Source organism: Streptococcus oralis (assembly GCF_002386345.1).
Lineage (GTDB): Bacteria > Bacillota > Bacilli > Lactobacillales > Streptococcaceae > Streptococcus > Streptococcus oralis_S.
In genome coordinates this window covers 229,775-287,445 of record NZ_CP023507.1, presented here as the reverse complement: position 1 = coordinate 287,445, position 57,671 = coordinate 229,775, and the positions used below count along the sequence as shown (strand labels likewise).

Below are 57,671 nucleotides of genomic sequence, written 5' to 3'. Positions count from 1 at the left end.
CAAATATTCTACTACCTGAGGATTGGCAAGATTAAGTACTAATTGATTTCGAGAATAGGTATGCTCATAACCTGGAACCTGAATAGCCCAGTCAGGATGTTTGCGATACAAGTCGCTATCAACAGAAATCATCTCCGGTTCTAACCAAAGCCCAAACTGCAAACCTCTTTCATGGATCGCTGAAATCAGACTTTCTAGACTTCCACCCAGTTTTTTCTCATTCACAACCCAATCACCTAAAGCACGATTATCATCAAAGCGATTACCAAACCACCCATCATCTAATACAAAAAGTTCAATTCCAACTTTCTTAGCTTCATCAGCTAGTTCTAACAGTTTTTCTCTCTGAAAGTCAAAGTAGGTAGCTTCCCAGTTATTGATTAGAATTGGACGCTCTTTTTTAGAAAATTTACTTGGCATAATGTGCTTAAGTACAAAATTCTGACTTTCATGACTAATACCAGTTAATCCCTTATCTGAATAGGTCACTAAAGCTACCGGTGTTTCAAAATTTTCCTCAGGATCTAACTTCCAAGAAAAGTTTTCTGGATTAATGCCAATAGCCACCCGAACTTCATTCAGTTGATTCTTTTGGACAAAAGCTTCGAAGTTTCCACTATACATCAGTTGAATAGCAAACACATTCCCAGCATCCTCTGTAACTCCTTGATCACATAATATAAGAGCAGGTGTTTGAGCATGCCCAGAAGCTCCACGGTTCGAACTAATCGAAAAGATTCCTTGCTCTACCTGTTGACGTCGGACAGTCTTTTCACGAGCATAAGCTCCCTGCAGAGTTACTATTTCGTAAGCTGCAGCAGGAAAATCAGCCATAAAAGAAAATTCCTTATAAATGACAACTTCCTGATTGCTATTATTTTCCAATTTGCTGTAACTAGCAATTGTCGCATCATTATCAAAAGCTGTATAATACAAAGTCAGACTAAGTTGAGCCTTAGAATCTTTTAAAATCAAGGCAAGCGTCTCTGTAGCATCCATGCTGTGAGGAGAAGGTAAGCCCTGTGGACCATTCTGACCTTTTAAAATCTTTGCTTCTACAAATCGAAAGTCTGTTACTTCAGTTGCATCATGTTGAACCTGTAAAGTTGGTTTTCTAAAGTCACCCAAACCATGTTGTCCAAAAATCTGACGTTGCGTATCCAAACTAAAGGTTCGATTAGTAGCTATGGGATTACCAGAAAAAGCATGATCGCGTTCGTAAACACTATTAGCCCCTCTATAGTTCTTAATAGTCTTTCCTAAATGTTTTAATAATAAGAATCCATCCCTATTTTCAATAATCAAACTTAAACCTTTACTCTCAACGTAAAATAGATTATTCTCTATTCGAACTCCCATAAATTGTACCTCATCTATTTCTTGATAAAATTTTAGCACATAAAAGCGCTTTCTAAAATAGAGAAATGTCTACAAAGTATGGTAAAATGTTAGGTAGGAGGTGGCCCATGCTCGTTTTTTCAGAATACCAGACTGGAACAATTGATCTTTCTCTTAGCTTCTACGGTTATGAAGAATGCACGCCTAATTACTCTTTTGGTCCAGCTATTCGAGATACCTATGTACTCCATTACATTACTAAAGGAAAAGGTCAATTCCATTATAAGGGGAAAATTGTTGATTTAAAGGCAGGAGATTTCTTTTTACTAAAACCAGATGAATTAACATTCTATCAAGCAGATAGCCAGGATCCTTGGGCTTACTACTGGTTGGGGATCACTGGAGGGAGGGCACCTGACTACTTTGCTCTATCTCAAATTTCTGACCAATCCTACCTCATCCAGTCAAATAACTGTCATACACAAACAACTGCAAAACTCATCTCAGATATTGTCTGCTTTGCTCAGATTACAAAATCTAATGAATTGGCTCAACTCCACATCATGGGACAACTCCATGAACTAATGTTTCATCTAGGAACGATTGCTCCCAATCAGAAAAAAGAGAATATTTCATCAACTCACCAGCTCTATCTTGACTGCAAACAATTAATTGATAGTCACTATCCACGATCGCTCACCATTCAAGATTTAGCAAAAGAGCTATCGGTTCATAGAAGTTACTTAACTAGTGTGTTTAAAGAATTTCACCAACTCTCTCCAAAAGAGTATTTACTTTTCGTTCGAATGAAGCGTGCTCAACAGTTACTAGAACACACAAATGAAACGATCAAAGTCATTGCATATTCTGTAGGTTTTTCAGACCCACTACATTTCTCAAAAGCCTACAAACAGTTTTTTCATAAAACACCTAGTCAAACTCGAAAAGAATACTCTCACTCCCTCTTAGCTAGAAAGGAAAATCAATGAAATCACACCAACTAGTCTACCAAATATTAGCTAGAGAAAACGATTATGTTAGCGGAGAAAAAATCGGAGAAGAACTGAATTTAAGCCGTACATCCATATGGAAAGCGATCCAACGTCTTCAACAAGAAGGCCTAGAAATTGACAGTATCAAAAATAGAGGCTATAAGCTTATTCAAGGCGATCTGATATTGCCTGATTTGATTCAGGAGAACACCAACTTAACCATTCGCTACAAACCTGAGACCAAATCAACCCAAACAGATGCAAAAGAAGGGATTGAAGCTGGAAACAAAGGAAATACACTCTATCTTTCAACCTGTCAAACAGCAGGTCGTGGCCGCTTTCAGCGCCGCTACTATTCTCCATCTCAGGGGGGGATCTATATGTCCCTGCATGTTCAACCCAATCTTCCTTATGAAAAACTCCCTTCCTATACTCTCCTTGTAGCTGCTGCAGTCTACAAAGCCATTAAAAACCTAACTATGATAGAAGTAGATATCAAATGGGTAAATGACATCTACTTTAAAAATAAAAAGATAGCAGGTATCCTCACTGAAGCGATGACATCAGTTGAGACAGGCTTGGTTACAGACGTCATTATCGGACTTGGTATAAATTTTTCTATAGCAGACTTCCCAGAAGACCTAAAAGAAAAAGCAGGCAGCCTATTTATGCCACCTGCACCAATTAGTCGTAATGAGCTCATCAGCGAAATATGGAATTGTTTCTACAATACGGATTCAGATGAGCTACTTTATATCTATAAAGAAAGATCAATCGTTCTTGGAAAAGAAGTTACTTTCCAGCTAGACGGAAAATTTGAGAAAGGTCTTGCAAAAGAAATCTCAGAATCCGGCCAACTACAAGTCGAATTTGAAGATAAACATACTATCTGGCTAAATAGCGGAGAAATATCACTAACGGGTTGGTAATAAACAAATCCCCCTTTTAATGATTTAGAAGGGGGATTTACATACAAAAAAAGAGCCTAACAGCTCTCTTAACGTACGGAGAATGGGGGATTCGAACCCCCGCGCCGGTTACCCGACCTAACGATTTAGCAAACCGTCCTCTTCAGCCTCTTGAGTAATTCTCCTATTAATGGGCACGAGTGGACTCGAACCACCGACCTCACGCTTATCAGGCGTGCGCTCTAACCACCTGAGCTACGCGCCCAAGTTCAAAAACTTGGTATGAACTTTCGTTCAAAGCGGGTGACGAGAATCGAACTCGCGACAACAGCTTGGAAGGCTGTAGTTTTACCACTAAACTACACCCGCTTAATAAAATAAAATATGGCGCGAGACGGAATCGAACCGCCGACACATGGAGCTTCAATCCATTGCTCTACCAACTGAGCTACCGAGCCAAATTGCGGGAGCAGGATTTGAACCTACGACCTTCGGGTTATGAGCCCGACGAGCTACCGAGCTGCTCCATCCCGCGTTAATATAAAAAGGAGGATGTGGGATTCGAACCCACGCACGCTTTTACACGCCTGACGGTTTTCAAGACCGTTCCCTTCAGCCGGACTTGGGTAATCCTCCAGTATTTACAATGGACCTTGTAGGACTTGAACCTACGACCACTCGGTTATGAGCCGAGAGCTCTAACCAGCTGAGCTAAAGGTCCAACAAGATCAATATAGCGGCGAAGGGGATCGAACCCCCGACCTCCCGGGTATGAACCGGACGCTCTAGCCAGCTGAGCTACACCGCCATGAATCGGGAAGACAGGATTCGAACCTGCGACACCTTGGTCCCAAACCAAGTACTCTACCAAGCTGAGCTACTTCCCGCGTTAAATAAAAAAATGCACCCTAGAGGAGTCGAACCTCTAACCGCCTGATTCGTAGTCAGGTACTCTATCCAGTTGAGCTAAGGGTGCTCATCATTATATGCCGAGGACCGGAATCGAACCGGTACGATCGTTACCAATCGCAGGATTTTAAGTCCTGTGCGTCTGCCAGTTCCGCCACCCCGGCCTCTCTAAGCGAACGACGGGATTCGAACCCGCGACCCCCACCTTGGCAAGGTGGTGTTCTACCACTGAACTACGTTCGCATCGACCTCTTATTCTATATAAAAAAATGCCGGCTACATGACTTGAACACGCGACCCTCTGATTACAAATCAGATGCTCTACCAACTGAGCTAAGCCGGCTACTTTCTATTATGCGGGTTAAGGGACTTGAACCCCCACGCCGTTAAGCGCCAGATCCTAAATCTGGTGCGTCTGCCAATTCCGCCAAACCCGCAAATATGACCCGTACTGGGCTCGAACCAGTGACCCATTGATTAAAAGTCAATTGCTCTACCAACTGAGCTAACGAGTCTAAAATAACTTCCGTTATCTTAAACGGTCCCGACGGGAATCGAACCCGCGATCTTCGCCGTGACAGGGCGACGTGATAACCGCTACACTACGGGACCTATGGGAGTTAACGGGATCGAACCGCTGACCCTCTGCTTGTAAGGCAGATGCTCTCCCAGCTGAGCTAAACTCCCAAAGGGCGGAGTCTAGCTCAGCCAACGGTAAGAAACTTCGTTTCTCTCATCCGCCGATTGTAATTTCGATTTCCTCTCAATTACAACTGAGCTAAACTCCCTCGAGCTAAGCGACTTCCATATCTCACAGGGGGCAACCCCCAACTACTTCCGGCGTTCTAGGGCTTAACTGCTGTGTTCGGCATGGGTACAGGTGTATCTCCTAGGCTATCGTCACTTAACTCTGAGTAATACCTACTCAAAATTGAATATCTATCAAATACCAAGAAAACCTCACACTTCGTATTCTCAGTTACTTTGGATAAGTCCTCGAGCTATTAGTATTAGTCCGCTACATGTGTCGCCACACTTCCACTTCTAACCTATCTACCTGATCATCTCTCAGGGCTCTTACTGATATAAAATCATGGGAAATCTCATCTTGAGGTGGGTTTCACACTTAGATGCTTTCAGCGTTTATCCCTTCCCTACATAGCTACCCAGCGATGCCTTTGGCAAGACAACTGGTACACCAGCGGTAAGTCCACTCTGGTCCTCTCGTACTAGGAGCAGATCCTCTCAAATTTCCTACGCCCGCGACGGATAGGGACCGAACTGTCTCACGACGTTCTGAACCCAGCTCGCGTGCCGCTTTAATGGGCGAACAGCCCAACCCTTGGGACCGACTACAGCCCCAGGATGCGACGAGCCGACATCGAGGTGCCAAACCTCCCCGTCGATGTGAACTCTTGGGGGAGATAAGCCTGTTATCCCCAGGGTAGCTTTTATCCGTTGAGCGATGGCCCTTCCATACGGAACCACCGGATCACTAAGCCCGACTTTCGTCCCTGCTCGAGTTGTAGCTCTCGCAGTCAAGCTCCCTTATACCTTTACACTCTGCGAATGATTTCCAACCATTCTGAGGGAACCTTTGGGCGCCTCCGTTACCTTTTAGGAGGCGACCGCCCCAGTCAAACTGCCCGTCAGACACTGTCTCCGATAGGGATAACCTATCCGGGTTAGAGTGGCCATAACACAAGGGTAGTATCCCAACAACGTCTCCTTCGAAACTGGCGTCCCGATCTCATAGACTCCTACCTATCCTGTACATGTGGTACAGACACTCAATATCAAACTGCAGTAAAGCTCCATGGGGTCTTTCCGTCCTGTCGCGGGTAACCTGCATCTTCACAGGTACTAAAATTTCACCGAGTCTCTCGTTGAGACAGTGCCCAAATCATTACGCCTTTCGTGCGGGTCGGAACTTACCCGACAAGGAATTTCGCTACCTTAGGACCGTTATAGTTACGGCCGCCGTTTACTGGGGCTTCAATTCATACCTTCGCTTACGCTAAGCACTCCTCTTAACCTTCCAGCACCGGGCAGGCGTCACCCCCTATACATCATCTTACGATTTAGCAGAGAGCTGTGTTTTTGATAAACAGTTGCTTGGGCCTATTCACTGCGGCTGACGTAAAGTCAGCACCCCTTCTCCCGAAGTTACGGGGTCATTTTGCCGAGTTCCTTAACGAGAGTTCTCTCGCTCACCTGAGGCTACTCGCCTCGACTACCTGTGTCGGTTTGCGGTACGGGTAGAGTATGTTTAAACGCTAGAAGCTTTTCTTGGCAGTGTGACGTCACTAACTTCGCTACTAAACTTCGCTCCCCATCACAGCTCAATGTTATAGAACTAAGCATTTGACTCAATTCACACCTCACTGCTTAGACAGACTCTTCCATTCGTCTGCTTTAGTTAGCCTACTGCGTCCCTCCATCACTACATACTCTAGTACAGGAATATCAACCTGTTGTCCATCGGATACACCTTTCGGTCTCTCCTTAGGTCCCGACTAACCCAGGGCGGACGAGCCTTCCCCTGGAAACCTTAGTCTTACGGTGGACAGGATTCTCACCTGTCTTTCGCTACTCATACCGGCATTCTCACTTCTATGCGTTCCAGCACTCCTCACGGTATACCTTCTTCACACATAGAACGCTCTCCTACCATACCTATAAAGGTATCCACAGCTTCGGTAAATTGTTTTAGCCCCGGTACATTTTCGGCGCAGGGTCACTCGACTAGTGAGCTATTACGCACTCTTTGAATGAATAGCTGCTTCTAAGCTAACATCCTAGTTGTCTGTGCAACCCCACATCCTTTTCCACTTAACAATTATTTTGGGACCTTAGCTGGTGGTCTGGGCTGTTTCCCTTTCGACTACGGATCTTAGCACTCGCAGTCTGACTGCCGACCATAATTCATTGGCATTCGGAGTTTATCTGAGATTGGTAATCCGGGATGGACCCCTCACCCAAACAGTGCTCTACCTCCAAGAATCTTTATGTCGACGCTAGCCCTAAAGCTATTTCGGAGAGAACCAGCTATCTCCAAGTTCGTTTGGAATTTCTCCGCTACCCACAAGTCATCCAAGCACTTTTCAACGTGCCCTGGTTCGGTCCTCCAGTGCGTCTTACCGCACCTTCAACCTGCTCATGGGTAGGTCACATGGTTTCGGGTCTACGACATGATACTAATTCGCCCTATTCAGACTCGGTTTCCCTGCGGCTCCGTCTCTTCAACTTAACCTCGCATCATATCGTAACTCGCCGGTTCATTCTACAAAAGGCACGCTCTCACCCATTAACGGGCTCGAACTTGTTGTAGGCACACGGTTTCAGGTTCTATTTCACTCCCCTCCCGGGGTGCTTTTCACCTTTCCCTCACGGTACTGGTTCACTATCGGTCACTAGGGAGTATTTAGGGTTGGGAGATGGTCCTCCCAGATTCCGACGGGATTTCACGTGTCCCGCCGTACTCAGGATACTGCTAGGTACAAAGACTATTTTAAATACGAGGCTATTACTCTCTTTGGCTGATCTTCCCAAATCATTCTTCTATAATCTTTGAGTCCACATTGCAGTCCTACAACCCCGAAGAGTAAACTCTTCGGTTTGCCCTCCTGCCGTTTCGCTCGCCGCTACTAAGGCAATCGCTTTTGCTTTCTCTTCCTGCAGCTACTTAGATGTTTCAGTTCACTGCGTCTTCCTCCTCACATCCTTAACAGATGCGGGTAACAGGTAGTACCTGTTGGGTTCCCCCATTCGGAAATCCCTGGATCATCGCTTACTTACAGCTACCCAAGGCATATCGTCGTTTGTCACGTCCTTCTTCGGCTCCTAGTGCCAAGGCATCCACCGTGCGCCCTTATTAACTTAACCTTATTTTTTGACCTTTCAGTCATAAACTCTTTTAATACTACAGCGTTTCGGTTTATTTTCTTGTTACTATTTGATATAGATATTCAATTTTCAATGTGCATTACTTGGTGATCTCTCACCAATGGAGCCTAGCGGGATCGAACCGCTGACCTCCTGCGTGCAAAGCAGGCGCTCTCCCAGCTGAGCTAAGGCCCCACAAGACCTCTCAAGACTAAACAAGACCAATGTGCAGTTCCTTATCCTTAGAAAGGAGGTGATCCAGCCGCACCTTCCGATACGGCTACCTTGTTACGACTTCACCCCAATCATCTATCCCACCTTAGGCGGCTGGCTCCTAAAAGGTTACCTCACCGACTTCGGGTGTTACAAACTCTCGTGGTGTGACGGGCGGTGTGTACAAGGCCCGGGAACGTATTCACCGCGGCGTGCTGATCCGCGATTACTAGCGATTCCGACTTCATGTAGGCGAGTTGCAGCCTACAATCCGAACTGAGACTGGCTTTAAGAGATTAGCTTGCCGTCACCGGCTTGCGACTCGTTGTACCAGCCATTGTAGCACGTGTGTAGCCCAGGTCATAAGGGGCATGATGATTTGACGTCATCCCCACCTTCCTCCGGTTTATTACCGGCAGTCTCGCTAGAGTGCCCAACTGAATGATGGCAACTAACAATAGGGGTTGCGCTCGTTGCGGGACTTAACCCAACATCTCACGACACGAGCTGACGACAACCATGCACCACCTGTCACCTCTGTCCCGAAGGAAAGCTCTATCTCTAGAGCGGTCAGAGGGATGTCAAGACCTGGTAAGGTTCTTCGCGTTGCTTCGAATTAAACCACATGCTCCACCGCTTGTGCGGGCCCCCGTCAATTCCTTTGAGTTTCAACCTTGCGGTCGTACTCCCCAGGCGGAGTGCTTAATGCGTTAGCTGCGGCACTAAACCCCGGAAAGGGTCTAACACCTAGCACTCATCGTTTACGGCGTGGACTACCAGGGTATCTAATCCTGTTTGCTCCCCACGCTTTCGAGCCTCAGCGTCAGTTACAAGCCAGAGAGCCGCTTTCGCCACCGGTGTTCCTCCATATATCTACGCATTTCACCGCTACACATGGAATTCCACTCTCCCCTCTTGCACTCAAGTTAAACAGTTTCCAAAGCGTACTATGGTTAAGCCACAGCCTTTAACTTCAGACTTATCTAACCGCCTGCGCTCGCTTTACGCCCAATAAATCCGGACAACGCTCGGGACCTACGTATTACCGCGGCTGCTGGCACGTAGTTAGCCGTCCCTTTCTGGTAAGATACCGTCACAGTGTGAACTTTCCACTCTCACACTCGTTCTTCTCTTACAACAGAGCTTTACGATCCGAAAACCTTCTTCACTCACGCGGCGTTGCTCGGTCAGACTTCCGTCCATTGCCGAAGATTCCCTACTGCTGCCTCCCGTAGGAGTCTGGGCCGTGTCTCAGTCCCAGTGTGGCCGATCACCCTCTCAGGTCGGCTATGTATCGTTGCCTTGGTGAGCCGTTACCTCACCAACTAGCTAATACAACGCAGGTCCATCTGGTAGTGATGCAATTGCACCTTTTAAGCAAATGTCATGCAACATCTACTATTATGCGGTATTAGCTATCGTTTCCAATAGTTATCCCCCGCTACCAGGCAGGTTACCTACGCGTTACTCACCCGTTCGCAACTCATCCAAGAAGAGCAAGCTCCTCTCTTCAGCGTTCTACTTGCATGTATTAGGCACGCCGCCAGCGTTCGTCCTGAGCCAGGATCAAACTCTCATTAAAAGTTTGAGTTCTCACTCATTTCTGTCACTGACAGATTTATTGTTTTTTTCATTGTTCAGTACTATAACATCTGTTATAGTGCCCTGCACATTGGTTCGTCTTGTTCAGTTTTCAAAGGTCTTTGTCACTCATTCTCTCTCAAGCGACAACTATATTAGTATATCACAGCTACCTGCCTCTGTCAACAGATTTTTTAAACTTTTTTCAAGTTTTTTTACCACAATACACCATAGTCCGTACGGGATTCGAACCCGTGTTACCGCCGTGAAAAGGCGGTGTCTTAACCCCTTGACCAACGGACCTGAGTTGTTATTTTCAACTCTTTCTATTATACCTACTTTTCCGCCTTTGTCAAGGACTTTTTTCAGTGATGTTGATTTTTTCTTTTCTTCACTAACTTAACCACTGCTTCTGTTCGTGCAGTGTGGGGAAACATATCGACTGACTGGATATACTGGAGATCATAAACTTTTACCAGTTTAACCAAATCTCGTGCCAAGGTCGAAACATTGCAGGATACATAGACCATTTTTTCTGGGACATAGGTCAGAATGGTATCCAGTAACTTATCATCTAAGCCTGTACGAGGAGGATCGACTATCAAGGCATCTGCTCGGTAGCCTTCTTTATACCAGCGTGGAATAATCTCTTCAGCTGTTCCCGTTTCGTAATGGGTATTGTCAAACCCCATTTTTTGAGCATTTCTCTTGGCATCTTCTATGGCTTCCGGAATAATATCCATTCCTCTGAGACTCTTGACCTTCTTTGCGAAGGCAAATCCAATCGTACCAACACCACAATAAGCATCGATTAGATGGTCTTCTTTGCTGACATCCAGAGCCTTAATTGCTTCACTATAGAGAATTTCTGTCTGCTCCGGATTAAGTTGATAAAAAGCTCGGGGCGAGAGAGAAAACTCATAGTCGAGTACTCCTTCTTGAATGCTCTCTTGGCCCCAGATAATTTCCGTCTTTTCACCATAGATTTCACTTGTTTTCGCTGTATTTGTATTGACTGCAACTGTGACGACTTCTGGAAAATCTTTAACTAAGTCTTTTACTAGCTGGGTTAAATTAAGCTGACGATTCGTAACAATGATTATTTGAACTTGCCCCGTTTTTCTTGCTCTTCGTACCATAATCGTGCGAACACCGAGCGTTTTTCTCTCATCTGTAATTGGAATTTGGTGGTAAGTAAGAAGTTCAGCTAGGCGATTCGCAATCACTTGGGTTTCCTTATCTTGCACCAAACAGTCTTTCAACTCTACGAGATAATGAGAGTTTTGCGCATACAAACCTGCCTTGACCTGATTTTTAAATTTCCGAGTCTGGAATTGAAGCTTAGCACGGTAGTACTTTGGTTCCTGCATTCCGATAGTTGGACGGATTTCATAGTTTTCATATCCCGCAGGGGCAAATTTTTTCAGGGCTTGGTGGAGCAAATCTGTTTTGAACTCTAACTGTTTATCATAGTGGAGGTGCATGATTTGGCAACCACCACATTCATTATAAATCGTACAAGCTGGTACGACTCGAAATTTAGACTTCTTATTAACCTTTAGTAATTTGGCTTCAACAAAGTTACGTTTAATAGAAGTAATCTGACAATAGATATCTTCTCCTTTGAGGGCGCCTGGCACAAAAACGAGGGTTTTCTGATAGAAACCGATTCCCTCACCATTGATGCCCATCCGCTTGATTTTTAAAGGTATTTTTTGTTTGACTTTCAGATTCATACCCCTATCTTATCACATTTTAGGGTATAATAGAACTATGAAAATCACAAAACTTGAAAAGAAAAAACGTCTCTACTTGATGGAGTTAGATGGACAGCAAACCTCTTATATCACGGAGGATACCATTGTCCGTTTTATGTTGTCTAAAGATAAGGTGGTTAGCACTGAAGAATTGACCGAGATTCAGGACTTTGCCCAGTTCTCTTATGGTAAAAATCTCGCCCTCTACCATCTATCATTTAAAGCTCGAACCGAAAAGGAAGTTCGTGAGTATCTGAAAAAGTATGATCTTGATGAAAAAATCACTAGTCAAGTTATCGCTAATCTCAAAGAAGATAACTGGATTAATGATCGTCAGTATGCCTACTCTATCATCAATGCAAATCAACTTTCTGGAGATAAGGGACCCTATGTGCTAGCTCAAAAACTGTCTCAAAAAGGGATTGTCAAATCAACTATTGAAGATGTTTTAAAGGATTTTGATTTTTCAGAGGTTGCTCAACGTGTGGCGGAGAAACTGCTAAAAAAATACACGGGAAAGCTTCCCGCTCGTGCCTTGCAGGATAAGATCATTCAAAACTTGACGAACAAAGGCTTCTCCTATTCTGATGCTAAAAGTGCTTTTGATGACTTGGACAGCCAAGTCGACCAAGAAACGACTCAAGAACTCATTTTTAAAGAGCTAGACAAACAATATGCTAAGTATGCTCGCAAATATGAAGGTTACGAACTAAAGCAACGATTAACTCAAGTTTTAGCTCGAAAAGGCTATGATTTTTCGGATATAGCTAGCGCTCTCAGAGAATATCTTTAATATTTTCGTGTAAAATTCAAAAAAATTAGACCGATTTATGATATAATAGTAAACGATAAACTTATAAATTGTAGAAAGTTGGTTAGTTATGAAACTTCCAAAAGAAGGCGACTTTATTACAATTCAAAGTTATAAGCATGATGGGAGTCTTCACCGTACTTGGCGGGACACCATGGTACTAAAAACAACAGAGAACGCCATTATCGGCGTCAACGACCACACACTTGTTACCGAAAGTGACGGTCGTCGTTGGGTGACTCGAGAACCGGCTATTGTTTACTTTCACAAAAAATATTGGTTTAATATCATTGCCATGATTCGTGATAATGGGATTTCCTACTATTGCAATATGGCAAGTCCTTACTATCTAGATGAGGAAGCCCTGAAATACATTGATTATGATTTGGATGTCAAGGTTTTCACTGATGGTGAAAAGCGTCTCTTGGACGTTGAAGAGTATGAGCGCCATAAACGCAAAATGAAGTATTCTGATGATTTAGACTATATTTTGAAAGAGCATGTTAAAATCCTTGTTGATTGGATCAACAAGGGACGCGGTCCTTTCTCAGAGGCCTATGTCAACATTTGGTACAAACGCTACATAGAACTAAAGAATCGGTAAAGTTGTCAAACTGGGGTGAAAACCCTGGTTTTTTTATTTGAAAAACCCAGCTTTTCAGCTGGGTTGATTTCTATATATCTAATTTAGTAACAGTAAACTTGATGTGGGAATAGTCTTTTTCAACATCCTTATCCAACAAGAAAGCCGTGGCATCCTTCTTAACCTGAACAAGATCAATATTCTGGGCTTGAGCTGCATAGACGCATCCACAATAACATTGACGATAAATATCATACTCCTCGCACATCTCCACCGAGCGCTTGTAGCCTTGGTTTTTCTTGAAATCACTTGGGAGATAGTGGGTTGTATAAATCTTTTGCACATCAATTCCGATGCTGTTGATGGTTTGAGAATTCTTATGGGGACTGATGGTCAAAGCTGAACCAAAGTAGTCAAAGCCCAAGTCCATAGCTACTTGCGCCGTTTTATCCAGACGGTAGTCAAAACAAACCTTGCAACGATCGCCGCCTTCTGGTTCTTCTTCCAGCCCTCTGACTAACTTCCGGTATTCATTTGGTTCGTAGGGCGCTTCTAAATACTGGACCGTATTGCCTGTTCGCTCATTGAAGTCACTGACAAATTTCTTGGTGACGTAGGCCCGCTTGTGGTATTCTGCCTTTGGATGGATATTGGAATTGGCAAAATAGATGGTCACATCCGCGTATTTTGTCAGGTATTCTAGAGTGTAGGTACTACAAGGAGCACAGCAAACATGCATGAGAATAGTTGGACGTTGCTCATTTTTCTCCCAAACCTGAACCATTTTCTGCATAACACGGTCATAATTAATCTTCTGATTGGGATTCATCTTGCTCAGAATTTCTTCTACATCAATCATGTTCTTCTCCTTCTTCTAGTCTTATTTTATCATATAAGTTAGGAGAGCTCAAATCAATTTTAGAAGAGAAAACCTTAAAAGGAGGGATTATGTTCCCTCCTTTTGTGTTTTTTATAAGTTGCTTTTACATCATCCCGCCCATCATGCTTGGATCCATTGCTGGAGCTGGGGCTACTGGTTCTGGTTTATTGGCTACGACTGCTTCTGTTGTTAAAATCAAGCTAGCTACAGAGGCTGCATTTTGAAGGGCAGAACGGCTCACTTTAACTGGGTCGATGATTCCCTCTTCAATCATGTTGACCCACTCGCCAGTTGCTGCGTTGAAGCCTGTACCAACTTCAGCATTTTTCAAACGGTCAATGACGATAGACCCTTCGAATCCCGCATTGTGAGCGATTTGACGAACAGGTTCTTCCAAGGCGCGGAGAACAATATTGCGTCCTGTCGCTTCATCTCCTGTCAATTCCAAATCAGCCACTGCTGGAATGACATTGGCAAGAGCAGTTCCACCACCAGCAACGATTCCTTCTTCCACGGCTGCACGAGTAGCGTTGAGGGCATCTTCAATGCGGAGTTTCATTTCTTTCAACTCAGTTTCAGTTGCAGCACCGACCTTGATAACTGCGACACCACCTGACAATTTTGCCAAGCGTTCTTGCAATTTTTCACGGTCAAATTCAGAAGTTGTTGTTTCGATTTGAGACTTGATAACCGCAACACGGTGAGAAATGGCTTCAGGATTTCCAGCACCTTCTACGATAACCGTGCTATCTTTGTCCACAGTTACTCTCGCTGCTTGACCAAGCGCCTCAATAGTAGCGTCCTTCAACTCAAGGCCAAGATCTTCTGTGATAACAGTTCCACCTGTCAAGATGGCGATGTCTTCCAACATAGCCTTACGACGGTCCCCAAAGCCAGGGGCCTTAACTGCTACTACGTTGAAGGTTCCACGAATCTTGTTCAATACAAGAGTAGGAAGAGCTTCACCATCCACATCATCTGCAATAATCAAGAGTGGACGATTGCTTTGAAGAATACTTTCTAGAAGCGGCAAGATTTCTTGGATATTGGAAATCTTCTTGTCGGTAATCAAAATGTATGGATTTTCAAGGTCTGCCACCATTTTTTCGCTATCTGTCACCATGTACTGTGAAAGGTAACCGCGGTCAAACTGCATTCCTTCTACGACTTCAAGTTCTGTTTCCATACCACGTGACTCTTCAATGGTGATGACTCCATCCTTGCCAACTTTTTCCATGGCTTCAGAGATGTATTCGCCGACTTTTTCAGAACGAGAAGATACAGCAGCAACCTGAGCGATGGCTTCTTTATTGGCAACAGGGATGGCATTGTTTTTCAAGGCTTCTACTGCAGCAGCAACTGCTGCTTCAATCCCCCGACGAATGCCGATTGGGTTGGCACCTGCTGTGACGTTCTTGATTCCTTCACGTACGATAGCTTGAGTCAAAACAGTTGCAGTTGTCGTTCCGTCACCTGCGATATCATTGGTTTTTGAAGCTACTTCTGATACCAATTTGGCACCCATATTTTCAAAATGGTCTTCTAGTTCAATTTCTTTGGCAATAGTAACACCGTCATTGGTGATGAGTGGTGAGCCAAATGATTTTTCCAACACGACATTACGACCTTTTGGTCCCAAGGTTACTTTAACAGTGTCTGCAAGGATATCGACACCACGGACCATAGCTGAACGAGCATCAGATGAAAATTTAATTTCTTTTGACATACTTACTTTCTCCTTCTATTCTTCAATGATTGCCAAGATGTTAGCTTCACCAACGATGATATACTTTTCATCTCCATCTTTGACATCAATACCCGCATGTGCTTCAACTAAGACACGGTCTCCAGCCTTAACGCTTGGAGCAACCAAGTCACCATTCAAGGTACGAACACCTTGTCCTGTAGCTATAACTTGGGCTGTTTTTGTTTGTTCTTGGGCTGAGCCTGCAAGGACAAAGCCTCCAACAGTTTGTTCTTTTTCTTCGATTTTCAAGACCACACGGTCTCCTAATGGTTTCAACATTTGCTTTCCTCCATGATGACATACATATTATTAGCACTCTTTATATCTGAGTGCTAAATTATAGTTCTATTGTATCACTTGGTCAGAAATAGTCAAGAAAAAAGTCTGACTTTCTCAATATAAAAAAGCCTGAGACCAACTCAGACTTCTCAATGTTTATACCAAGATCAAACTAAGAAGCTAGCCGTAGGTTGCTCAAAACAGTGTTTTGAGGTTGTAGATAAGACTGACGAAGTCAGTTACCTATACCAGCTGACGTGGTTTGAAGAGATTTTCGAAGAGTATTAAAATGGCAATTCTTCCTCTTCCAAGACCAAGTCTGCCAAATCCTGTCCAGCGTTATTTTCACGCATAGCACGTTGGGCGCGGCTTTCCAAAAGTTGGAATCCTGTGGCAAGGACTTCAGTCACATAGTTCATCTGGCCATTTTTCTCAAAGCGACGGGTACGAAGTTCTCCATCCACAGAGATAAGACTACCTTTAGTTGCGTAGCTTGCCAAGGTTTCAGCCAATTTCCCCCAAAGAACCAAATTGACAAAGTCAGCTTCACGTTCCCCGTTTTGGTCTTTGTAACGACGGTTCACAGCAATAGTTGCACGCGCTACTGACTTGTCATTGTTGGTTTTGTGCAATTCTGGTGTAGACGTTAAACGTCCAATAAGAATAACTTTATTATACATATTTTCTTCCTCCTACTTATCTATTCGTAAGGAATCAAAAAAAGTTACAAAAATTTGTAACTTTTCGAGAAAATTTTTTATTTTTTATGAACCATGAAACCTGTCGCCTGTTGATTGGCCATAATGGTCATATCTGTAATCTGCACACGACGGGGTTGACTGGTCACATAGACAACAGTGTCTGCGATGTCTTGTGCCTGCAAGGCTTCGATCCCCTGATAGACGGTCGCAGCCCGCTCTTTATCACCGTGAAAACGAACTGTAGAGAAATCAGTTTCGACAATCCCTGGCTGAATGGTGGTCACCTTGATGTCCGTTGCGATCGTATCAATTCGTAGTCCATCTGAAAAGGTTTTAACTGCTGCCTTGGTGGCTGAATAAACTGCTGCACCCGCATAGGCATAAATTCCTGCGGTCGATCCCATATTGATAATATGACCCTGATTGGCTGCTACCATAGAAGGCAAGAAACAGCGAGTAACCGCCATCAAACCCTTGACATTGGTATCCAACATGGTCAGCATATCCAACTCTTCATAGTCCTGATAGGGAGCCAAGCCAAGAGCTAGTCCCGCATTATTGACCAAGATATCAATCTGCCTTATCGTTTCCAAAATATCGGAGCAGACAGTCTTGACCATAGTCATATCCGTCACATCCAGTGGAAAGGTCCAAACTGTTTGATTTGGAAAAGTTTCTGCAAACTCTGACTTGAGAGTCTCTAGTCTGTCTATCCTTCGCCCTGTTAGAACGACATTCTCCCCCTGCTCCAGATAAGCACGCGCAATCGCTTCACCGATTCCTGAGGTCGCTCCTGTAATCACTACATTTTTCGCCATCTTATTTCCTTCTATCTGGTCTATCAAATATTGACAATTTCCTAGGCAATCCAATGTTTGGCTGGGTCAAATGGAGTTCCGACAACTTGGTCTTCTGATAATTCAATAACCCCACGTTTTTGCGGAGCATTTGGTAGATGCAATTCACGAGGGCTACACATCATGCCAAAACTCTTTTCGCCACGAAGCTCGCCTGGGAAAATAATATTGCCTTTTGGCATCATCGCTCCAGGAAGGGCTACAATGGTTTTCAACCCAACACGTGCATTAGGAGCTCCTGCAACGATTTGCACTGTCTTATCACTTGCGAATGCAACTTGGCAGATATTGAGGTGGTCACTATCTGGGTGAGCTGCCATCTCGACAATTTCACCGACAACAAACTTAGGTTCTTTGTCATTGACAATTTCTTCCACAAAGCCTTCCGCCTGCAATTCTTGGTTCAAACGAGCGACTTGCTCATCTGTCAAAAAAACTTGGCCGCGCTCTGTAATTTCAAACAAACTTGAAACTTCGAAAATATTCCAAGCTACTGTTTCCCCATTATCTTTGAGGAAAACACGGGCAACCTTGCCTTTGCGTTCCACATCCAGTTTGGCATCGCCGCTATTTTTCACGATGACCATAAGGACATCACCGACATGTTCTTTGTTATATGTAAAAATCATTGCTTTCCTTTTCTCCTATTTCAGTCCTGCTAAAAAGTCGTTAATCTGTTCCTTACTTTTACGGTCGCGATTGACAAATCGATCGATTTCCTTGTCCTTTTCTAGTACAACAAGGCTAGGAATCCCGTAAACATCCCAGAGTTTGGCCAGATCCATGTACTGGTCTCGGTCCACTCGAATAAAGGTGAACTCTGGATTGGTCTCCTCAATCTCTGGCAAGGCTGGATAGATATAACGACAATCGCCACACCAGTCCGCCACAAAAAGGAAGACCTTCTTGCCATCTTGCTCGACAAAACCTGCTAGTTCTTCTATACTATCGGGAGTAATCATAAGACTTCCTCCTCATAGACCAGGTCTTCATTTTCATAGACAAAGGTATAGTGACGACCATCCTCGAAAACGACTCCTCCGACGAGTCGCTCTAGGCTACTTTCGTAGACTTGAACATAGATAGTCGCAATCTCACCCATATCTGAGAAAAGTTCGCGCACGATAGCGGTCAACTCTTCTTGCGTCTTCATGAGTTTGTGGTTATCTGCTGCTTTTTTGGCACCCAAAGCGAGGGCACTTAGACCAGCCACAGTCAAGCCAGTCATCCATAATTTCTTAGCTTTCATACCATTCATTGTAACACAAAAAGGGCTCTAGGACAAATAGGGAAGCCGTATACGAGCAAGGAAAATCTCTTCCCTCAGTGAGTCTAATTCTTATTGCCAAGCGCCTGAGTTCCTGAATGAATTAAAAAACCTCTGAGATTATTCTCAAAGGTTCGAATTTTGCTAATTGCTGTTCTCAACCGCTGCAGTGACAAAGGCAGTGTAGAGTTCTTCGGGACGGTTTGGACGGCTTGACAGTTCAGGGTGATACTGACAAGCTACAAAGAATTTATTTTCAGGAATTTCCACAATTTCTACCAAACGATTGTCTGGAGAGACTCCTGAGAAGACAAAACCTGCCGCCTCAAACTGTTCACGAAAGGTGTTGTTAAACTCATAACGGTGACGGTGACGGCGTTGCACCACTTCTTGATTATGGTAAGCAGCTGCTGCCTTAGAACCACGTTTCAACTTAGATGGATAAAGTCCCAAACGAAGGGTTCCACCCATATCTTCAACATCAACCTGGTCACGCATAATATCAATGATAGGGTATTTTGTATCTGGTGCAAGTTCTGCAGAATTTGCACCTTCAAGACCCAAAACGTGACGAGCAAACTCGATACAAGTCAACTGCATTCCCAAGCAGACACCCAACATTGGAACATCATTTTCACGCGCATAACGGATGGCTTGGATTTTCCCTTCCGTACCACGTTGGCCGAAACCACCTGGAACGATGATTCCGTCCGCATCAGACAAGAGTTCTGCCACATTCTCTGCTGTCACATCATTGGCATTAATCCAATTAATCTTCACTTCTGCGTCGTTGGCATAACCAGAGTGTTTTAAGGCTTCGACCACTGAGATGTAGGCATCTTGCAACTCCACATACTTACCAACGAGGGAAATCTTGACTTGTTTCTTGAGGTTCATGACCTTGTCCACCATGGCTGACCACTCTGTCATATCCGCTGCTGCTGCATCTAGTTTCAAATGGTCACAAACAATTTGGTCCATACCTTGTGCCTGCAAGTTCAATGGAATTTGGTAAAGGTGTTCAACATCCAAAGATTCAATAACAGCTTCTGGTGCCACATCACAGAACTGTGCTAGTTTATTTTTAATGCCCTGACCAGCTGGTTTTTCTGTACGAATGACCAACATATTTGGCTGGATTCCCAAACCGCGCAATTCTTTTACAGAATGTTGAGTTGGCTTGGTCTTCATCTCACCAGCAGCCTTAAGATAAGGAAGCAAGGTTGTATGGATATACATGACATTATCTGCACCCACATCTGCCTTCATCTGACGAAGGGCCTCTAGAAATGGCAAGGACTCGATATCTCCAACGGTTCCACCAACCTCTGTGATAATGACATCAGAGTCGGTCGTAACAGCGGCACGCTTGATTTTTTCTTTCAAAGCATCTGTGATATGAGGAATGACTTGAACAGTTGCCCCAAGGTACTCGCCACGGCGCTCCTTACGAAGAACTTCACTGTAGATTTTACCAGTTGTCACGTTGGAATATTTGTTAAGATTGATATCGATGAAACGTTCATAGTGACCCAAGTCCAAATCTGTCTCAGCCCCATCATCTGTCACAAAGACTTCCCCATGCTGGTAAGGACTCATGGTTCCCGGATCGATATTGATATAAGGGTCAAACTTCTGAATAGTCACTTTTAGACCACGATTTTTCAAGAGACGGCCCAGACTTGCTGCCACAATCCCTTTCCCAATAGACGATACCACACCACCAGTTACAAAAATATATTTCGTAGACATAGATTCCTCTTTCTAAAATGCTCAAGGCCTTGTTGACTACGAGGGGAGATCGAAAACAAGACCCTTATGAATAACGACATTTCAAGAAAACTTCCTGAAAAAACAAAAATAGCTCCCTAGTAACTAGGGAGCTCCGACCTCTAAAAGAGGTGCCCGAACAATATAATACCTCAAAGCAGATCATTTGTCAACCCGAATCGGTAAAACATGAAAAAAGAAGATTGTTTTCAGAAAACAAATTAAAGATCCGCATTCAAACGGATGACCTGCTCAAGGAATAAAAAAGGAGATCTTACGATCTCCTCTGTGAAGTCTTTTACTCTTCTTCACTCGTTTCAGCATCATCGTCAGAAAACTCGTCGTCTTCTTCGTTAAGATCCACGTCTTCACCTAAGTCATCAGGAGCGATTTCGTTGATTTCTGCATCGTAAGCTTCCACTTCATTTTTCTCATCATCTGGATTTTCATCATCATATGAAAGAGCTGGGTCTGCTTCGTATGCATCTTCATCTTCTGGATCATCTGCATTGTAGTCAATGGCATCTGAATCACCATCCATAAAGGCATTGACACGTTTTTTCTTAGCTTTTGGTGCTACTTCATCGTCGTCACTTTCTTCAAGAGCGATGATTTCTTCGTCGATTTCGTCCACACCATACCATGAACGAAGACCCCATTTATTGTCTCCAAGAGAGATGAAGCTACCGTCAAAGTTCAACTCTGTGTAGAACAAAGGCAAAGCTTCGCGGATATCGCTGTTTGATGTTCCAAGGTAGTTTTGAATTTCGTTTACAAGATCGCTAAAATGCATCTCATGATCGCGACCACGAAGTTCCAAGATAGCACGCGCTACCTCAATCATAGATAGTTCACTTTTTTCTTGCCCAGCAAATACTTCTAATTCCAAAGCGTTTCTCCTCATTTTTACTACTATCGCCAGAGCGAACAGACTCTGACCTCATTTTATCATGTACTCTTTATTGTACGATAATTTTGCGGAATAGTCAAAGGTTAAATGGGAGAAAGTTACAGGACTTTTTCTTTCTTTGCTACCCAGCCGATGGTGTCGCTTGGTGGATTTTCGATATCAATCCAGATGAATTCAATCCCGATTTCGCCATTTGTAAATTTGGTCAATCGAATACCATTGATTTCTAGTTCATTGAGTCGTTGGCATGTCAATACTTCTCGTTCCTTCAACTGGAAAACACCACGCAAGATCCAATTTCCAAGAATTTCTTGCTTATCAGTTGACTGAATCGCCTTACCAGCTTCTTGGTTGATATAGGCATTGATGACATCTCCAGAAGGTAAGAAGCGTAGCTTAAAGGTTCTTTCCTCTTTCGGTAGAGCTAGTTTTTTGGTACCGAGTTCAAAAGTCCCAAATCCAGGACCAAAGAAATCAGGTCTTTCATCATGGAAATTTTTGGAGTCAGGCAGAGGAATGTAAACCTCGCTAACTGGACGATAAACCAGCTGTTCAATTTCTTTAATGAGTTTTTTATTGCCAGTATTGTGAACAAAGTGAATCAAATCCTCACGAATAGCTTTCATCTGAGCTTTTTCTTCCTTGCTGGTCCATTTCTTCAAGAGTATTTCTTCCAGAGAGAAGGTCACAAAAGCTAGTTCCTCTGGAGCCAGACTATCCTTAAATTTATCTTGAATCTTTAAAATTCGAGGCAGGCGATCTTTTTTGGCTAATTTTGAACCGCCGTTAAAGGCATTGAAGCCAGAGTTTTCTTCCACATTTCCGTGTTTGTCTGTGATAACCCAAGACACTGTTTCTAAGATATCGGTTTTATCCTTTTCAGTGGTCAGTAAATGAAGATTTTCAAAGAGAGAAAAAGGATCCTCGATATAATGGACGTCCCAAGTATCTACAACAATGTCTTTATTGTTAAAAGTCATGTGGAGCTGGCTGTCAGCTGCTGTATACTTGTAGTGGTGCTGTCCATCCGTAAATCGAAAATTGGTTGGATTGTTTTTGGTGGTTGATCCTTCAATGACCAGATTATCAATATCGACTGGTAAATAAGTCGTTTCGCCGACAAAAATCTTAGGATTTTCTCCCTTTGGTGTTGGCATCAAAACATGGTAAACAGCTTCAACATTGACCGAATCCGAGATGAAACCCTTGATTTGGGCCTTAGAGGACTCAATTCTCTGGTTTCTCAAAGTCGCAATCTTTCGTGCCAACTCTTCATAGCGTTGATAGTTTTCCTTATCTGCTGATTCTTTATCCGCTGAAATATCTGCATGAAACTTGATATCACCCAACAGGTCCGTCCAAGATTGAGAATCTTTCTTAAACTGAGCGATTTTTTGGTCTCCAGAATTAATTCCAAAAGACTTGATACCCACTAGGTATTTATGATTTTCATCCACAACGACAGAAGCATCATAGGAAGTATTAGCAATATCTTCCCCGACGGCATTAAAGGCTTTTTGAAAAACAGTTTCCTGAAATTTGGAATTGACAATCGGAGCTACAAAATTCTCTGTTTGTCCCTCGTCTTCGGATTCTGCCTTTTGAGAGAAAGCTTGGCTCAAACTAGCGAAGTTGGTAATTAAGGTTTTGTATTTATCTTTTTGTTCAGACTTTAGATGTTCCCACATAAGCACCCTCTTTTCTATTTTCAGTATATCAAAAGAAGATTAGTTTTTCACTAATCCTCTTATATATTCGTTAATTAATACTGTAAAATTCAAGTTTACCTTGTTTTTTGACAAATCTCAAATACTCTTCGTCCGATAAAACAGCTAAACCATCATCATAAGACTTGATTCTTTCCATAGCCTGGTCATAGCTTTCCACAAAGTCCTTGACATAGGACTGCCCTTCAAACTGGCCGTTCATCTTGGTATAGATAATGGCGAATTTCCCTGAGCGGTCAAGTTGAGATTGACCTTGGCTTTCATTTAAGGCCTTGGCAACTTTCTCTGCGATTCGTTTAATCACGGGCACGACCACACTGTTTCCAGCTTGCTTGTAGAGCTGACCGTTAGAAACCCCTTCTGGGATTTTAAAGGATTTAGGGTAGCCTTGAACGTTAAAGGTTTCTTTCGGTGTTAGCTTACGAATCTCACCACTGTCCGTCAAAATCAATGGAACGTTGTGTCCACCTGTTCCCATATTGGCTGTCAAGGTAGGGACAACACCATTTTTATTTTCACGGACATATTGACGGCGCCATTGGTAAACTGTATCTTGACTGGTGACTTCAAATTTCAACTGGTCGTAGAAATTCTGCTTGCCTTCACGGTAGTAGTAAACCTCGTCTAGCTTATCGCCAAAGTTAATCACATCCTGAAGACTCGTAGTCAGCTTGATTTCCTCTGGGAATTCAAACAAGTCATAAGCTTCCTTAGTATCAAAGCCAACAATGTAGATACGCTCACGGTTTTGAGGGATATTTCCATAGTCTTTCCCGTTGAGAACCTTCCACTTGATGAAGTAGTTGTTCTCGGTCAAAGCTTCACGAATGACCTTGAAGGTATTGCCATGGTCATGACCGACCATGTTTTTGACATTTTCGATGAAAATAGCACGAGGTTTACATCCCTCAATCATCCGAAGTAATTCGAAGAAAAGATCACCACGATCATCATCAAACCCCTTGCGATAACCCGCAATACTAAAGGCCTGGCAAGGGAAACCTCCCATAATCACATCCACGCGCTCAGCTGGAATATCCTTTGGCTGAACATCGTGAATATCACGTCCATCCAAATAGGTATTTGGATGGTTTAACTGATAAGTCTGACGCGCATACTTATCAAATTCATTGGCATACACCACTCTGAACTCGTTGGTCTGTTCAAATCCCAACTCAATTCCCCCAACACCTGAGAAGAAAGCTGCAATGTTGTACTTCTCAGAGCGGTTCGAACTTACAGAATTTGTCATGTAGTTACCTGCTTTCTAAATTATTCGACTTTCTCTGCACCGTTTCCATGTATTACTATATTTTTAGCAACATTTGTAACTGCTACAACAGTTTGATTTATTTCTTTTGCTTTATAAAAATGTGGATAGTTTCTTTTTTTGATTTCTGCTTTGAGTATTGATTTTTTTCTCAACTCCCATTCAAGTACTCTTCTGGTTTTTTCAAATGTCCAACTATGGTCAATTGCTTTAGTAAGCACATTTTCAAAAACCTCCTTATATAGATCTTTTATATACTGTGAATAGTAAGGAGAGATATAATCTTTAGAGTTTTTTTTATTAAAGTGTATCTTAGTATTAAAACCCAAATATACTGTACAATTTCCATTCTGAACAAGTTCCTTACCTAAGTATCTCGCAGTTCCACAAGATATAGCAATTACTTTTCCTAACGATAATACAGTGTTAGCATCAAGCAAAGTTTGTTTTGGAGAACAATGAAACCGATGGTAGAGAGAATCTTTAGAACCATGACATACAAAGATATTGGTGTTATTGCTGTCAATATTCGATATATAATCTCTTTTTCTGTCACTGGATATCAAGCTAATATTTCTTTTAGTAGAATTATCTTGTATTTTTTTTAAAAAACTACCAAATCGTTTCATGTTATCATCTAATCTATTTTTAAATAACACAATAGGCATACTATCATCCTTAATATTTATAGTTTAACAATACGGTAGACATTGTTTCTAGCAATTCTACTCCAAATTTTTTTCCAACTTCTGAATTTAGTTGATATTCTTTTAAAATTTCTGAAATTGTGTACTCTGTTCCATCAGACTCAAAATACAAATAGTCACCACTCTTCTCATATTTTAATTTAGTTTCCTTTAAAAATCGAATAATTGGATCAATATCCTTCACACATTTTTCGATAATATCTGCAATTAAATGAGGATTATTTTTAGGAACTATCCCATCAATTTTATAGTCATTAATCAATCTGAAGAACTCTTCGTCAGTAATATTTAATTTTGCTTCAATATTTGTGACTCTATTTTGGTATTTGAAATCTGTCGAATAAAAAACAATTTTATCTACCATATTGACTTCTCTAAAATCACGAATAAAATCGGTCCCGACAGTCTTATCTGCAGACTGAAAAAAACCATTTCTTAAATTATAATCAACCATTAAAACATCAAAAGTTTCGTGTTTGATAGTTTCATACTCATTTTCATTAGAAACCAAGGAAAATTTTGAATTTATTCCTTTTCTTTTAATGAGCATTTCGTATAGTGGAAAGTTACTTTCTATCTGTCGCTCATCATCAATTACTAAAATTTTAAAAACATTTTCCATATTTATCTCCTAGGCAATTTTATTAAGAAAGATGTAGAAAAATCATCTTCCTCAATATCAACTAAATGGATTGTTCCATTAATATCTGTTAGATTCTCTTTAACGGATGCTAACCCAATGCCTGTACCACTCGTTTCTGAACTCCACAAGGAAAAAACAGTGGCATATTTGTCTTTTGGAATACCACAACCATTATCTGAAAAATAGATTGCAATTTCTTTATCATTCAATTGAATCATTATTCTAATTTTTGCATTATCAATCCCTTCTAGCGCTTTGACTGAATTGTTTAACAAGTTATCAAATACTGTTAGTAATGACTCTCTAGCACAAAAAACTTTTACATGGTCAGTTTCTTTTGGACAAACAATCTCAAGACTGATATTCTTTTGATGTAGATATGATTCATACTGATCAGAAATTCTATCAATTATATCATTTAGAATTTCATTTTTTTTATGAAGTTTTGTAGAATTAACTCTATCTAAGGAACCTTCAACTAATTTTGCAATATCTTCATATAAAGTATATAAAACACTTAAATCAATATCTAAATTCTTCTCTTCAATAATCATTTGATAATAAATTAATTGTCCCTGAAGAACAACTAGTTTATTTTTTATAGAATGAAGCATCTCAAATAAAATACCTTCACGATTACTTAACTGAGAATAAATTTTGATCTTAGATTCTATTTTATCAGAAGCCTTCTCAATCTTATCAATTCTATCATTCAGTAAGACTTCTGTGGAGGCAATATTATCTAAGAATATTTTCTTATCTTCAGGTGCAATTACTAAACCATCAATAGTATCTTTAAGTTCTTTAACCTTCGTATCAATATCTACTTTAAGTTCTGAAGTTTCTTTTTTAACAGTATCATAACCATCCTGAGCTTGTTTTTTTATTCTATTGAAGATAAAGTTTTCAAACATTGAAATTAAGTTCCACAGAAAATCTTTTAATGATTCAAATTCTGGTCGATCTTCAATAAAGCCAACCCTATCAGTTGCTTCTTTTAACGCATCTAATTGTGATAAATCTTTACCATCTAGAAAAACATTGCCCACTAAATCTCTCGTACCAAAAGTTCTAAACATTCCCTGAGCATGATGTCTATCAATTTCTAGCCAATCGTTATGAGGTTCTCCATAAGGTACAATACGAAACTTATCTCTAAAAATTTTTATATTGCCATAATCAGAGGGACGAATTCCCATCCGTCTCGTGAAAGAAATTTTCTCACCTTTATCTAAATAATAAATCTCAACAAATGTTCTACCAAAAGGAGATTGTTTTTCGAAGATTTGTACACGCTCAACATATTCTATTTCATCATCTATTTTGATTGATATTTCAGCTATACCATCTGATCCCAGGTCTGCTTCAATTTTACATTTCAAATGCTCAAAAGTATCATTTTTTAAGTGAGTAGACTCTTTTACCTCTCCTTCAACGTAAAATGATATTTTAATTTTAAAATCTGATTCATCATCAATGGGAGATAAAAATTTTGAAATATCTTTTTTTAGTTTCTCAATATTGTTATTCTCCCATTCATCTCGTAATTTTTTTATTGTTAGAGATAAACCAGAGGAAATATTTTGTTCAAGAAATTCAATATAATACTCATTTTTTATTTCTTGTAATAGTTTACTCCTATCATCATATTTATTCCAATCAAAATATACTATCACCTTCTCATTTAGTTTAGATTGTCCAATAGATTCTAAAATTAATTCCTCACCAATTTTATCAACACCAAATCTACCAATGCCTTTTTCACCGTTTGCAAATCGAGTGATTAATTCACCCATCTTTTTAGAATCCAAACGAAGTAGTTTATTTTTCTCTTTAGAGGAATTTCCAAGTTCCATCCAATACTTATCCACTTCTTCAACAGTCATACCAATTCCATTGTCGATGATTTTAATCTTTGAATTTTCAGAAGATTTCCACCCTTTGTCTACAAATAAAAAATCATGAAATTGAATATCTACTTCTGTTGCGCCAGCATCATATGAATTTTTTATCAATTCAAATATCGCTATATTGTTATTTGTTATTAATTCTTGTCCAACTAGTGTTTTTAACTTTGAATTTGTTCTAAAAGTAAATTCAGCCATAAATTACTCCCTAATAATCTTCAGCAAAGTAAGTCCAACTTGTTCCGCAAACAAAGGCGGTACTGCGTTAGCGACTTGAGTATATCGAGGAACATCCGTTTTTCGTCGTTCACCCCCCGTAGTATACGGTCCTTTGAATTCATAATTGTCCGGAAAACTTTGGATTCTAGCGTGTTCTCTAACTGTCATTATCCTAGGTTCATCATAATGTATATAATCATCTGGAATGGAAGTAATCGTATTACAAATGGAATTTTTCTTTAAAGGAGTGACTCCACGCTTCTTTAAACCTTCAACCAGATTCATAGATGGTGTAATTCGTATACTTTTTTCGGAAGCAGTCATTAAACGTTTAAATAAATCTATTGTTTCACTTTTATGTTTCGCGAATCGATGACTATCGGGGAAAGCGCCTCGTTCAATGTTATTTCTCATTAATTTTTGATATGCTGAAGTTGCTCGACCATACTTCCCATTTTTAAATGCCTTAGTGTCTTTACTATCAACTTCTCCATGACTTTTTTTCAAATCATTAATAGCTTGAGAAATTGTAATTGGTATTTTTAGTCCTCTATCCCTCAAGAAACAAGCTTTATTTTTCAATAATTCGTCAAAAAATATCTCATAGGCCCCATTTTTTGATGCAAATAGAATGAACCGTTTCCTATTTTGAGGAACACCGTATTCTGACATAGTAACAATTTTATAGTCTAAGTTATATCCTAATTCATGTAATTCCGAAACAAGAATATCAGAATATTTTTGTTTATCCTTATGATCCTTAAAACCTACAGTAAATCCTTGAACATTTTCAAAAAATAACATAGTAGGTTGAACTAATTTGATAAACTCAATATACGAATGCATTAATTGATTTCTGATATCATTATTTTTTCTCTTTCCAGCCATGGAAAATCCTTGACATGGTGGACCACCTACAACTAAATCAACAGAACCGTTTAATTCAGCAAGTTCCCCGCTATGAATTTCTATAAGTTCGTTTATATCCCAATTTTTCATTTCAAGCCAATTCGGCCATGAAAAATGATTTTTTCTTTCAATTAAATTGTATTTTAAAGTACTAAAAGCATCTTTATTTTTTTCAACTGCAAATATTCCATGCAACCCAGCATTATAAAGCCCTAAGGATAAACCACCGGAACCTGCAAATAAATCTATATATCTCATGAATTCTCTTTCAGTCATTAAAATTTATTATTACAATTTTATCACAAATTAAAGTAAAAAACACGGTTTATCACCGTGTTTCTGTGTTTATTTCACCAACTTCTTCATCTCATCAATACGTGCTACAGTCGCATCGTATTTCGCTTGGTAGTCGGCTTGCTTGTCGCGTTCTTTTTGGACGACTTCTGGTTTGGCATTGGCTACGAAGCGTTCGTTAGAGAGTTTCTTGCCTACCATGTCCAGTTCTTTTTGCCATTTAGCCAGTTCCTTGTCGAGACGAGCGAGTTCTTCTTCGACATTGAGGAGATCTGCCAGTGGCAAGTAGATTTCTGCTCCTGTGATGACGCTTGACATAGCGAGTTCAGGTGCAGGGATGGTTGATGCGATTTCCAAGTGTTCTGGATTTGTGAAGCGTTTGATGTAGTTGACATTGCTGTTAAAGAAGGCTTCTAAGTCGCTATCGCTTGTTTTCACAAGGATGGTGATTGGCTTGCTTGGTGCAACGTTTACTTCCGCACGCGCATTGCGAACAGCACGGATCAAATCTTTAAGGCTTTCCACACCAGTGTGGGCAGCAAGGTCTTCAAAGGCTGGGTTGACAGTTGGGTATTCTGCTGTCACGATAGAGCCTTCTGAGATTTGTCCAAAGATTTCCTCTGTCACGAATGGCATGATTGGGTGAAGGAGACGAAGGATCTTGTCCAATGTGTAAAGGAGAACAGAACGTGTGATAACTTTCTCTTCTTCGTTATCGCTATAAAGGACTTCCTTGGTCAACTCAACATACCAGTCCGCAAACTCATCCCAGATGAAGTTGTAGAGGATGTGTCCAGCAACACCAAACTCAAACTTGTCAAAGTTTTCAGTGACTTTTCCGATCGTTTCATTGAGGTTGTGGAGAATCCAGCGGTCTGTGACATTTCCAGCTTCCTTGTTAACCACTTTTTCGACATTAGCAGTTGCTTGCTCAAGGGTCAAACCTTCATTATTCATGAGGATGTAGCGAGAGATGTTCCAAATCTTGTTAATGAAGTTCCATGAAGCATCCATTTTCTCGTAAGAGAAGCGCACGTCTTGCCCTGGTGCAGAACCGTTTGAAAGGAACCAACGAAGGGCATCGGCACCGTATTTCTCGATAACATCCATCGGGTCAATCCCATTGCCGAGAGATTTAGACATCTTGCGTCCTTGCTCGTCACGAATGAGACCGTGAATCAGAACGTTTTGGAATGGCTGACGGCCAGTGAATTCCAAGGATTGGAAGATCATACGAGACACCCAGAAGAAGATGATGTCGTAACCTGTTACCAAGGTTGAAGTTGGGAAGTAACGTTTGAAGTCTTCTGAGTCGACATCAGGCCAGCCCATGGTTGAGAATGGCCAAAGGGCCGAACTGAACCAAGTATCCAAGACGTCTTCGTCCTGAGTCCATCCGTCACCTTCAGGTGCTTCTTCGCCGACGTACATTTCACCCTCAGCATTGTACCAAGCAGGGATTTGGTGACCCCACCAGAGCTGACGTGAGATTACCCAGTCGTGGACATTTTCCATCCATTGGAGGAAGGTATCGTTAAAACGGGGTGGGTAGAATTCTACCTTGTCCTCTGTGTCTTGGTTGGCAATGGCATTTTTAGCCAATTGGTCCATCTTGACGAACCATTGCGTAGACAAGCGTGGTTCAACCACCACACCTGTACGCTCTGAGTGACCAACACTGTGGACACGTTTTTCGATTTTAACAAGGGCACCGATTTCTTCCAACTTAGCAACGACTGCCTTACGAGCTTCGAAACGATCCATACCTGCAAATTCGAAGGCCAAGTCGTTCATGGTTCCGTCATCGTTCATGACATTGACTTGTGGCAAGTTGTGGCGTTGACCAACTAAGAAGTCGTTTGGATCATGGGCAGGCGTGATTTTCACGACACCCGTACCAAACTCAGGATCTGCATGCTCGTCTCCAACGATTGGAATCAATTTATTAGCGATTGGAAGGATGACGTGTTTACCAATCAAGTCCTTGTAGCGTGGGTCTACTGGATTAACCGCAACAGCAACGTCCCCAAACATGGTCTCCGGACGAGTTGTCGCAACTTCAAGGGCACGTGAACCGTCTTCTAGCATGTAGTTCATGTGGTAGAAGGCACCTTCGACATCCTTGTGAATCACCTCGATATCAGAAAGGGCTGTGCGAGCCGCTGGGTCCCAGTTGATGATAAACTCACCACGGTAGATCCAGCCTTTCTTGTAAAGGTCCACAAAGACCTTTCGAACCGCTTTTGACAAACCTTCGTCAAGCGTGAAACGCTCGCGAGAATAGTCTACAGAGAGCCCCATCTTGCCCCATTGTTCCTTGATAGTAGTAGCATATTCGTCTTTCCATTCCCAGACTTTCTCGAGGAATTTCTCACGACCAAGATCGTAACGGCTAATGCCCTCACCACGCAAGCGCTCCTCAACCTTAGCCTGAGTGGCAATCCCCGCGTGGTCCATACCTGGAAGCCAAAGTGTATCGAAGCCTTGCATGCGTTTTTGACGGATGATGATATCCTGAAGCGTCGTATCCCAAGCGTGACCAAGGTGGAGTTTCCCAGTTACGTTTGGTGGTGGAATGACGATTGAATAAGGCTTAGCCTTTTGATCTCCTGAAGGCTTGAAAACATCGGCATCAAGCCATTTTTGGTAACGACCAGCCTCAACCTCGGCTGGATTGTATTTAGGTGAAAGTTCTTTAGACATGTGTGTTCTCCTTAATAATTAGTTTCTTTTTAATTTCTTGTTTAGTTTCTTATTTATTTTCTTGCGTAATTTTATCTGTTCTTTTTTTAGTTTATTAACATCTTCTTTTGTTATATTATACTTTATATCCCATGATTTTTGTTTCAATCTAGAGTTTAAATTATAAATTTCGTAATATTTTAACTCTAAATCAGTCCTATTTTTTTCTATCTTTTTTATTTGAGAAATATATTTATAGTTTATATTAAAAATTTGATAAATAAGCAAAAGTTCGGAAGAAATTATAATTAACATCAAAATTAACGGGAAGATATTTACCAGAAAATTCAATTTAAATAGATTATAAAAATTTAATAAAATAAATGTTAAATAAAGTGAATAAAGATAAGGTGATACAAATCCTACTAAAAAGGTTAATATTAAAATAGTCTTTTCTTTAGGCGAATCAAAATTGAGTTTAGATAGAAATTCTATTAGGTGCGGTTGTAAAAATAAAAGAATAACTGAAAATAATGATAAATACATATTTACTTCATTATTCACATTTCCCGCCCAAAATAACATTATTAAGTTTAGAATTATCAATCCCCATCTTAAAAAATTCCATAAGAAATTATTATTAATTCTAACCTCATTTTTTGAACGTTCCCAATCATATTTAAAGAGTAACCTTAGATACTGACTGAGTATTTGCGATTTTTCTTCTGAGTAATCAAAATCATTTAAAAGGTCCCAAATATGTCCATCTTTCATGTAATACTCATTAGTATATTTAATATTTCTACAATAGCCGTATGGATTGATTTGTGTTCTAAGACTATTTACTGCAGATTCCCTATTTTCTCCATTTAGCAAATCAACAATTATCAACTTTATGTTTTTTCTCCATTCAGAGCGTTCTTTAGTAATATAATCAAGTTGATTTCTTTTACTATTATTAACAAACACTAAAATCGCACTCAAGATAGCCCCTATTCCTACTCCACTAATTAGAGTAATAATCTGGCTTGTTTCCAATCCTCTCACCTCGCTTTCGAAATTCTTCAATACATCCCAACTGTTCGATTTTCTCGAACAGTTCAACTAACAGTTTTCACTCTCCCACTCACTCCTCAGCAAGCCATATCTCAAATCATCACAGCGGTTGCCTTGGGCATCTTTGCGGTCTCTTATGCGAGATTCTAAGGTAAAGCCAAGTTTCTCTGCAGCTCGTTGACTTTGGACATTGTAGCCAAAACAAGTCAGTTCAATCTTATGCAGATTCAATTCTTTAAAAGCTAAGTCAATCAAGGCACGCGCTGCTTCTGGAACATAACCTAGACCCCAATAGTCTGGATGTAAGATATAGCCAATCTCCAAGACATCATCCTCGTGACGACGAGGGAAATCAACAGAGCCGATGATAGTATCGGTCCCTTTAACGACAATTCCATAGCCCGCTGGGAGATTGTTTTTTTCATTACGCTCGGGCAGAATATGCTCCAGATAATAAATCTCATCTTCCAAGGTCTTGACGGGCGGAAAGCCTGCTGGGTAGGAAACTTCTGGCAGACTAGCATAGGCATGAATATCCTCGGCATCAGCTATTGTACGGACTCGTAAGACGAGCCGATCGGTTTTTAATCGTTCTGGTAATTGTGCTTGCTCCATCTTCCTACCTCGCTTCCCATAAAAAAATGCCCCTGCCATCTACATGACAGGGACGAATATGTTATCCGCGGTACCACCCAATTTCGGGCAGAGATGCCCGCAACTCTTGTCTTTGAAGGATATACAAAGACACTTTTATTTCATTTTTCATCATCAGCAACCAGTTTTGACACATTTGTGGACTTCTCAGCACCGCCACTTTCTGTAAAATGTGGGATTCAAAACACCTCTAATGGCTCTATTGTAGCAAGTTTTTCTCGGAAATGCAAGGGTCAAGAAAAATTACTTGAAGCTGATTCCATGTTCTTTTAATTTCTTAATGGTAGCTGGGCCGATTCCTTTCAAGGCAAGGAGTTCTTTTTCAGTCCAATTTTTAAAGTCAGCAGCCGACTTGATACCTTCATCATAGAAAGTTTTAGCACGATTAAGTGGAAGTCCACCTAGGTCAGCTGCGAAATCTTCAACAGAAGTTGTAAGCTTGTGGGCTTGCTCTTTAGTTGCTTCTACAGCTTTTTCTACTTGCTTAGAGACTGCTTTTCCTGCCTCATTTGCAGCTTTTTCAGCATGCTTCACAACTTTTTTTGTTTCTTCGACAACCTTGTTTACAGCATTTGAAAATGCACCTGAACGACGAAGGCTATTTCGCAATTGTTTTTTACGTTGGAGTTTCTTTGACATGATAAAATCCTTTCAATAAAAAATCCCTGCTCTGACAAGGATTTAATAAAGATATTCTATCAAGATTTTGGCAAAAAATCAAGAAAGTATCTGAATTTTAATAGTTTCGCTCACCAAATAAGCCTTCTGGCAGATCATGAAATCCCTTGCCTGCTTTGAAGTTTTCAAACTTACCAAGCAAGAACTGATAAGCATCCAAGCGGCTCTCGTAGCGAATCATAGCATCTTTGGCACGTTCGTCTTGGTCTTCTTCGTAGACTTTTTGACTTTCCTTGTGCGCCATGTCGTTGATCATGATCTGGGTATTAACCCAGGCCTCAAATTCCTTCATAAATTCTTGTTCGTAACTCATTGATTCTCCTTATTCTAATCCACGGAAGTAGTCCGTATCAATCTCACGATAGGGCTGGATGTCCTGAACATACTCTAGCACGCCTTGAAATTCTCCGTTCTCATCGTGTACCGCAGCATAGGTGATGTGGACAAACTTGCCTCGCGACTCTGACTTGAACCACATTTCATACTTGTCCTTGACCCCTTCACGAAGACCTTGCATAACGGCCTTCACCTTTTCTAGGTACTTAGGCGGATGGCAGAGTTCTACATTGCGCCCGACTTGGGACGGCGTCCGTTTGAAAATCATCTCATCAGCTGGCGCATTGTCATTGTAATACTGGAAAATATCGTCTTTATTGACAAAGGTGATCTCCATAGGAAGGTGATTGAGGATGAGGTTGGCCTGCTCTACTGAGAGATAGCCATTGCCAAAAGCCTGTTGACTATGGCGGTCCAGCACCGCTTCCTTTTCCTTAGGGGTAAAGGTAATGGTAAACTGGCCTTCAGGCGTATTGATGACTTGCTGAACTTGACCTTCAGCCGTGTCTAGCTGCACGGGCTCCTCTGCGCTCTTTTCCTCAACGAAACTCTGACGTTCTGGCACCCATTTCTCTGACGGACGGATGATGGCATAGCCGTAGGCATCGCTCTCCTCCGCAATCTGAATCCAGTCATCCTGGGTGAAAGACTCAAGGAGAATCATGAGTAGGATGGACTCTTCCTTGAAAATCATACTTTCAAACTCTGTCGCAAAAGCTTCAAAGGCCTCCTTTACAGTGTTAATCGCCACTTCTGGTAGTGCCTTAGCCGTCGCTAGAGCTGTCTGAAAGAGTTCTCTGATCTGATCATCCACTCCCCACATAACTTTTGGAGGTGAATCGTGTCCATAACGCTCCATGATGGGGAAAAAGAGCTCTTCCTTGCGCTGGTAGTGGAGATCAAATTGGCCCAACAGCCCCATTTGACGAACCAAACCCTTACGCATCTCTGCCAGCATTTCCTCATCTTCCATAGACTCATAGGTATCTAACAATCTCCGAATGCGAATCAAGGCTGCACGGAGAGCCAGATTTTCATCCTTGAAGACGCGAACTGGGTGTCCAGGGTGTTCGGTATCCTCTACTTCGACGCCCTTTACTGCATTTTTAAAAAGATTGGCATGGACATCACAGAGCTCCATGACATCTTCAAAGGTGACACCTGAGTCTGAGTTCATCAGCTCGTGCTCCATGAGGGAAATCTCGATGGCTGACACACCTGTAAAAGTCGCATCAAAACGCTCCTGAACTGACTCAGGAGAGGCACCATTGTGCAATTCTAACAAAATATCCCGTAGGATATGAATCCGTTCATCTGCCATTAGTCTAATCCAATCACTTCATAGCCGTTCGCTTCTAGCGTGCGGACAATCTTGTCCATAGGAGTTCCTTCAAGTTTAGAACCCTGTTTGAGCGATACTTTGCGACCGACTGTGTTGCGCATCAAGGGGTTAGCAAGTGGTTTAAAACCCAGCTCTACTAGGATTTCCAAGACTTCTGGATGCTTATCCACCACTTCTGCAACGGGAATTGACACATCGATGATATTATCCATGACGACCTCCATGTATGTTCTAATACTCAATGAAAATCAAAGAGCAAACTAGGAAGCTAGCCACAGGTTGCTCAAAACAGTGTTTTGAGGTTGTGGATAGAACTGACGAAGTCAGTAACCATACCTACAGCAAGGTGAAGCTGACGTGGTTTGAAGAGATTTTCGAAGAGTATAAAATGATTTTACTGCTTATATTATACCATATGGGAAGAGATTAAAAAACTAGCAGAAGAGTTCCTGCTAGTTTCTTTCATTTCAAGTTATTCCTTATCATCTGGTTTTGCGAGCCACTGGGCTACATCCATCAACTTGTCAGCAAGCAGTACTTTCCCGAAACCTACTAGAGCATTGTCGTCTTTTTTCATTGTTTTCATCACTTTTAAACCTTGCATTGTAAAAAAGTAATTCCCGTAAGTCTTGGCTAGAATTTTAATGAATCCCATATTACTCTCCTTCGATGATTTCGACCTCTTTTCGAATAGTATCAACGTCTCTTTGATATTGCACTTCATTGTAGTTGACTAGCTTGGACAATTCCTGTTGCAATCTTTCTCCCATCGGTTTCATGGTCGCAAAGGTTAAGCCACCAGAAATGACTCCACCTAGGATAGGGATCACTTTCCCCATCCCTTTGGCTAGGCCTCCTTTTGTCAGATTAACACCAAAAATTTTCAAAATTTTCTCTAAAATAGGATACCAGAGCGTCTTTGTCAAAGCTTTCTTGTTCACTACTTTTATGACTTGCTTGGCTACTGTCACACCACCTGATCGAAGCAGAGCACCTGCACCATTTACTCCCAGCATCACACCGAGATACAGTAGGAGTGTGTTTTTAGCTTCCTCGCTTAACTCATTGCGCGATGCCCAAAGATCATCAAATCCGTAAATATACCCTAGTTCCTGAGCTAGTTTTAATGAGAAAGCGTAAAACTGGGCTACATCTGTTGGAATGGTGATCGCCATGGCAAGACCTCCAGGTAGACCTGCCAATACCGAAGTGCCGCTGGCCAGCAATACATTGTCCTTAATACAGGCCTTTGCCACTCGGTCCAAGCTTTCCTGAGGTAACAAAGAAGTCGGCCCTTGTTCTAATAAGGTTGCAATATCCTTACGGTCTAATTCCTTTGAAAACTTTTCTACTAAAAATTTCTCTCGATCAACTTTGACCACGGGTAATTTCACCACTTGTTGCAGTACTTGCATAGCTATATCTTGTTTAGCCATATGTTTCTCCGTTTTTCATTCATATCAAGCTTTATCATATCATACTATTTGAAATTTACAAATTTTTTAAACTGCCTTTTACAAAGGCAACATATTGATGATTAGCTGATGGACTACTCTGACAAGAAAAAAGAGGGTTTCCCCTCTTTTTTAGTTCTTATCCAGATTGCGTAGCATCTCGTCAATCTTGTTTCCGTATTCAATGGATTCGTCTTTGACGAAGGTCAAATCTGGGATTTTGTACAATTTCAAATTGCGACCAAGTTCACGTTTGATGGTACCAGTTGCTTTTTCAAGCCCGATTTGAGCTTTTTGATTATCCGAAGCAAGGTTACTCAAAATGGTGTAGTAAACCTTGGCAACAGACAAGTCACCTAGCATCTGAACATCTGTGATGGTCACACCTTGGACACGCGGATCACGGACTTTCTTTTGCAAAATCTCATTGACTTCACGCTTGATTTCCATGCCCACACGATCCGTACGGAAATGATTTGCCATGATATTCCTTTCTCTACTTTGAACCAAAAGCTAGGCCAGCAGACCTAGCTATTTTTAAATTTATTGATTTTCAGCTCAAATTGAAACGAAGTTCAATTTGAACTCATCCGCTTCTTTCGCTGTGGTGAAAGTGATGGGACTAATTTATCAGTCCCATCACAGGGGATTTTTGAGACTCTAGGCTCAAAAATAAGCAATGAAACCATCGGTTTGCTTGCATCCCTCACCACCTAGAAAGGAGCAAAAATCTTATCTCTTAATCTCTTCCATGATATAAGCCTCAATCACATCATCCATCTTGATATCATTGTAGCCCTCAATCATCAATCCACCTTCACGACCGTTCGTAACTTCTTTCACGTCGTCTTTGTAGTGTTTCAAGCTTGCGAGTTCACCGTCATAGATAACAACACCGTCACGGATTACACGGACTTTAGAATCACGGGTAACCTTACCGTTGATAACCATAAATCCACCGATAGTTCCCACTTTAGACACCTTGAAGGTTTCACGGATAAGAGCTTCACCGATGATTTTTTCTTCAAATTCAGGATCCAACATCCCTTTCATAGCTTCTTCCATCTCTTCGATAACCTTGTAGATAATGCTGTGGAGACGGATTTCGACATCGTCAGCATCTGCTTGTTGACGAGCTTGTGGTGTAGGACGTACGTTGAAACCAACGATAAAGGCATTTGAAGCTTCCGCAAGAGTCACGTCAGATTCGTTGATAGCACCGACTGCCGAGTGAACGATAGTAACTTTCACACCTTCTACATCGATCTTTTGAAGTGAGGCAGAAAGGGCTTCAACAGAACCTTGTACGTCGGCCTTGATGATAACATTAACTGACTTAAGCTCACCAGCTTTAAGCGTATCAAAGAGGTTTTCAAGGCTGACACGTTGAGTAGCTTGACGTTGCTTCATAAGGGCACGTTTTGCACGTTCTTCACCGGCCGCACGCGCAGATTTTTCATCTTCGTAAACGGCAAAGTGGTCACCCGCCATTGGTGCTTCGTTCAAACCTGTGATAGAAACGGGCGTTGATGGTCCAGCAACCTTAACACGACGACCAAGGTCATTGGTCATAGCACGGACACGACCAAAGGTATTTCCGACAACGATAGGGTCTTGCACATTCAGAGTACCTTGTTGCACAAGAAGGGTTGCGACCGCACCTTTCCCTTTATCCAAACGAGCTTCGATAACCGTACCGATAGCACGCACTGTTGGATCTGCCTTGAGTTCTTGGATTTCAGCCACAAGAAGGACCGTTTCCAAGAGTTCATCGATATTTTGGTTGAACTTAGCTGAAATTTCGACAAACTCAGAATCTCCACCCCAAGCTGTTGACATGACACCATGCTCTGCCAATTCACCGATAACGCGTTCTGGGTTGGCACCTGGTTTATCAATTTTGTTGATGGCTACGATGATTGGAACGTTGGCTGCTTTTGAGTGGTTGATGGCTTCGATAGTCTGAGGCATAACCCCGTCATCTGCCGCTACGACCAAGATAGTAATATCGGTAACAGAAGCACCACGCGCACGCATCGATGTAAAGGCCGCGTGTCCAGGTGTATCAAGGAAGGTAATCTTCTTGCCATTTTCAACGATTTGGTAGGCACCGATATGCTGAGTGATACCACCTGCTTCTCCTGTTGCAACACGAGAGTTACGAAGGGTATCTAGAAGGGTTGTTTTACCATGGTCAACGTGTCCCATGATGGTTACAACTGGTGGACGCTCAACCAATTCATCTTCGTTAAGATAGCCATCTTCGACAAAGAAACGTTCGATGTCGGCATTATCCACTTCAACCTTTTGTTTGGCTTCGATACCGTAATCCACCATGAGGAGTTCAATTGTTTCTCCATCCAAGGATTGGTTTTGTGTGGCCATGACACCCATCATAAAGAGTTTCTTAACGATTTCTGCTGGTTCACGTTTGATACGTTTTGCGATTTCCGCAACAGTCATACCATCTGTATACTCAAATTCTGTTGGCAATTCATGGAACTTACGCTCTGTAACAGGTTTTGGAGTCTGGTTACGGCTGTTTTGCTTGTTCCCTTTTTTATTTTTCTTATTGTTATTCCAGTTACTATTTCTTTGATTTCTCACTTGATTCTGACTACTTCGATTCTTTTGTTGTTTTCTAGGACCATCTTCTTCGTGATCATAATCGTCACGTTCTTTGTCTGGTCGAGCTTGTTTTTTACGACGTGTATCCACTGGCGCTTCTTTCGCTACAGGAGCTACTGTTACAGCTGGCTGCGTTTGTTCAGCTAGCTTAGCAGCTTCTTCAAAGATTTCCTCTGGCTCCTTGCGTTTGTTAGCTTGAGCCAAGGCTTCTTTGGCAGCTTGCGATTGTTTGAAGCGCTCCTCGCTTGAGCGTGCGTACTCTGCATTTTGCTCTGCTTTTAGGGCTGCTGCACGGGCTTTAAAGTCAACACGTGGTCCAGCTTGTTTTGGCTGGAAGTCTTGTTGCTGACGGCGATCATTGCCACGATTCCCTTGACCTTGTGGTTTTTTCCCTTGGTCGTTAAATCGGCGATTGTCGCGGTTTCCTTGACCAGGTTTTCCACCATTACGGCCGTCATTTTTCTGACGGTTGCCGTTTTGTTGTTGGTCACGGTTGTTGCCCTTGTTTTGTTTGCGTCGCTCTGCCTGCTCTTTGGCACGCGCCTCACGCTCCGCCTTGAAGTTTCGACTCTGTGGTCTTGCGGCCACTACTTTTTCTTCTTTAGGAGCTGCAGGTGTAGCTGATTTGCTTTCTTCCTTAGCGGCTACTGGTTTAGCTGATACAGACTTTTCTGCTTTCTTTTCTACACTTGCTTTTGGTGCTGCAGGTTTTGCTTCTGCCTTAGGAGCAGGTGCAGGTTTAAAGCTAGCCGCGATTTGTTCAGCAGCAGCAGCTTCCACGCTCGATGAGTGGCTTTTCACATCCAAGCCCAACTCTTTTGCACGCGCTACAACTTCTTTACTTTCTTTTCCAAGTTCTTTTGCGATTTCGTACAATCTTTTCTTAGACAAATCATGTCCTCCTCTTCTATTCCATAAGAGACCTCATTTTCTTTGTAAATCCAGCATCTGTCACAGCCAAAACCTTTCTCGGTTTCCCGACTGCTATGCTTAATTCCAGTGTTGAAAACACGGTTATAACTTCTACTTGATAATAGTCACTTTTATCTTGAATCTTCTTGGTTAGATTAGGGCCAGCATCATGGGCTAGAAAGACTAGCTTAGCTTTCTGGTCTTGAATGGCCTTGACCACCAATTCCTCACCCGATATGATCCGGCCTGCTCGTTGAGCAAGTCCCAAGAGATTGCTTATCTTTTGCTTATTCAAGTCCTAACTCTCTTCTTTTCACTTTGTGATCCACATAAGCGATCAACTCGTCATAAAAGCTTTCTTCCACTTCCATGTTAAAGCTGCGGTTAAAGACTTTCTTCTTTTTTGCCTCTAGGGCTTCTGTATTGTCTAGCTTGATATAAGCGCCACGGCCATTGGCCTTGCCTGTCGGATCGATAAAGACCTGTCCTTCTTTGTTCTTGACAATGCGGAGTAAATCACGTTTATCAATCACTTCGTTGGACACAACAGACTTGCGCAAAGGGATTTTTCTTGTTTTCATCTTTCCCTCCTCTAGCAACTTTTATTCTTCTGTCAATTCATCCGCATCTGCGTAATCCACTTGACCTGCTTCTTCCATAGCTTCAAACTCACTGGCTGACTTGATATCGATACGGTAACCTGTCAAGTGAGCTGCTAAGCGAACATTTTGTCCACGACGACCGATGGCAAGAGAAAGCTTGTTATCAGGTACAACGACCAAGGCACGTTTGCTGTCATTTTCATCAAAGATAACTTGGTCAACCTCTGCAGGTGCGATGGCATTGTAGATAAACTCAGCTGGATCCGCTACCCACTCGATAACGTCGATGTTTTCTTCGACAGGAATCATGCGGTCGCTCTTAGCATCGTAACGAGCTGGGTGGAATTTGCTGGTGATTTTCTTGATATTGGCACCACCACGTCCAACGATTGTCCCGATAGCGTCCACGTTTGGATTGTGGCTACGAACGGCAACTTTCGTACGGTCACCAGCTTCGCGGGCTACGCTCATGATTTCGACAGTTCCATCATACACTTCTGGAATTTCTTGCTCCATCAAACGTTTGATCATTTCTGGATGGCTACGGCTAACAAATACGTTGACACCACGAGGATTGTCTTCAACCTTGTAAACGTAGACTTCGATACGGTCATGGGAAGCAAAAACTTCTCCAGGGATTTGGTCCTGTTTTGACAATTGGGCTTCGATGCTACCAAGGTTGACATAGATGAAGCGGTTGTCAAAGCGTTCTACTGTACCAGACATGATTTCTTGTTCATGTTCTTTGTATGTATTATAAGTGATGGCACGTGTTTGCTTGCGCATTTTTTCCATGATGGTTTGTTTAGCAGATTGGGCTGCTACACGACCAAACTCAGCTGGTGCTTCTTCAAACTTGATTTTGTCACCAAGCTCATAGGCTGAATTAATGGCAAGGGCATCTTTCAAGCTAATTTCCAAACGGCTATCAAATACTTCATCAACAACTTCACGGACAGTATAAACTGTAAAGTCACCCGTTTTTTCATTGAAGTCAATGGCTACGCTGTCAGATTGACCATAGCGTCTGCGATAAGCGGAACGAAGCGACTCTACTACTGCGTCGATGATGTCTTCTTTTTTGATTCCCTTGTCTTCTTCCAAAATGCGGAAGGCCTCTAGCATTTCTTTACTCATGTTCTTTTTACTTTTGAATCCTCAAAAGCTATCCTTTCTTTTCTATAGTTTTACTGCTAAACGTGCTTTTGATACTAAACTGTATGGAATTTGGACGGTTTTCTTACGTGTCTTGTCCATATACTCCATAGTCAACTCATCCCCTTCAAAGGATACCAAGGTTCCTTCAAAGACCTTTTGCTTATCAATGGCTTGGTAGAGCCCGACATGGATGTATTTCCCAACTGCTCCAGCGACGGCATCCTTGGTTTTCAAAGGACGTTCCAAACCTGGACTGGTGATTTCTAGGAAATATTGTTCTGGGAAGGGATCGGGCTTGATAGTGTCTAGGACAGGACTGATGATTTCTGTCAGGTCTGCCGTGTCGTTCAAGGTAATTCCTTCGGGTTTATCTACAAAAATACTGAGAATCATGTCACTGCCAATCTTTCCATACTCGATATCCACGAGCTCGAAAGGTGCTTGGATGACAGGTTCTACAACTTCTCTGACTAATTCTACGATTGTTGCGATTGCGTCCACCTCCTCATAAGCAAGAGGCGAAGATATTTCCCCGCCTCTCTTTCTCATATTCTTACTATCAGTATAGCACGTTTGTCAATTTATGTAAAGCATTAGCACTCAACTAGCTGGTTTTCAAGCTAGTTCTTAAAATTCTGCTTCAACTCGGTAGATCACTTGACCTTTGCTGGAGAATTTTTGCTCATACTCTGTCATGACATTGCCTTCAAAATCACTGGCATGCAAGTCTAGCCAAACACCATTTAGTTTCATCCCATACTGAGAAAAGCTCACTAGACTGTACTCAAACAAGCCACGGTTATCTGTCTTGAAATGGATTTCCCCATTCTCCGGCAAGATGCGCTTGAAGGTATCCAAGAAACTCTTGTAAGTCAAACGACGTTTTTCATGGCGTTTTTTAGGCCAGGGATCTGAAAAGTTTAGGTAGAGACGATCAATCTCACCGTCTTCAAAGTAGTCGGTCAGATCTGAACCATCTACCCACAGCAACTTGATGTTGGGCACTCCAACTTCTAATACCTTATCCAAGGCATAACTCAATACCGACTTTTGGATATCAATCCCAATGTAGTTGATGTCAGGATTTTGCTTGGCCATTCCTGATACGAAGGCCCCTTTCCCACTTCCAACCTCTACATGAATAGGATGATCATTTCCAAACAAGTCTCGCCATTTCCCTTTAGCTTCCAAGGGATTGAGGACCACATACTGAGGATTGGCCTCTAGTAATTCTGTCGCCCCTTTACGATTTCTAACTCTCATCTCTTCTTTCCATACTTGTCACGGAAGACGCGCAAGGCATAAATCTCCCGGTTTACATTGTCTAAATCTTGATTTTCACAGTATTTGGCAATCTGGTTCAAATAAGAATACTGACCATACCAATACAATTTATCTAACACTGTCTTATTGTACTTATAGCCGTAGTCTCTCAACCATTGGCGCCACTGATGATCCGGAATGTAGTGGCATAGCAAATGCGCCACATCAAACATACGATCCGTCAGACGAACCGAATCCCAATCCACTAGATAAACGAGTCCACTCTCTGTTTCAATCCAATTACTATGACGAAGATCCCCGTGCACAATCGTTGCATGGTCTTCCCTAAAACCTGGAACCGTCTTACCTAGCTCAGCAATCACACTGTTCAAATAGTGGTTCTGCTTCAAGATTTCTGGAACTCCTTGCTGCCAAGAACGTAGCAAATCAACTGGTGTTTCCATGGTGTATCCCAAACGGCTCAACTGCTTCATCAAAGGACGCGAGCGGTGAAGGCGGTTCAAGATATTGATAATCTGCTTGCGATTCATATCGTAAGGGGTCAAGATTTTGCCCGTCAGCCATTCCTGAGCGCACATATCACGGCCATCTGGCAAACGACGAGTCCATAGTAATTGAGGAGCGATTTGTTCTCTGGCTAGGCCAGGTAGGATTGGAGAGGTGTTCATTTTTACAAAGACGCGCTTCCCATCAGGGTAGCTTCCCATATAAGCTTTGCCGCTCTTCCCAGGGATAGGGGTCAGCGTTAGCTCATTATCACCCAAGTCCATTTCTTTCCTCCGTATAAAGTTTCCTTACTATTCTACTAGTTTTTGGTCTATTCGTCAACCAATCTTTTTAGTTGGTAAGGCAAATAAAACAATTGTAGGAAGAGACTAGCCCCTACAAGAGCCAACAAGGCTATTTTTTCTTGAAAAACCACTGCTCCGACTAGCAATTCCAGCAAAAGAACTGCACTTCCCACACCAAGCACAATCTGTTTCAATCCCTTCTCTTTCTCCCCTTTTTCTAGTGGAAAGAGCTGAGTCAAGTACTGGTAGTCAAAGGCATGATAGAGGGCCAGTAACTGAAAGAGCAGGAGATAGTTAAATAAAACTACTACTGCTGTCGCGATCCAAGACTGCTCGATGAAGATCACAGCTAACAAGGATAGGAGTAAGAGGCGGAGACTGAGGGCAAAGAGGTCTCCATTTCGCAGATAAGAACGAAGATAGAGGTTTTGCCAAATCTTGCTCGGCACTTTCTGAACTGCTTTAAGGATAAAATCCAGATAAGCGCGACGTTTGACACTATTTGAAACCCCCTTGACCTGAGTAAAGAGAGCAAAGAAACGAAGCAAGACTTGCTTGCGCTTGCTTTCTTGGGCAATGACATAGTCCCAGTCGAGGCCAGTCTCAGTATAAAATTTGCTGGCTTTGTGTCGAAAGAGGAGGTACTTCGCTGCTCCCAGTAAAAGCACATAGACGAGAAAGGCTAGCAAGCCATAGCCCATGGCTAAAAACAAGGGTGCAAATAAGAGTAAAAAGAAGGTTTGAACAATTGTCCAGAAAACCAATGAACGCACCGTCTGCCCTTTGAGGTATGACTTCACCTCCTCTTCAGATACTAAGAGAAAGAGCTTGTCAGGTACTTCCATGTAGGTCGCGATTCCTCCCCAAGCCAAAAGCAAGGCAGATACAATTCCCAAAAACAAGAGGATGGACCCATGATTTTCAGGAAAATCTTGCAAGAGTTGACTGTACTGGTAGGCTAGAAAACCGATGAGAACAAGCAGGAATAAGACAAAGTGGTCATTGAGAACATAGCGCAGATAACCGACGCACTCCTTACGAAAAGCCTGCTTTCTCCTTAAAAACAAGTCTTTCATAGGTCCCCCTCTTTGGTTAGAGCCAAATAAATGTCGTTCAAGCTAGCCTCGGGCATGTCAAAGGCCTCGCGGAGTTGCTGGAGGTTGCCCTGAGCCCGCACCTCCCCCTTGTGGAGAATAACAAAGGCATCACACATCTTCTCCGCCGAATCCAAAACATGGGTACTCATGAGAATGGACTTGCCTTTTTGCTTTTCCACTTCCAAAAGCTGAATCAAGTCAGAAATGGCCAGCGGATCGAGCCCAAGGAAAGGCTCATCAACGATGAAAAGGCTCGGATCTACGACAAAAGCACAGATAATCATGACCTTCTGCTTCATCCCTTTGGAGAAATGCACTGGGAACCAGTCTAATTTTTGATCCAAACGAAACATTTTTAACAAAGGTTCCACACGATCAAAGGCCACTTTCTGATCGACACCATAAGCCATAGCCACTGTTTCGATATGCTCTCTGAGAGTCAATTCCTCATACAAGCTAGGCGTTTCCGGGATGTAGCCAATCTGCTTGCGGTAGTTGGTCGCATCTTTTCGCAGGGTTAGACCGTTAATCTTAATCTCTCCACTATAAGGCGTCAAAAGACCGATAATTTCATTAATCGTCGTTGATTTACCCGCTCCGTTAAGACCAATCAAACCAACCAACTGCCCACTTTCAACTGTAAAGGACACATCTTTCAAGACAGGAACGTGAACATAGCCTCCTGTCAGGTTTTTAATTTCTAACATATTTTCTCCGAATCTGGTATAATGTAGCTATATTATATCAAAATTCAATACAGTAGAGGTGGATTTTATGTCAGATTGCATTTTTTGTAAGATCATCGCAGGGGAGATCCCTGCTTCAAAAGTATACGAAGATGAGCAGGTTCTTGCCTTCCTTGATATTTCTCAAGTAACGCCTGGACACACCCTCGTTGTACCAAAAGAGCACTATCGCAATCTTTTAGAAATGGATGCTGAAAGTGCCAGCCGACTCTTTGCCAAAGTGCCAACAGTGGCTCAAAAAGTCATGAAGGCTACCAAGGCTGCTGGTATGAATATCATCGCCAACTGTGAGGAAGTTGCTGGTCAAACGGTCTTTCATACTCACGTGCACCTCGTACCTCGCTACGGTGCAGAAGATGACCTCAAGATTGACTTTATCGCCCACGAACCTGACTTTGACAAACTTGCCCAAGTCGCTGAAACCATTAAAAACGCTTAAGGAGATGCCATGAAACTATCAAATCTACTGCTATTCGCAGGAGCTGCAGCTGGAAGTTATTTTGTCGTGAAAAATCGCCAAGCCATTCAGGATGAAGTGCTAGATACAACTGACCGCGTCGAAGCTATCAAGGATAATTTGGATATCATCCAAAACAGCCTGCAAGTTATCAACCAACAAAAAGAACTCATCAAAGAATACCAAAAAGATTTAACCTATAAATTCAAAGTCTTGGAAAAAGATTTCCAAACCAGAATGGCGGTCCTCCAAGAAGAAAAACAAGAATAAGAAAGCCTCCAACTTTCCTTAATTCCATTTTGGGTTACTAGATTCGAACAGAAAAGGGAGGGAATGAACATGAAACAGTTTTTTAAAGTTCTAGCGAAGGTCATTGCGATCCCTTGTGGCTGTCTCTGCCTTCTTGCGGTCCTAGCATTTCTACTACTGATGAATCTTTTCAAGGCTTCACCGAGTGACATCCGTGAGGGGAATGAAGCCTTAAAACAAATCTTTATCTCCCTTGACCTCCCTCCTGAGAAAGTAGAATCAAATGGGAGGTATCAATTCGAAGGTGGAGGCTTAAATTTTTATGTTACTTTCTCAGGTGAGGTTATCAATAGCCACCCCGTCCTAAAAGAAAGTCCAAAACTCACCAAAAACCGACTCAAAGTCTATGTCCTAAACACAGGAGATATTTCCTACCATTCAGTAGAAGACAATTTATTCAATCATGGTTTATTGCAGTTTTTAGAGAAAGAAAGCGAGAAGTATCTCCAAGAAATCGGAAAGAAATTTGACCCTAATTACTCAATTCTCTTTTGGAATGATCAGGAAAGTCTAAAAAAGGGAATCGCATTCTATGAAAAAGCTTTGACCTTGGTCGATATTCAGGATAATTCGGCGATCAAACACATTGATACCGTCACCGTTAAACCAGGCAAAGAAGCGGAAATCAAGCAACTCATCCAAGAGATGGATGCAGCTGGCTTGCTCAAGCAAAAGTATAAATGATAGGCTAACTAGAAAATGATTTTTCGACGCTAAATTTTCAAAGATAACACAAAAAGAGCCAATCGGCTCTTTTTACGTTATTCTCCTTCAAAGGCATCTTTAATATGGTCAAAGAAGCCTTTTTTCTTTGGATTGACTTTCAAATCACCTGCAGCTGCGAATTCTTTAAGCGCTGCTTTTTGGCGTTCGTTCAAACCTGTCGGAGTCACGACATTAACTGTAACGTATTGGTCCCCAACAGCGCCACCACGAAGGCTCGGTGCTCCCTTGCCACGTAGACGGAATTTCTTGCCAGTCTGAGTGCCTTCTGGAATAACCAATTCGACAGCACCATGCACGGTTGGAATTTCCACAGTATCTCCTAGAGCTGCTTGGACAATATTAAGATTTAACTTGTAGAAAATGGTTGTTCCTTCACGTTCAAATTTATCACTAGCTTCAACAGAAACCACCACGTACAAGTCCCCGTAAGGTCCACCATTAAAGCCTGCTTCACCTTGACCCGCTAGACGGATTTGTTGGCCAGTTTCCACACCAGCAGGGATTTTTACATGTACGCTATGAGCTTGCTTTTCATGACCTGTTCCGTGACATGTAGTACATGGATCTTTGATTTCTTTTCCACGACCATGACAGACATCACAGGTTACTTGGCGACGCATCATACCAAGAGGAGTCTGCGTATCGACGTTAATAACACCAGCACCATGACAGCGTCCACAGGTGACTGGACTTGTTCCTGGCTTAGCACCAGATCCGTTACAGGTACGACAGCTGGCTTCACGATTGTATTTAACTTCTTTTTCCGTTCCGAAGATGGCTTCTTCAAAAGTCAAATTCACACGGTACTGGAGGTCGTCACCTTGACGAGGAGCGTTTGGATTGCGCGAAGCTCCGCCTCCTCCGAAAAAACTTGAGAAGATATCTTCAAAACCACCGAAGCCACCTGCTCCGTCGAAACCACCAAAACCGCCTGCACCACCAAAGCCACCATTAGCACCAGCAGCACCATATTGATCGTAGGCTGCACGTTTTTGGTCATCACTCAAAGTCTCATAGGCTTCTTGAACTTCCTTGTATTTTTCCTCAGCACCAGGCTCCTTGTTGATATCCGGGTGATATTTTTTTGAAAGCTTACGATAAGCCTTTTTGATCTCGTCTGCCGAAGCGTTTTTTGACACCCCCAGACGATCATAAAATTCAGTATTGTTCATACAAGATACTAAGAGCGAACAGAAAGCGACTGAAATTTAGGAAACCGACAAGAAATCCTGATTTCTTAGGAGGTTTATCTAATTTCCAAGCTTTCCGCTCGAGTTCAATTTCTCGAATGCTCTTTGTCCTTTCTTTCAAATTAAGTAAGAAATTCTGGAACCCGTGTTCAGTTGCGAACACCCTTGTTCCTTTCTATAGTTTATAAGTAAATCATTAGAGGGTATTTTCTATACTCTGCTTCACTTCATCAAACTCTTTGTCCGATAGAGTAAAAATCAAATCCTCTTCTGAAAATTCGTTCTGTTCTTTAAAATAGTTGTCAGTATTTTCTGCCAAATCTAGACTAAGAATCACTTTTCTTGCAAACTCTTGATGTGCAAAACCGATAGCCGTAATGATATTTTTATCTTGCACAAGAACTTTGGGTTGGAAATTTTCACGTGGAAGAAATTCAAAATAGTCAAAGAAGTTTTGCCAAATTCCACCTGTAAATTTCGTATCATTCAACAAACCTGCTTTTGCCAATAAAAGGGGCGCTGAAGAAATGGCTGCAATTAGAATTTCCTTTTTATCAAGTCCCTTCAAAAACGAATTTAATTTTTCATCCTGTAGAGCAGGCCCTATATTTGCCATTCCTGGTAAAATGACACAAGAATACTCTTCTATATGTACTTGATCCAATGTTTTTGTAGGTTGGCAAGGCAAACCATCTTCAGAAATAACAATTGAATTATCTGAAGCCACATAATCAATCGTGATGTCAAAAGACAGAGCTAAAGTACTCGTTAAAGTGGTTATCTCATAAAGAGAAAAATTAGGATAAATGATACAAAGTACTTTTTTCATAAACGACACCCTCTATTTTATCGAAAAACAGAGGCTGGGTTGCAACCTCTGGATTTCTTCCTATCATTACGACGTTCTAAAACAAAGTCGTTTATACTTTGTTTTAGAACTAGTAAGGCGTTTAGGCAAATCGCCATAGCGATTGCCGTAGAATGACATTCACTTTAGTGATTAGTCATTCTTAACTACCTCGCTCTCCTGATTTTCAAGCTCGGGATAAAATAGTCCACTGGACTATTTTATTTTTCCGTAAACTCTCCGTCTACGACGTCATCGCCTGCGTTTCCTGTTGTTTGTGCGCCTTCTGCTCCTGCTTGAGCTTGTTGGGCTGCAGCGGCTTGTTCGTAAAGTTTAACAGCAAGTCCTTGAGCTTTTTCGTTCAAAGCTTCAAGTTTTGCTTTCATTTCGTCCAAGTTGTTGTCTTCTTGGGCTTTCTTAAGCTCATCAAGGGCAGCTTGTGCAGCATCACGTTCTGCATCGAAGCCTTTGCCTTCAGTTTCTTTGATTGTCTTTTCAGTCGCAAAGATAGCTTGGTCTACTTCGTTACGAAGGTCTACTTCTTCTTTACGTTTTTTATCTGCTTCAGCATTCGCTTCAGCATCCTTCATCATGCGGTCGATTTCTTCGTCTGTCAAACCTGAGTTAGATTGGATAACAATGGTTTGTTCTTTTTGAGTTCCAAGATCTTTGGCCTTAACAGATACGATACCGTTCTTATCGATGTCAAATGTTACTTCGATTTGAGGAATTCCACGAGGTGCAGCTGGGATGTCTGTCAATTGGAAACGTCCAAGAGTCTTGTTATCTGCTGCCATTGGGCGTTCACCTTGAAGAACGTGGATATCAACGGCTGGTTGGTTGTCTGCTGCAGTTGAGAAGACTTGTGATTTAGATGTTGGAATCGTAGTGTTGCGATCGATAAGTTTTGTGAAGACGCCACCCATTGTTTCGATACCAAGTGACAATGGTGTTACATCAAGAAGGACAACGTCTTTAACATCACCAGTGATTACACCACCTTGGATAGCAGCACCCATGGCAACAACTTCGTCAGGGTTTACTGATTTGTTTGGTTCTTTACCAGTTTCAGCTTTCACAGCTTCTACAACGGCTGGGATACGAGTTGAACCACCAACAAGGATAACTTCGTCGATTTCTGACAAGCTCAAACCTGCATCTGAAAGGGCTTGACGAACTGGAACTTTTGTACGTTCAACAAGATCACGAGTCAAATCGTCAAATTTCGCACGAGTCAAGGTCATTTCCAAGTGAAGAGGTCCAGCCTCACCTGCAGTGATGAATGGCAAGCTGATTTGAGTTGAAGTTACACCAGAAAGGTCTTTCTTAGCTTTTTCAGCTGCATCTTTCAAACGTTGCATTGCCATCTTGTCAGTAGACAAGTCAATACCATTTTCTTTCTTGAATTCTGCTACCAAGTGATCGATAATTTTTTGGTCAAAATCGTCACCACCGAGTTTGTTGTCCCCTGCAGTTGACAATACATCGAAGACACCGTCACCCAATTCAAGGATAGATACGTCAAATGTACCACCACCAAGGTCGAATACCAAGATTTTTTCTTCTTTGTCAGTTTTGTCCAAACCGTAAGCAAGAGCTGCTGCAGTTGGTTCATTGACGATACGTTCTACTTCAAGACCAGCGATTTTACCAGCGTCTTTAGTTGCTTGACGTTGAGCGTCGTTGAAGTAAGCTGGGACTGTGATAACTGCTTTGGTTACTTTTTCACCAAGGTATTCTTCAGCGTAACCTTTCAAGTATTGAAGAATCATAGCTGAGATTTCTTGTGGAGTATATTCTTTTCCATTTGCAGAAACTTTTTCAGAAGTTCCCATCTTAGATTTGATAGAGATAACTGTATCTGGGTTTGTGACTGCTTGACGTTTCGCAGCGTCACCAACAATGATTTCTCCGTTTTTGAATGATACTACAGATGGAGTTGTGCGGTTTCCTTCTGGGTTTGCGATGATTTTGCTTTCAGTTCCTTCAAGAACTGCAACTGCTGAGTTTGTTGTACCTAAGTCAATACCGATAATTTTAGACATGTGTTTTTCTCCTTAAATTTTAATTCGAATTTTGATTTTTTGATATTTCCCTTAAGTGGTGGGGACGTGAGCAACTCCCTTCGGGATTTCATCACTTATTTTTGAGCCTATTGTCTCAAAAATCCCCTGTTTCAGTAGCAAAAGCTACTGAAACTTTCACCACGGCGGGCAATATCTTCCTTGCAAGCCTCCGGCTTGCTTTTTATCTTTCTTTCATAGTTTATTGTCGTTTCGGACAAGTTTTCAATGTATATATGTTACGACACGAGGAGTCGAAATCGATATTATTTCGACGACGAGTTAGTAAGGAGGCTAGGCAAACGCCATAGCGATTGCCGTTTTCTGACGAGTTGCTTCAGCAACCATCAGAATTGCCTAGTTATATACTACTACCATGGCTGGGCGTAGGATGCGGTCATGGAGTTTGTAGCCTTTTTGAAAGACTTGGGCGATGGTATCTGCTGGATGTTCATCATCTGCTGGGAGAGTTTGGATGGCCATATGATAGTTATGGTCAAATTCGCCGTCAGCTGCGATTTCTTCGATTCCTTCTTCTTTCAAAGCGTAAACCAAGCTTTCTTGCACCATCTCCAATCCTTTTTTAACATCGTCTGTCAAACCTTCAACGGCTAGTGCACGTTCTAAGTTGTCGAGCGATGGTAAGATTGCTTTTGCCAGGTCTTGGCTACGATAACGTTGCAAGTTTTGACGTTCTTCATTGGCACGGCGTTGAATATTTTGCATTTCTGCATGAGCGCGAAGGTATTTATTTTCAAACTCATCTGCACGTTCATTTGCCAAGTCCAACTCTGACTTTTCAGGAGTTGTTTCTTCAGTTGTTTCCACAACTTCCTCTTCTTTCATTTCTTCATTTTTTATATCTTGGGCCATTTTCGCCTCCTTTAATGATTTCAATCTTAATGTACTTCGTAATGATTACTGCTGAGGTAGCGGTAAAAATCTGTCAACTTCATGGTCAAAACACGATTGACAACATTGACTTGATTGACCAATTGCTGGTAGTCCAGATTGACCGGACCGATAATCGCTAGAATTCCAAAACCTCGATAAGGAATTAGGAATTTACTGCTAATCACTGCTAGGTTAGCTAGACAGGATTCCTGACTGTCCGCAACACGAACATTTTGCATCTGATCTTCATGCAGACCCTCACGAATCTCCAGAGCCACCTTTTGTGGATGATCAAAGAACTGATAGGCTGCTAGATTAGCAAAATTCAAGAGATTGACTTTTCCCGACACCACAATATTTTCGTTGAACATTTCTTTAAAGATGTGTTCAAAGAGATCCATGACATTGTCCGTTGTTGTAAAGTAACGTTGGATAATCTGTGGAATCTCCGTCCGAATCTTATAATGAATGTCCAGAACAGTGTGACCAAGGAAACGTTCCTGAATGATGCTCTTCAGTTTCAGCAAATCTTCCTGCAAGAAGTTCCTTGGAATCAAAAACTGACTGGTAACCGTTCGAGACTCGTCTAAGGTAAATACTGCCAAGGCTGTATGTTGTCCCAAAACAACGATATCAAAGGCTGTCAACCGCTGTCTGCTCGGCTCAACATCCAGTGCTACTACCGTACAGCCGCTCAGGTCTGTCAATAGATTAGCAGCCTCTTGCAGAATATCCTCCAGTTTGAAGAACTCCTGATCAAAGGCTTTGACAATCTCGTATACCTCATTTTCAGCCAGTCTGTCAAAAGCAAGCGAGTGTTTCACATAGTACTGAAATCCCGCGACACTTGGCATCCGACCGCTTGAGGTATGAGCCTTCTCAAGCAAACCCTGCTTCTCTAGAGCTGCCATGTCATTACGAATGGTAGCACTACTAGAATTGATAGACTCTTGTAGCGCCTTGGATCCGACAGGTTCGTGCGTTTTGGTAAAGATGTCAATAATCAGATTTAAAATATCCTGCTGACGCTCTGTAACCATCTCATCACTCCTCTCTGTCCGATTGATTAGCACTCTATGTACCCAAGTGCTAACTCATGATTCTATTATACACCCTTAGAAGAGAATGTCAAGATAAAAACTCAAAAATTAGCACTCTTTTACCAAGAGTGCTAAAAATCAGTCTGAAGACCTAGAACCTTGCTACTCATCTACCTGGTATTTCCTTTTAAGTCTGAAAAAACCATAGATTAGATAAGAAATTAAGCAAGTGTATAAAACGAAAATAATAAAGAAAGACTGAGACAAGTTCTCTCGATACAAACTCATGCAAACAACAAGACCACCTGAGAAAGCGGCTATACAGGAACGAAGTCTAGACCGCATAGCTTCCCATCTAAGAGCATTACGCATATAGACTTTCTCCTCTGAAAGTATATCAGAAGTTGGTTTACGAAGAATTGAATAAAAACCTGTTTCTATCAATTCCCAACCGCTATTTCTAAAATCTTGCAGTTCATGCTTATACTTTTTAAGAAATCTAGAATCATAGATATGATAGATGACATCATCTGGTTGGCATTGTTCAAAATAGAAAAAACCAAAACGGTTAGTTCTATATCTCCGACCTTTCAAGTGCATCTCATGTAAATATTCTTCTTCCTTGTCCAAATCAACAATGGTGAAAATCCTAAATTGTACTTTGCTATTCATTGTCTTACCTCCAAATTAGAAAACAGGCATTGTTTCATTTATCAGATAATTCTTTCCACTTTTGAAACAATCTCCCAAAAATATAAGAAATCTGAATCGCAAAAATAATCAATAAAACACAATCTATTATGAAAATCAAAAACAATTCCCAACTGAAAGAACTAGCTCCACTGACAAACTTTGAGAAAACCGGTAGTAGAGCTAAAAACAGAAGCAAAATAGGAAGCATACGCATTATTAAAATCCGTTTGACCACAGCTAACTTCCCGGCCGCGTCATTATAAATTTCAAACTCGGCATCCGATTCAATTTCAAAATGTACTTTTCTAAAGTAGGAAAAACCATTAAAGTCTGTAATATGCTCCCAGCCATAGTCTTTAAATAGTTGTAAATAGGAGGCTCTCTCTGATTTTTTCATGGGATAAAAGTCCAACTGATAAGACACCTGCTCCGGTTGGCACTTTTCAAAAGTATACTTAACCGCAACTACTAAGTTAGAGTAGCTTACTTCCTTAAGTTTCCAGCCCTTAGCATGCATTTCTCCAAGGTATAAAGCCTCTTTATCATAATCTGCAATTGTAGATATCCGATATACAACCTTCTTTTCCATCATACTTCCTCCCGACTATTTCTATAGAGCCGTTCAATACGTTTCAATTCAATATCTAAGACTTTTCGTCCCAAGTCTGTGATCTGATAGATTTTACGTTTTTCCTCTTCCCGGATAAAGGAAATCAAGCCATCCTTTTCCATCTTTGACAAGGTCCCATACATAGTTCCAGGACTAATCGAAACTTGCGAATCTGTCATCTCCTTGACCTTTTGTGTGATACCATATCCATGGTTCTCCTTCTGTAAACAAAACAAGATATAAAAACCTGTTTCAGTCATGGGAAGGTAAACACGCCTGATTTTATCTGTTAATTCCATTTATTCACACCTCCTATTCAGTTCGATATATCGCATCTCGTTATATAAACTATATCACAGCTCGATATAAAATGCAAGAAAAAGAGAGAACGATTTCTCGTTCTCTCTTCTTAGGCTCAGGAATTAAGAAGTCATTTTGTTATTTCCTAAGAGTGGCTTAATCTTTCTTGCGAAGGATAAAAGCTGCTAGGCTTGCAAAGGCAAGACCGATGATTGAAAGAAGACCAGATACTGCTGAACCCGTGTTTGGTAACAAGTTCTGATTTTGACTACTTCCTTCTTCTGGTTGACTATTATTTCCAGAATCTTTAATTGGGGCCGGAGTGAATTCCCAGGTGCCTACGAAGTGTGCGTCTGCTCCATTGATGGTTTCAGATGTCTTGTCATAAGACTTGAAGCTCCATGTGCCTTCTGCTGTCTTCACTTCAGTTTGACTTGGTTGCGTCGGAATCGCTTGGCTACCATCTTTCAAGTCTGTTTGGTCTGCTGGAAGCAAGGCTTTTACTTCTTGTGGAAGTTCTTTACCTGGAGTTCCACTGACAAACTCGTGAACCGCTTTATGAGTCACTGTTGGAACTGGAGTTGCTGTAAATTCCCATGTACCTATAAACTTAACATCTGATCCATTAATTGTTTCCGATGTCTTATCGTAGGACTTGAAGCTCCAGGTACCTTCTGCTGTCCTAACTTCTGTTTGGCTTGGTTGCGTTGGTGTTGCTTGGCTACCATCTTTCAAGCCTGTTTGGTCTGCTGGAAGCAAGACTTTCACTTCTTGCGGAAGTTCTTTACCTGGGGTTCCGCTGACAAACTCATGAACCACTTTATGAGTCACTGTTGGAACTGGAGTTGCTGTAAATTCCCATGTACCTATAAACTTAACATCTGATCCATTAATTGTTTCCGATGTCTTATCGTAGGACTTGAAGCTCCATGTGCCTTCTGATGTCTTAACCTCTGTTTGACTTGGTTGCGTTGGCGTTGCTTGGCTGCCATCTTTCAAGTTTGTTTGGTCTGCTGGAAGCAAAACTTTAACTTCTTGTGGAAGTTCTTTACCTGGAGTTCCGCTGACAAACTCGTGAACCACTTTATGAGTCACTGTTGGAACTGGAGTTGCTGTAAATTCCCATGTACCTATAAACTTAACATCTGATCCATTAATTGTTTCCGATGTCTTATCGTAGGACTTGAAGCTCCATGTTCCTTCTGCTGTCTTAACCTCTGTTTGACTTGGTTGTGTTGGTGTTGCTTGGCTGCCATCTTTCAAGTTTGTTTGGTCTGCTGGAAGAAGGGCCTTCACTTCTTGTGGAAGCTCTTTACCCGGAGTTCCGCTGACAAACTCGTGAACTGCTTTATGAGTCACTGTTGGAACTGGGCTTGCTGTAAACTCCCATGTACCTACAAACTTAGCATCTAATCCATTAATTGTTTCCGATGTCTTATCGTAGGACTTGAAGCTCCAGGTACCTTCTGCTGTCCTAACTTCTTTTTGGCTTGGTTGCGTTGGTGTTGCTTGGCTACCATCTTTCAAGTCTGTTTGGTCTGCTGGAAGCAGGGTTTTCACTTCTTGTGGAAGTTCTTTGCCTGGAGTTCCGCTGACAAACTCGTGAGTTGCCTTATGAGTCACTGTTGACGCTGGAGTGAATTCCCAGGTACCGATAAAGTGGACATCCGCTCCATTGATGGTTTCTGATGCCTTGTCATAGGACTTGAAGCTCCATGTACCTTCCGCGGTCTTAACCTCTGTTTGACTTGGTTGTGTTGGTGTTGCTTGGCTGCCATCTTTCAAGTTTGTTTGGTCTGCTGGAAGAAGGGCTTTTACTTCTTGCGGAAGTTCTTTTTCTGGCGTTCCGCTGACAAATTCATGTGTTGCCTTGTAAGTTGGCGCTGGGGTGAATTCCCAGGTGCCTACGAAGTGTACGTCTGCTCCATTAATAGTTTCAGAAGTCTTGTCATAGAACTTGAAGCTCCAAGTGCCTTCTGCTGTCTTAACTTCTGTTTGACTTGGTTGCGTTGGCGTTGCTTGGCTACCATCTTTTAAGTCTGTTTGGTCTGATGGAAG

53 protein-coding genes, 19 tRNA genes and 3 rRNA genes (2 of these 75 running past the window's edge) are annotated in these 57,671 nt (G+C 41.9%); 7 read left to right on the top strand and 68 right to left on the bottom strand.

The window, feature by feature from the left end; all coding sequences use genetic code 11:
• On the bottom strand, positions 1–1,359 hold the 5' portion of the coding sequence (locus CO686_RS01490) for an alpha-galactosidase (RefSeq protein WP_096753427.1). It extends 804 nt beyond the left edge of the window; only the first 1,359 of its 2,163 coding nucleotides appear in the window; the start codon lies at positions 1,357–1,359; the stop codon falls past the left edge of the window.
• Between the two features lie 107 nt (positions 1,360–1,466).
• Here CO686_RS01490 and CO686_RS01485 point away from each other — a divergent pair, with 107 nt between their 5' ends.
• Both CO686_RS01485 and birA read left to right on the top strand, forming a co-directional pair.
• A complete protein-coding gene (locus tag CO686_RS01485; protein ID WP_096753426.1) occupies positions 1,467–2,327 on the top strand; it encodes an AraC family transcriptional regulator in 861 nt (286 codons plus the stop codon).
• On the top strand, positions 2,324–3,259 hold the full coding sequence (gene birA, locus CO686_RS01480) for a bifunctional biotin--[acetyl-CoA-carboxylase] ligase/biotin operon repressor BirA (protein ID WP_049501568.1): 936 nt from the start codon (positions 2,324–2,326) through the stop codon (positions 3,257–3,259). Before CO686_RS01485 ends, birA begins: the two co-directional genes overlap by 4 nt.
• 76 nt (positions 3,260–3,335) lie before the next feature.
• Here birA and CO686_RS01475 read toward each other — a convergent pair.
• The 23 genes from CO686_RS01475 to rlmD all read right to left on the bottom strand — a co-directional run bounded on the left by CO686_RS01475 (position 3,336) and on the right by rlmD (position 11,562).
• Positions 3,336–3,423, bottom strand: a tRNA-Ser gene (locus tag CO686_RS01475).
• A 6-nt stretch (positions 3,424–3,429) separates the two neighbouring features.
• A tRNA-Ile gene (locus CO686_RS01470) sits at positions 3,430–3,503 on the bottom strand.
• Between the two features lie 33 nt (positions 3,504–3,536).
• Positions 3,537–3,607: transfer RNA gene (locus tag CO686_RS01465), tRNA-Gly, on the bottom strand.
• A gap of 16 nt (positions 3,608–3,623) precedes the next feature.
• Positions 3,624–3,696, bottom strand: a tRNA-Phe gene (locus CO686_RS01460).
• A gap of 3 nt (positions 3,697–3,699) precedes the next feature.
• Positions 3,700–3,773 (bottom strand) — tRNA-Met (locus CO686_RS01455).
• Between the two features lie 11 nt (positions 3,774–3,784).
• Positions 3,785–3,874, bottom strand: a tRNA-Ser gene (locus tag CO686_RS01450).
• An 11-nt stretch (positions 3,875–3,885) separates the two neighbouring features.
• A tRNA-Ile gene (locus CO686_RS01445) sits at positions 3,886–3,959 on the bottom strand.
• A 13-nt stretch (positions 3,960–3,972) separates the two neighbouring features.
• Positions 3,973–4,046: transfer RNA gene (locus CO686_RS01440), tRNA-Met, on the bottom strand.
• Positions 4,047–4,051: 5 nt separating this feature from the next.
• Positions 4,052–4,125, bottom strand: a tRNA-Pro gene (locus CO686_RS01435).
• Between the two features lie 15 nt (positions 4,126–4,140).
• Positions 4,141–4,214 (bottom strand) — tRNA-Arg (locus CO686_RS01430).
• Between the two features lie 11 nt (positions 4,215–4,225).
• Positions 4,226–4,311: transfer RNA gene (locus CO686_RS01425), tRNA-Leu, on the bottom strand.
• Between the two features lie 7 nt (positions 4,312–4,318).
• Positions 4,319–4,390, bottom strand: a tRNA-Gly gene (locus CO686_RS01420).
• Positions 4,391–4,417: 27 nt separating this feature from the next.
• Positions 4,418–4,490: transfer RNA gene (locus tag CO686_RS01415), tRNA-Thr, on the bottom strand.
• A 12-nt stretch (positions 4,491–4,502) separates the two neighbouring features.
• Positions 4,503–4,584: transfer RNA gene (locus CO686_RS01410), tRNA-Leu, on the bottom strand.
• Between the two features lie 5 nt (positions 4,585–4,589).
• Positions 4,590–4,662 (bottom strand) — tRNA-Lys (locus tag CO686_RS01405).
• A 24-nt stretch (positions 4,663–4,686) separates the two neighbouring features.
• Positions 4,687–4,759 (bottom strand) — tRNA-Asp (locus tag CO686_RS01400).
• Between the two features lie 2 nt (positions 4,760–4,761).
• Positions 4,762–4,834: transfer RNA gene (locus CO686_RS01395), tRNA-Val, on the bottom strand.
• A gap of 105 nt (positions 4,835–4,939) precedes the next feature.
• Positions 4,940–5,055, bottom strand: a 5S ribosomal RNA gene (gene rrf, locus CO686_RS01390).
• A 76-nt stretch (positions 5,056–5,131) separates the two neighbouring features.
• Positions 5,132–8,032 (bottom strand): 23S ribosomal RNA (locus CO686_RS01385).
• A gap of 122 nt (positions 8,033–8,154) precedes the next feature.
• Positions 8,155–8,227, bottom strand: a tRNA-Ala gene (locus CO686_RS01380).
• 51 nt (positions 8,228–8,278) lie between these two features.
• A 16S ribosomal RNA gene (locus CO686_RS01375) occupies positions 8,279–9,827 on the bottom strand.
• Together the 16S, 23S and 5S rRNA genes with 19 tRNA genes alongside form the textbook arrangement of a ribosomal RNA operon.
• Positions 9,828–10,057: 230 nt before the next feature.
• Positions 10,058–10,129: transfer RNA gene (locus tag CO686_RS01365), tRNA-Glu, on the bottom strand.
• Between the two features lie 62 nt (positions 10,130–10,191).
• Positions 10,192–11,562, bottom strand: coding sequence for a 23S rRNA (uracil(1939)-C(5))-methyltransferase RlmD (rlmD, locus tag CO686_RS01360; protein WP_096753425.1), 1,371 nt, complete (start codon positions 11,560–11,562; stop codon positions 10,192–10,194).
• 37 nt (positions 11,563–11,599) lie between these two features.
• Here rlmD and recX point away from each other — a divergent pair, with 37 nt between their 5' ends.
• Positions 11,600–12,376: a recombination regulator RecX gene (gene recX, locus CO686_RS01355; RefSeq protein WP_000705066.1), complete on the top strand. Its 777-nt coding sequence runs from the start codon at positions 11,600–11,602 to the stop codon at positions 12,374–12,376.
• Positions 12,377–12,464: 88 nt separating this feature from the next.
• Entirely contained in the window at positions 12,465–12,998 is a 534-nt protein-coding gene (gene ntdP / locus CO686_RS01350) for a nucleoside tri-diphosphate phosphatase (protein WP_000775317.1), read from the top strand.
• Positions 12,999–13,068: 70 nt separating this feature from the next.
• Here ntdP and CO686_RS01345 read toward each other — a convergent pair whose 3' ends face one another.
• The 35 genes from CO686_RS01345 to CO686_RS01170 all read right to left on the bottom strand — a co-directional run bounded on the left by CO686_RS01345 (position 13,069) and on the right by CO686_RS01170 (position 46,445).
• A complete protein-coding gene (locus CO686_RS01345) occupies positions 13,069–13,836 on the bottom strand; it encodes an epoxyqueuosine reductase QueH (RefSeq protein WP_000567567.1) in 768 nt (255 codons plus the stop codon).
• Positions 13,837–13,960: 124 nt separating this feature from the next.
• Positions 13,961–15,583: a chaperonin GroEL gene (gene groL, locus CO686_RS01340; RefSeq protein WP_000031557.1), complete on the bottom strand. Its 1,623-nt coding sequence runs from the start codon at positions 15,581–15,583 to the stop codon at positions 13,961–13,963.
• 15 nt (positions 15,584–15,598) lie between these two features.
• Entirely contained in the window at positions 15,599–15,883 is a 285-nt protein-coding gene (gene groES / locus CO686_RS01335; protein WP_000917334.1) for a co-chaperone GroES, read from the bottom strand.
• Between the two features lie 284 nt (positions 15,884–16,167).
• Positions 16,168–16,563, bottom strand: a complete 396-nt coding sequence (locus CO686_RS01330) for a single-stranded DNA-binding protein (protein WP_000282436.1) — start codon at positions 16,561–16,563, stop codon at positions 16,168–16,170.
• Between the two features lie 77 nt (positions 16,564–16,640).
• The gene (locus tag CO686_RS01325; protein ID WP_049550095.1) at positions 16,641–17,402 is read right to left on the bottom strand and encodes an SDR family NAD(P)-dependent oxidoreductase; all 762 of its coding nucleotides are present in this window, start codon (positions 17,400–17,402) and stop codon (positions 16,641–16,643) included.
• 41 nt (positions 17,403–17,443) lie between these two features.
• Entirely contained in the window at positions 17,444–18,070 is a 627-nt protein-coding gene (ytpR, locus tag CO686_RS01320; protein WP_096753424.1) for a YtpR family tRNA-binding protein, read from the bottom strand.
• Positions 18,071–18,085: 15 nt separating this feature from the next.
• On the bottom strand, positions 18,086–18,403 hold the full coding sequence (locus CO686_RS01315; protein ID WP_096753423.1) for a thioredoxin family protein: 318 nt from the start codon (positions 18,401–18,403) through the stop codon (positions 18,086–18,088).
• Positions 18,400–18,699 carry a DUF4651 domain-containing protein gene (locus CO686_RS01310; protein WP_096753422.1) on the bottom strand — a complete coding sequence of 100 codons (300 nt, stop codon included), beginning with the start codon at positions 18,697–18,699 and terminating at the stop codon, positions 18,400–18,402. The genes CO686_RS01315 and CO686_RS01310 overlap by 4 nt, the downstream gene beginning before the upstream one ends.
• 153 nt (positions 18,700–18,852) lie before the next feature.
• Positions 18,853–20,460, bottom strand: coding sequence for a CTP synthase (pyrG, locus tag CO686_RS01305; RefSeq protein WP_044020289.1), 1,608 nt, complete (start codon positions 20,458–20,460; stop codon positions 18,853–18,855).
• Positions 20,461–20,776: 316 nt separating this feature from the next.
• Entirely contained in the window at positions 20,777–21,367 is a 591-nt protein-coding gene (gene rpoE / locus CO686_RS01300; RefSeq protein ID WP_000418415.1) for a DNA-directed RNA polymerase subunit delta, read from the bottom strand.
• A 119-nt stretch (positions 21,368–21,486) separates the two neighbouring features.
• A complete protein-coding gene (locus CO686_RS10315) occupies positions 21,487–23,076 on the bottom strand; it encodes a hypothetical protein (protein ID WP_172844165.1) in 1,590 nt (529 codons plus the stop codon).
• Between the two features lie 70 nt (positions 23,077–23,146).
• Positions 23,147–24,367: a DNA cytosine methyltransferase gene (locus CO686_RS01290; protein ID WP_096753421.1), complete on the bottom strand. Its 1,221-nt coding sequence runs from the start codon at positions 24,365–24,367 to the stop codon at positions 23,147–23,149.
• A 20-nt stretch (positions 24,368–24,387) separates the two neighbouring features.
• Positions 24,388–25,053, bottom strand: a complete 666-nt coding sequence (locus CO686_RS01285) for a hypothetical protein (protein ID WP_096753420.1) — start codon at positions 25,051–25,053, stop codon at positions 24,388–24,390.
• Between the two features lie 10 nt (positions 25,054–25,063).
• On the bottom strand, positions 25,064–25,714 hold the full coding sequence (locus CO686_RS01280) for a hypothetical protein (protein WP_049524282.1): 651 nt from the start codon (positions 25,712–25,714) through the stop codon (positions 25,064–25,066).
• Between the two features lie 2 nt (positions 25,715–25,716).
• Positions 25,717–27,840: a sensor histidine kinase gene (locus CO686_RS01275; RefSeq protein ID WP_096753419.1), complete on the bottom strand. Its 2,124-nt coding sequence runs from the start codon at positions 27,838–27,840 to the stop codon at positions 25,717–25,719.
• A 3-nt stretch (positions 27,841–27,843) separates the two neighbouring features.
• Entirely contained in the window at positions 27,844–29,028 is a 1,185-nt protein-coding gene (locus CO686_RS01270) for a DNA cytosine methyltransferase (protein WP_096753418.1), read from the bottom strand.
• An 87-nt stretch (positions 29,029–29,115) separates the two neighbouring features.
• The gene (locus CO686_RS01265; RefSeq protein WP_096753417.1) at positions 29,116–31,767 is read right to left on the bottom strand and encodes a valine--tRNA ligase; all 2,652 of its coding nucleotides are present in this window, start codon (positions 31,765–31,767) and stop codon (positions 29,116–29,118) included.
• An 18-nt stretch (positions 31,768–31,785) separates the two neighbouring features.
• Positions 31,786–32,793 (bottom strand): hypothetical protein, encoded by a 1,008-nt coding sequence (locus CO686_RS01260; protein WP_371590252.1) that lies wholly within the window; start codon positions 32,791–32,793, stop codon positions 31,786–31,788.
• A gap of 57 nt (positions 32,794–32,850) precedes the next feature.
• Complete coding sequence (locus CO686_RS01255; RefSeq protein ID WP_096753415.1) at positions 32,851–33,417, bottom strand: GNAT family N-acetyltransferase; 567 nt, start codon at positions 33,415–33,417, stop codon at positions 32,851–32,853.
• A gap of 282 nt (positions 33,418–33,699) precedes the next feature.
• On the bottom strand, positions 33,700–34,095 hold the full coding sequence (locus CO686_RS01250; RefSeq protein ID WP_096753414.1) for a helix-hairpin-helix domain-containing protein: 396 nt from the start codon (positions 34,093–34,095) through the stop codon (positions 33,700–33,702).
• Between the two features lie 97 nt (positions 34,096–34,192).
• On the bottom strand, positions 34,193–34,447 hold the full coding sequence (locus CO686_RS01245; RefSeq protein ID WP_000119707.1) for a DUF1912 family protein: 255 nt from the start codon (positions 34,445–34,447) through the stop codon (positions 34,193–34,195).
• Positions 34,448–34,456: 9 nt separating this feature from the next.
• Positions 34,457–35,791 carry a DUF438 domain-containing protein gene (locus tag CO686_RS01240; RefSeq protein ID WP_096753413.1) on the bottom strand — a complete coding sequence of 445 codons (1,335 nt, stop codon included), beginning with the start codon at positions 35,789–35,791 and terminating at the stop codon, positions 34,457–34,459.
• Positions 35,791–36,024: a DUF1858 domain-containing protein gene (locus tag CO686_RS01235; protein ID WP_000368739.1), complete on the bottom strand. Its 234-nt coding sequence runs from the start codon at positions 36,022–36,024 to the stop codon at positions 35,791–35,793. Before CO686_RS01235 ends, CO686_RS01240 begins: the two co-directional genes overlap by 1 nt.
• Positions 36,025–36,284: 260 nt before the next feature.
• Positions 36,285–36,467 (bottom strand): hypothetical protein, encoded by a 183-nt coding sequence (locus CO686_RS01225; protein WP_096753412.1) that lies wholly within the window; start codon positions 36,465–36,467, stop codon positions 36,285–36,287.
• 1 nt (position 36,468) lies between these two features.
• Positions 36,469–37,248, bottom strand: coding sequence for a hypothetical protein (locus CO686_RS01220; protein WP_049550480.1), 780 nt, complete (start codon positions 37,246–37,248; stop codon positions 36,469–36,471).
• A gap of 150 nt (positions 37,249–37,398) precedes the next feature.
• Positions 37,399–37,749: a 30S ribosome-binding factor RbfA gene (gene rbfA, locus CO686_RS01215; RefSeq protein ID WP_001273601.1), complete on the bottom strand. Its 351-nt coding sequence runs from the start codon at positions 37,747–37,749 to the stop codon at positions 37,399–37,401.
• 249 nt (positions 37,750–37,998) lie between these two features.
• Positions 37,999–40,785: a translation initiation factor IF-2 gene (gene infB, locus CO686_RS01210; RefSeq protein ID WP_049550481.1), complete on the bottom strand. Its 2,787-nt coding sequence runs from the start codon at positions 40,783–40,785 to the stop codon at positions 37,999–38,001.
• Positions 40,786–40,801: 16 nt separating this feature from the next.
• Positions 40,802–41,101 (bottom strand): YlxQ-related RNA-binding protein, encoded by a 300-nt coding sequence (locus tag CO686_RS01205; RefSeq protein ID WP_001041395.1) that lies wholly within the window; start codon positions 41,099–41,101, stop codon positions 40,802–40,804.
• Positions 41,094–41,387, bottom strand: coding sequence for an RNase P modulator RnpM (gene rnpM / locus CO686_RS01200; RefSeq protein WP_000857568.1), 294 nt, complete (start codon positions 41,385–41,387; stop codon positions 41,094–41,096). The genes CO686_RS01205 and rnpM overlap by 8 nt, the downstream gene beginning before the upstream one ends.
• A gap of 21 nt (positions 41,388–41,408) precedes the next feature.
• The gene (nusA, locus tag CO686_RS01195; protein WP_049550482.1) at positions 41,409–42,545 is read right to left on the bottom strand and encodes a transcription termination factor NusA; all 1,137 of its coding nucleotides are present in this window, start codon (positions 42,543–42,545) and stop codon (positions 41,409–41,411) included.
• Positions 42,546–42,587: 42 nt separating this feature from the next.
• On the bottom strand, positions 42,588–43,067 hold the full coding sequence (rimP, locus tag CO686_RS01190) for a ribosome maturation factor RimP (protein ID WP_000338696.1): 480 nt from the start codon (positions 43,065–43,067) through the stop codon (positions 42,588–42,590).
• 126 nt (positions 43,068–43,193) lie between these two features.
• Complete coding sequence (trmB, locus tag CO686_RS01185; RefSeq protein WP_001266088.1) at positions 43,194–43,829, bottom strand: tRNA (guanosine(46)-N7)-methyltransferase TrmB; 636 nt, start codon at positions 43,827–43,829, stop codon at positions 43,194–43,196.
• The gene (ccrZ, locus tag CO686_RS01180; protein ID WP_049550483.1) at positions 43,826–44,620 is read right to left on the bottom strand and encodes a cell cycle regulator CcrZ; all 795 of its coding nucleotides are present in this window, start codon (positions 44,618–44,620) and stop codon (positions 43,826–43,828) included. The genes trmB and ccrZ overlap by 4 nt, the downstream gene beginning before the upstream one ends.
• A gap of 47 nt (positions 44,621–44,667) precedes the next feature.
• Positions 44,668–45,717: an ABC transporter permease gene (locus CO686_RS01175; protein WP_049550484.1), complete on the bottom strand. Its 1,050-nt coding sequence runs from the start codon at positions 45,715–45,717 to the stop codon at positions 44,668–44,670.
• Positions 45,714–46,445 (bottom strand): ABC transporter ATP-binding protein, encoded by a 732-nt coding sequence (locus CO686_RS01170; protein ID WP_049550485.1) that lies wholly within the window; start codon positions 46,443–46,445, stop codon positions 45,714–45,716. The genes CO686_RS01175 and CO686_RS01170 overlap by 4 nt, the downstream gene beginning before the upstream one ends.
• A 67-nt stretch (positions 46,446–46,512) precedes the next feature.
• On the opposite strand from CO686_RS01170, the gene CO686_RS01165 reads away from it, so the two are divergent.
• From CO686_RS01165 to CO686_RS01155, 3 genes are all read left to right on the top strand, one after another.
• On the top strand, positions 46,513–46,923 hold the full coding sequence (locus CO686_RS01165) for an HIT family protein (protein WP_049520670.1): 411 nt from the start codon (positions 46,513–46,515) through the stop codon (positions 46,921–46,923).
• Positions 46,924–46,932: 9 nt separating this feature from the next.
• Entirely contained in the window at positions 46,933–47,211 is a 279-nt protein-coding gene (locus CO686_RS01160; RefSeq protein ID WP_049520671.1) for a hypothetical protein, read from the top strand.
• A gap of 69 nt (positions 47,212–47,280) precedes the next feature.
• Positions 47,281–47,934: a hypothetical protein gene (locus CO686_RS01155; protein ID WP_049520672.1), complete on the top strand. Its 654-nt coding sequence runs from the start codon at positions 47,281–47,283 to the stop codon at positions 47,932–47,934.
• A gap of 77 nt (positions 47,935–48,011) precedes the next feature.
• Here CO686_RS01155 and dnaJ read toward each other — a convergent pair whose 3' ends face one another.
• From dnaJ to CO686_RS01100, 9 genes are all read right to left on the bottom strand, one after another.
• A complete protein-coding gene (gene dnaJ, locus CO686_RS01150) occupies positions 48,012–49,148 on the bottom strand; it encodes a molecular chaperone DnaJ (RefSeq protein ID WP_049500972.1) in 1,137 nt (378 codons plus the stop codon).
• A 214-nt stretch (positions 49,149–49,362) separates the two neighbouring features.
• A complete protein-coding gene (locus CO686_RS01140) occupies positions 49,363–49,995 on the bottom strand; it encodes a DJ-1/PfpI family protein (RefSeq protein WP_000756344.1) in 633 nt (210 codons plus the stop codon).
• A 239-nt stretch (positions 49,996–50,234) separates the two neighbouring features.
• The gene (gene dnaK / locus CO686_RS01135; RefSeq protein WP_049520673.1) at positions 50,235–52,058 is read right to left on the bottom strand and encodes a molecular chaperone DnaK; all 1,824 of its coding nucleotides are present in this window, start codon (positions 52,056–52,058) and stop codon (positions 50,235–50,237) included.
• Between the two features lie 375 nt (positions 52,059–52,433).
• On the bottom strand, positions 52,434–52,949 hold the full coding sequence (grpE, locus tag CO686_RS01125) for a nucleotide exchange factor GrpE (protein ID WP_000046025.1): 516 nt from the start codon (positions 52,947–52,949) through the stop codon (positions 52,434–52,436).
• 26 nt (positions 52,950–52,975) lie between these two features.
• Positions 52,976–54,010: a heat-inducible transcriptional repressor HrcA gene (gene hrcA, locus CO686_RS01120; RefSeq protein ID WP_000255743.1), complete on the bottom strand. Its 1,035-nt coding sequence runs from the start codon at positions 54,008–54,010 to the stop codon at positions 52,976–52,978.
• Between the two features lie 162 nt (positions 54,011–54,172).
• On the bottom strand, positions 54,173–54,682 hold the full coding sequence (locus CO686_RS01115; protein WP_049550486.1) for a DUF2812 domain-containing protein: 510 nt from the start codon (positions 54,680–54,682) through the stop codon (positions 54,173–54,175).
• 34 nt (positions 54,683–54,716) lie between these two features.
• Positions 54,717–55,292 (bottom strand): DUF2812 domain-containing protein, encoded by a 576-nt coding sequence (locus tag CO686_RS10540; protein ID WP_000412846.1) that lies wholly within the window; start codon positions 55,290–55,292, stop codon positions 54,717–54,719.
• Positions 55,292–55,612: a PadR family transcriptional regulator gene (locus CO686_RS01105; protein ID WP_000423978.1), complete on the bottom strand. Its 321-nt coding sequence runs from the start codon at positions 55,610–55,612 to the stop codon at positions 55,292–55,294. Before CO686_RS01105 ends, CO686_RS10540 begins: the two co-directional genes overlap by 1 nt.
• Positions 55,613–55,769: 157 nt before the next feature.
• Positions 55,770–57,671, bottom strand: the final stretch of a protein-coding gene (locus CO686_RS01100; protein WP_096753411.1) for an LPXTG-anchored SHIRT domain periscope protein. Its footprint extends 1,956 nt past the window's final position; 1,902 of the gene's 3,858 nt are visible here — the last part of the coding sequence; its start codon lies off the right edge, out of view; it ends in the stop codon at positions 55,770–55,772.

Coding starts and splice junctions, on each gene's coding strand:
- CO686_RS01275 (WP_096753419.1), bottom strand. CDS start 27,840: ATGGCTGAATTTACTTTTAGAACAAATTCAAAGTTAAAAACACTAGTT.
- nusA (WP_049550482.1), bottom strand. CDS start 42,545: ATGAGTAAAGAAATGCTAGAGGCCTTCCGCATTTTGGAAGAAGACAAG.
- CO686_RS10315 (WP_172844165.1), bottom strand. CDS start 23,076: ATGTGGGAACATCTAAAGTCTGAACAAAAAGATAAATACAAAACCTTA.
- CO686_RS01325 (WP_049550095.1), bottom strand. CDS start 17,402: ATGGCGAAAAATGTAGTGATTACAGGAGCGACCTCAGGAATCGGTGAA.
- rlmD (WP_096753425.1), bottom strand. CDS start 11,562: ATGAATCTGAAAGTCAAACAAAAAATACCTTTAAAAATCAAGCGGATG.
- groES (WP_000917334.1), bottom strand. CDS start 15,883: ATGTTGAAACCATTAGGAGACCGTGTGGTCTTGAAAATCGAAGAAAAA.
- CO686_RS01290 (WP_096753421.1), bottom strand. CDS start 24,367: ATGACAAATTCTGTAAGTTCGAACCGCTCTGAGAAGTACAACATTGCA.
- CO686_RS01225 (WP_096753412.1), bottom strand. CDS start 36,467: ATGGGATTCATTAAAATTCTAGCCAAGACTTACGGGAATTACTTTTTT.
- rbfA (WP_001273601.1), bottom strand. CDS start 37,749: ATGGCAAATCATTTCCGTACGGATCGTGTGGGCATGGAAATCAAGCGT.
- rnpM (WP_000857568.1), bottom strand. CDS start 41,387: ATGAAAACAAGAAAAATCCCTTTGCGCAAGTCTGTTGTGTCCAACGAA.
- CO686_RS01255 (WP_096753415.1), bottom strand. CDS start 33,417: ATGGAGCAAGCACAATTACCAGAACGATTAAAAACCGATCGGCTCGTC.
- CO686_RS01485 (WP_096753426.1), top strand. CDS start 1,467: ATGCTCGTTTTTTCAGAATACCAGACTGGAACAATTGATCTTTCTCTT.
- pyrG (WP_044020289.1), bottom strand. CDS start 20,460: ATGTCTACGAAATATATTTTTGTAACTGGTGGTGTGGTATCGTCTATT.
- CO686_RS01330 (WP_000282436.1), bottom strand. CDS start 16,563: ATGTATAATAAAGTTATTCTTATTGGACGTTTAACGTCTACACCAGAA.
- CO686_RS01345 (WP_000567567.1), bottom strand. CDS start 13,836: ATGATTGATGTAGAAGAAATTCTGAGCAAGATGAATCCCAATCAGAAG.
- dnaJ (WP_049500972.1), bottom strand. CDS start 49,148: ATGAACAATACTGAATTTTATGATCGTCTGGGGGTGTCAAAAAACGCT.
- trmB (WP_001266088.1), bottom strand. CDS start 43,829: ATGAGAGTTAGAAATCGTAAAGGGGCGACAGAATTACTAGAGGCCAAT.
- CO686_RS01155 (WP_049520672.1), top strand. CDS start 47,281: ATGAAACAGTTTTTTAAAGTTCTAGCGAAGGTCATTGCGATCCCTTGT.
- CO686_RS01285 (WP_096753420.1), bottom strand. CDS start 25,053: ATGCCTATTGTGTTATTTAAAAATAGATTAGATGATAACATGAAACGA.
- CO686_RS01140 (WP_000756344.1), bottom strand. CDS start 49,995: ATGAAAAAAGTACTTTGTATCATTTATCCTAATTTTTCTCTTTATGAG.
- CO686_RS01165 (WP_049520670.1), top strand. CDS start 46,513: ATGTCAGATTGCATTTTTTGTAAGATCATCGCAGGGGAGATCCCTGCT.
- CO686_RS10540 (WP_000412846.1), bottom strand. CDS start 55,292: ATGGAAAAGAAGGTTGTATATCGGATATCTACAATTGCAGATTATGAT.
- CO686_RS01315 (WP_096753423.1), bottom strand. CDS start 18,403: ATGATTACTCCCGATAGTATAGAAGAACTAGCAGGTTTTGTCGAGCAA.
- dnaK (WP_049520673.1), bottom strand. CDS start 52,058: ATGTCTAAAATTATCGGTATTGACTTAGGTACAACAAACTCAGCAGTT.
- ccrZ (WP_049550483.1), bottom strand. CDS start 44,620: ATGGACTTGGGTGATAATGAGCTAACGCTGACCCCTATCCCTGGGAAG.
- ntdP (WP_000775317.1), top strand. CDS start 12,465: ATGAAACTTCCAAAAGAAGGCGACTTTATTACAATTCAAAGTTATAAG.
- CO686_RS01270 (WP_096753418.1), bottom strand. CDS start 29,028: ATGAGATATATAGATTTATTTGCAGGTTCCGGTGGTTTATCCTTAGGG.
- CO686_RS01105 (WP_000423978.1), bottom strand. CDS start 55,612: ATGGAATTAACAGATAAAATCAGGCGTGTTTACCTTCCCATGACTGAA.
- CO686_RS01265 (WP_096753417.1), bottom strand. CDS start 31,767: ATGTCTAAAGAACTTTCACCTAAATACAATCCAGCCGAGGTTGAGGCT.
- CO686_RS01220 (WP_049550480.1), bottom strand. CDS start 37,248: ATGGCTAAACAAGATATAGCTATGCAAGTACTGCAACAAGTGGTGAAA.
- CO686_RS01235 (WP_000368739.1), bottom strand. CDS start 36,024: ATGGATAATATCATCGATGTGTCAATTCCCGTTGCAGAAGTGGTGGAT.
- CO686_RS01310 (WP_096753422.1), bottom strand. CDS start 18,699: ATGAATGGTATGAAAGCTAAGAAATTATGGATGACTGGCTTGACTGTG.
- CO686_RS01160 (WP_049520671.1), top strand. CDS start 46,933: ATGAAACTATCAAATCTACTGCTATTCGCAGGAGCTGCAGCTGGAAGT.
- groL (WP_000031557.1), bottom strand. CDS start 15,583: ATGTCAAAAGAAATTAAATTTTCATCTGATGCTCGTTCAGCTATGGTC.
- CO686_RS01175 (WP_049550484.1), bottom strand. CDS start 45,717: ATGAAAGACTTGTTTTTAAGGAGAAAGCAGGCTTTTCGTAAGGAGTGC.
- CO686_RS01115 (WP_049550486.1), bottom strand. CDS start 54,682: ATGAATAGCAAAGTACAATTTAGGATTTTCACCATTGTTGATTTGGAC.
- CO686_RS01250 (WP_096753414.1), bottom strand. CDS start 34,095: ATGTCAAAGAAACTCCAACGTAAAAAACAATTGCGAAATAGCCTTCGT.
- CO686_RS01240 (WP_096753413.1), bottom strand. CDS start 35,791: ATGGCAGATGAACGGATTCATATCCTACGGGATATTTTGTTAGAATTG.
- grpE (WP_000046025.1), bottom strand. CDS start 52,949: ATGGCCCAAGATATAAAAAATGAAGAAATGAAAGAAGAGGAAGTTGTG.
- CO686_RS01280 (WP_049524282.1), bottom strand. CDS start 25,714: ATGGAAAATGTTTTTAAAATTTTAGTAATTGATGATGAGCGACAGATA.
- CO686_RS01245 (WP_000119707.1), bottom strand. CDS start 34,447: ATGAGTTACGAACAAGAATTTATGAAGGAATTTGAGGCCTGGGTTAAT.
- hrcA (WP_000255743.1), bottom strand. CDS start 54,010: ATGGTTACAGAGCGTCAGCAGGATATTTTAAATCTGATTATTGACATC.
- birA (WP_049501568.1), top strand. CDS start 2,324: ATGAAATCACACCAACTAGTCTACCAAATATTAGCTAGAGAAAACGAT.
- recX (WP_000705066.1), top strand. CDS start 11,600: ATGAAAATCACAAAACTTGAAAAGAAAAAACGTCTCTACTTGATGGAG.
- CO686_RS01170 (WP_049550485.1), bottom strand. CDS start 46,445: ATGTTAGAAATTAAAAACCTGACAGGAGGCTATGTTCACGTTCCTGTC.
- ytpR (WP_096753424.1), bottom strand. CDS start 18,070: ATGATTTTTACATATAACAAAGAACATGTCGGTGATGTCCTTATGGTC.